Source organism: Pseudomonas sp. ANT_J28 (assembly GCF_008370005.1).
GTDB classification, from domain to species: Bacteria; Pseudomonadota; Gammaproteobacteria; order Pseudomonadales; family Pseudomonadaceae; genus Aquipseudomonas; species Aquipseudomonas frigoris.
The window spans coordinates 1-57671 of record NZ_VOBM01000029.1 but is presented as its reverse complement, the minus strand read 5'-3'; the positions used below and the strand labels follow the sequence as shown (position 1 = coordinate 57671).

At 58.5% G+C, this 57671-nt stretch carries 48 protein-coding genes, 3 tRNA genes and 1 pseudogene (1 of these 52 running past the window's edge); 11 read left to right on the top strand and 41 right to left on the bottom strand.

Features of this window, described 5'->3' with window-relative positions; all coding sequences use genetic code 11:
- On the bottom strand, nt 1-287 hold the start of the coding sequence (locus FQ187_RS20005; RefSeq protein WP_149630816.1) for a tetratricopeptide repeat protein. 445 nt of this gene lie to the left of the window's left edge; 287 of the gene's 732 nt are visible here — the first part of the coding sequence; the start codon lies at nt 285-287; its stop codon lies beyond the left edge, outside the window.
- Nucleotides 288-344: 57 nt separating this feature from the next.
- Nucleotides 345-1025, bottom strand: coding sequence for a Fe2+-dependent dioxygenase (locus FQ187_RS20000; RefSeq protein ID WP_149630800.1), 681 nt, complete (start codon nt 1023-1025; stop codon nt 345-347).
- A 206-nt stretch (nt 1026-1231) separates the two neighbouring features.
- Here FQ187_RS20000 and FQ187_RS19995 point away from each other — a divergent pair, with 206 nt between their 5' ends.
- Both FQ187_RS19995 and FQ187_RS19990 read left to right on the top strand, forming a co-directional pair.
- Complete coding sequence (locus tag FQ187_RS19995) at nt 1232-3574, top strand: TonB-dependent siderophore receptor (protein ID WP_149630799.1); 2343 nt, start codon at nt 1232-1234, stop codon at nt 3572-3574.
- 132 nt (nt 3575-3706) lie between these two features.
- Nucleotides 3707-6235, top strand: a complete 2529-nt coding sequence (locus FQ187_RS19990; RefSeq protein ID WP_149630798.1) for a sulfite reductase flavoprotein subunit alpha — start codon at nt 3707-3709, stop codon at nt 6233-6235.
- Nucleotides 6236-6273: 38 nt separating this feature from the next.
- On the opposite strand, the gene FQ187_RS19985 is transcribed toward FQ187_RS19990, so the two are convergent.
- Nucleotides 6274-7815 (bottom strand): alkaline phosphatase, encoded by a 1542-nt coding sequence (locus tag FQ187_RS19985; RefSeq protein WP_149630797.1) that lies wholly within the window; start codon nt 7813-7815, stop codon nt 6274-6276.
- Between the two features lie 166 nt (nt 7816-7981).
- Nucleotides 7982-8311: a DUF6124 family protein gene (locus FQ187_RS19980; protein ID WP_149630796.1), complete on the bottom strand. Its 330-nt coding sequence runs from the start codon at nt 8309-8311 to the stop codon at nt 7982-7984.
- A 429-nt stretch (nt 8312-8740) separates the two neighbouring features.
- On the opposite strand from FQ187_RS19980, the pseudogene FQ187_RS19975 reads away from it, so the two are divergent.
- Together FQ187_RS19975 and FQ187_RS19970 are read left to right on the top strand one after the other, a co-directional pair.
- Nucleotides 8741-8971: pseudogene (locus tag FQ187_RS19975) on the top strand (colicin E3/pyocin S6 family cytotoxin); the annotation flags it as partial.
- Nucleotides 8968-9210: a hypothetical protein gene (locus tag FQ187_RS19970; RefSeq protein ID WP_149630795.1), complete on the top strand. Its 243-nt coding sequence runs from the start codon at nt 8968-8970 to the stop codon at nt 9208-9210. The pseudogene FQ187_RS19975 and the gene FQ187_RS19970, both read left to right, overlap by 4 nt.
- 355 nt (nt 9211-9565) lie before the next feature.
- On the opposite strand, the gene FQ187_RS19960 is transcribed toward FQ187_RS19970, so the two are convergent.
- From FQ187_RS19960 to ptsP, 3 genes are read right to left on the bottom strand one after another with little or no spacing between them, the layout of a single operon-like run.
- Nucleotides 9566-11305 carry a PTS fructose-like transporter subunit IIB gene (locus FQ187_RS19960; protein WP_149630793.1) on the bottom strand — a complete coding sequence of 580 codons (1740 nt, stop codon included), beginning with the start codon at nt 11303-11305 and terminating at the stop codon, nt 9566-9568.
- Between the two features lie 11 nt (nt 11306-11316).
- Entirely contained in the window at nt 11317-12258 is a 942-nt protein-coding gene (gene pfkB / locus FQ187_RS19955) for a 1-phosphofructokinase (RefSeq protein WP_149630792.1), read from the bottom strand.
- On the bottom strand, nt 12258-15119 hold the full coding sequence (gene ptsP, locus FQ187_RS19950) for a phosphoenolpyruvate--protein phosphotransferase (protein WP_149630791.1): 2862 nt from the start codon (nt 15117-15119) through the stop codon (nt 12258-12260). Before ptsP ends, pfkB begins: the two co-directional genes overlap by 1 nt.
- 300 nt (nt 15120-15419) lie before the next feature.
- Between ptsP and cra the strand changes: the two genes are divergently transcribed.
- Both cra and FQ187_RS19940 read left to right on the top strand, forming a co-directional pair.
- On the top strand, nt 15420-16415 hold the full coding sequence (gene cra, locus FQ187_RS19945) for a catabolite repressor/activator (protein ID WP_149630790.1): 996 nt from the start codon (nt 15420-15422) through the stop codon (nt 16413-16415).
- 3 nt (nt 16416-16418) lie between these two features.
- The gene (locus FQ187_RS19940) at nt 16419-17195 is read left to right on the top strand and encodes a TatD family hydrolase (RefSeq protein WP_149630789.1); all 777 of its coding nucleotides are present in this window, start codon (nt 16419-16421) and stop codon (nt 17193-17195) included.
- Here the strand turns inward: FQ187_RS19940 and FQ187_RS19935 are convergent, their stop codons facing one another.
- From FQ187_RS19935 to FQ187_RS19915, 5 genes are all read right to left on the bottom strand, one after another.
- The gene (locus FQ187_RS19935) at nt 17196-17585 is read right to left on the bottom strand and encodes a hypothetical protein (RefSeq protein WP_149630788.1); all 390 of its coding nucleotides are present in this window, start codon (nt 17583-17585) and stop codon (nt 17196-17198) included.
- A gap of 245 nt (nt 17586-17830) precedes the next feature.
- A complete protein-coding gene (locus tag FQ187_RS19930) occupies nt 17831-19861 on the bottom strand; it encodes a methyl-accepting chemotaxis protein (RefSeq protein WP_149630787.1) in 2031 nt (676 codons plus the stop codon).
- Between the two features lie 183 nt (nt 19862-20044).
- Nucleotides 20045-20881, bottom strand: a complete 837-nt coding sequence (gene ampE, locus FQ187_RS19925) for a regulatory signaling modulator protein AmpE (RefSeq protein ID WP_149630786.1) — start codon at nt 20879-20881, stop codon at nt 20045-20047.
- On the bottom strand, nt 20878-21438 hold the full coding sequence (gene ampD, locus FQ187_RS19920) for a 1,6-anhydro-N-acetylmuramyl-L-alanine amidase AmpD (RefSeq protein WP_149630785.1): 561 nt from the start codon (nt 21436-21438) through the stop codon (nt 20878-20880). The genes ampE and ampD overlap by 4 nt, the downstream gene beginning before the upstream one ends.
- 64 nt (nt 21439-21502) lie before the next feature.
- On the bottom strand, nt 21503-23713 hold the full coding sequence (locus FQ187_RS19915) for a DUF1631 domain-containing protein (RefSeq protein ID WP_149630784.1): 2211 nt from the start codon (nt 23711-23713) through the stop codon (nt 21503-21505).
- A 283-nt stretch (nt 23714-23996) separates the two neighbouring features.
- On the opposite strand from FQ187_RS19915, the gene nadC reads away from it, so the two are divergent.
- The gene (gene nadC, locus FQ187_RS19910; RefSeq protein WP_129438593.1) at nt 23997-24845 is read left to right on the top strand and encodes a carboxylating nicotinate-nucleotide diphosphorylase; all 849 of its coding nucleotides are present in this window, start codon (nt 23997-23999) and stop codon (nt 24843-24845) included.
- 50 nt (nt 24846-24895) lie between these two features.
- Here the strand turns inward: nadC and FQ187_RS19905 are convergent, their stop codons facing one another.
- From FQ187_RS19905 to rlmE, 17 genes are all read right to left on the bottom strand, one after another.
- Complete coding sequence (locus tag FQ187_RS19905; RefSeq protein ID WP_111450461.1) at nt 24896-25201, bottom strand: DUF6388 family protein; 306 nt, start codon at nt 25199-25201, stop codon at nt 24896-24898.
- Between the two features lie 136 nt (nt 25202-25337).
- Nucleotides 25338-25410: transfer RNA gene (locus tag FQ187_RS19900), tRNA-Thr, on the bottom strand.
- Nucleotides 25411-25549: 139 nt separating this feature from the next.
- Nucleotides 25550-27655, bottom strand: a complete 2106-nt coding sequence (gene pnp, locus FQ187_RS19895) for a polyribonucleotide nucleotidyltransferase (RefSeq protein WP_149630783.1) — start codon at nt 27653-27655, stop codon at nt 25550-25552.
- Between the two features lie 197 nt (nt 27656-27852).
- Entirely contained in the window at nt 27853-28122 is a 270-nt protein-coding gene (rpsO, locus tag FQ187_RS19890) for a 30S ribosomal protein S15 (RefSeq protein WP_003176135.1), read from the bottom strand.
- 117 nt (nt 28123-28239) lie between these two features.
- Nucleotides 28240-29157, bottom strand: a complete 918-nt coding sequence (gene truB, locus FQ187_RS19885) for a tRNA pseudouridine(55) synthase TruB (protein ID WP_008149014.1) — start codon at nt 29155-29157, stop codon at nt 28240-28242.
- Nucleotides 29158-29160: 3 nt separating this feature from the next.
- Nucleotides 29161-29562, bottom strand: a complete 402-nt coding sequence (rbfA, locus tag FQ187_RS19880) for a 30S ribosome-binding factor RbfA (protein WP_008149016.1) — start codon at nt 29560-29562, stop codon at nt 29161-29163.
- Between the two features lie 159 nt (nt 29563-29721).
- Nucleotides 29722-32250: a translation initiation factor IF-2 gene (gene infB / locus FQ187_RS19875; protein WP_149630782.1), complete on the bottom strand. Its 2529-nt coding sequence runs from the start codon at nt 32248-32250 to the stop codon at nt 29722-29724.
- 27 nt (nt 32251-32277) lie between these two features.
- Entirely contained in the window at nt 32278-33759 is a 1482-nt protein-coding gene (gene nusA / locus FQ187_RS19870) for a transcription termination factor NusA (protein WP_008024459.1), read from the bottom strand.
- Between the two features lie 47 nt (nt 33760-33806).
- Entirely contained in the window at nt 33807-34265 is a 459-nt protein-coding gene (rimP, locus tag FQ187_RS19865) for a ribosome maturation factor RimP (RefSeq protein ID WP_010463487.1), read from the bottom strand.
- Between the two features lie 138 nt (nt 34266-34403).
- Nucleotides 34404-34480 (bottom strand) — tRNA-Met (locus tag FQ187_RS19860).
- Nucleotides 34481-34576: 96 nt separating this feature from the next.
- Nucleotides 34577-34662, bottom strand: a tRNA-Leu gene (locus FQ187_RS19855).
- Between the two features lie 22 nt (nt 34663-34684).
- On the bottom strand, nt 34685-35068 hold the full coding sequence (gene secG, locus FQ187_RS19850; RefSeq protein WP_149630781.1) for a preprotein translocase subunit SecG: 384 nt from the start codon (nt 35066-35068) through the stop codon (nt 34685-34687).
- Nucleotides 35069-35072: 4 nt separating this feature from the next.
- Entirely contained in the window at nt 35073-35828 is a 756-nt protein-coding gene (gene tpiA / locus FQ187_RS19845; RefSeq protein ID WP_149630780.1) for a triose-phosphate isomerase, read from the bottom strand.
- Nucleotides 35829-35894: 66 nt separating this feature from the next.
- On the bottom strand, nt 35895-37232 hold the full coding sequence (glmM, locus tag FQ187_RS19840; RefSeq protein WP_149630779.1) for a phosphoglucosamine mutase: 1338 nt from the start codon (nt 37230-37232) through the stop codon (nt 35895-35897).
- Nucleotides 37233-37248: 16 nt separating this feature from the next.
- Nucleotides 37249-38100, bottom strand: coding sequence for a dihydropteroate synthase (gene folP, locus FQ187_RS19835; protein WP_149630778.1), 852 nt, complete (start codon nt 38098-38100; stop codon nt 37249-37251).
- A gap of 8 nt (nt 38101-38108) precedes the next feature.
- Nucleotides 38109-40019 carry an ATP-dependent zinc metalloprotease FtsH gene (ftsH, locus tag FQ187_RS19830; protein WP_033053619.1) on the bottom strand — a complete coding sequence of 637 codons (1911 nt, stop codon included), beginning with the start codon at nt 40017-40019 and terminating at the stop codon, nt 38109-38111.
- 202 nt (nt 40020-40221) lie between these two features.
- Nucleotides 40222-40851 carry a 23S rRNA (uridine(2552)-2'-O)-methyltransferase RlmE gene (rlmE, locus tag FQ187_RS19825; RefSeq protein WP_149630777.1) on the bottom strand — a complete coding sequence of 210 codons (630 nt, stop codon included), beginning with the start codon at nt 40849-40851 and terminating at the stop codon, nt 40222-40224.
- 105 nt (nt 40852-40956) lie between these two features.
- Between rlmE and FQ187_RS19820 the strand changes: the two genes are divergently transcribed.
- Nucleotides 40957-41265 (top strand): YhbY family RNA-binding protein, encoded by a 309-nt coding sequence (locus FQ187_RS19820; RefSeq protein WP_008005472.1) that lies wholly within the window; start codon nt 40957-40959, stop codon nt 41263-41265.
- A gap of 9 nt (nt 41266-41274) precedes the next feature.
- Here FQ187_RS19820 and FQ187_RS19815 read toward each other — a convergent pair whose 3' ends face one another.
- The 8 genes from FQ187_RS19815 to grpE form a co-directional block, all read right to left on the bottom strand.
- A complete protein-coding gene (locus FQ187_RS19815; RefSeq protein WP_149630776.1) occupies nt 41275-41679 on the bottom strand; it encodes an MFS transporter in 405 nt (134 codons plus the stop codon).
- Nucleotides 41680-41707: 28 nt separating this feature from the next.
- Nucleotides 41708-42184, bottom strand: a complete 477-nt coding sequence (gene greA / locus FQ187_RS19810; RefSeq protein WP_046045786.1) for a transcription elongation factor GreA — start codon at nt 42182-42184, stop codon at nt 41708-41710.
- Nucleotides 42181-45402: a carbamoyl-phosphate synthase large subunit gene (carB, locus tag FQ187_RS19805; protein ID WP_149630775.1), complete on the bottom strand. Its 3222-nt coding sequence runs from the start codon at nt 45400-45402 to the stop codon at nt 42181-42183. Before carB ends, greA begins: the two co-directional genes overlap by 4 nt.
- Before the next feature lie 118 nt (nt 45403-45520).
- Nucleotides 45521-46657, bottom strand: coding sequence for a glutamine-hydrolyzing carbamoyl-phosphate synthase small subunit (carA, locus tag FQ187_RS19800; RefSeq protein WP_149630774.1), 1137 nt, complete (start codon nt 46655-46657; stop codon nt 45521-45523).
- A gap of 259 nt (nt 46658-46916) precedes the next feature.
- Entirely contained in the window at nt 46917-47723 is an 807-nt protein-coding gene (gene dapB / locus FQ187_RS19795; RefSeq protein ID WP_149630773.1) for a 4-hydroxy-tetrahydrodipicolinate reductase, read from the bottom strand.
- Between the two features lie 9 nt (nt 47724-47732).
- A complete protein-coding gene (gene dnaJ, locus FQ187_RS19790) occupies nt 47733-48857 on the bottom strand; it encodes a molecular chaperone DnaJ (protein ID WP_008149037.1) in 1125 nt (374 codons plus the stop codon).
- Nucleotides 48858-49154: 297 nt separating this feature from the next.
- Entirely contained in the window at nt 49155-51071 is a 1917-nt protein-coding gene (gene dnaK, locus FQ187_RS19785; protein ID WP_149630772.1) for a molecular chaperone DnaK, read from the bottom strand.
- A 102-nt stretch (nt 51072-51173) separates the two neighbouring features.
- Complete coding sequence (gene grpE / locus FQ187_RS19780; RefSeq protein ID WP_033058135.1) at nt 51174-51740, bottom strand: nucleotide exchange factor GrpE; 567 nt, start codon at nt 51738-51740, stop codon at nt 51174-51176.
- Nucleotides 51741-51981: 241 nt separating this feature from the next.
- Here grpE and recN point away from each other — a divergent pair, with 241 nt between their 5' ends.
- Nucleotides 51982-53655 (top strand): DNA repair protein RecN, encoded by a 1674-nt coding sequence (recN, locus tag FQ187_RS19775; RefSeq protein WP_149630771.1) that lies wholly within the window; start codon nt 51982-51984, stop codon nt 53653-53655.
- Nucleotides 53656-53730: 75 nt separating this feature from the next.
- Here the strand turns inward: recN and fur are convergent, their stop codons facing one another.
- Nucleotides 53731-54135: a ferric iron uptake transcriptional regulator gene (fur, locus tag FQ187_RS19770; protein WP_003197684.1), complete on the bottom strand. Its 405-nt coding sequence runs from the start codon at nt 54133-54135 to the stop codon at nt 53731-53733.
- Nucleotides 54136-54232: 97 nt separating this feature from the next.
- Here fur and FQ187_RS19765 point away from each other — a divergent pair, with 97 nt between their 5' ends.
- Entirely contained in the window at nt 54233-54760 is a 528-nt protein-coding gene (locus FQ187_RS19765) for an outer membrane protein assembly factor BamE (RefSeq protein ID WP_149630770.1), read from the top strand.
- 61 nt (nt 54761-54821) lie between these two features.
- Here FQ187_RS19765 and FQ187_RS19760 read toward each other — a convergent pair whose 3' ends face one another.
- Genes FQ187_RS19760 through FQ187_RS19750 form a run of 3 tightly spaced genes read right to left on the bottom strand, consistent with a single transcriptional unit; the run spans nt 54822 to nt 56974 of the window.
- Nucleotides 54822-55136, bottom strand: coding sequence for an RnfH family protein (locus tag FQ187_RS19760; RefSeq protein ID WP_149630769.1), 315 nt, complete (start codon nt 55134-55136; stop codon nt 54822-54824).
- Nucleotides 55129-55563 (bottom strand): type II toxin-antitoxin system RatA family toxin, encoded by a 435-nt coding sequence (locus FQ187_RS19755; protein ID WP_149630768.1) that lies wholly within the window; start codon nt 55561-55563, stop codon nt 55129-55131. Before FQ187_RS19755 ends, FQ187_RS19760 begins: the two co-directional genes overlap by 8 nt.
- 7 nt (nt 55564-55570) lie before the next feature.
- The gene (locus tag FQ187_RS19750) at nt 55571-56974 is read right to left on the bottom strand and encodes a sodium-dependent transporter (RefSeq protein WP_149630767.1); all 1404 of its coding nucleotides are present in this window, start codon (nt 56972-56974) and stop codon (nt 55571-55573) included.
- Nucleotides 56975-57092: 118 nt separating this feature from the next.
- Here FQ187_RS19750 and smpB point away from each other — a divergent pair, with 118 nt between their 5' ends.
- Nucleotides 57093-57575, top strand: coding sequence for an SsrA-binding protein SmpB (gene smpB, locus FQ187_RS19745; protein WP_008149046.1), 483 nt, complete (start codon nt 57093-57095; stop codon nt 57573-57575).
- The last annotated feature ends 96 nt before the right edge of the window (nt 57576-57671 follow it).

Below are 57671 nucleotides of genomic sequence, written 5' to 3'. Positions count from 1 at the left end.
GCCCAATCCAGCCCGGCTTCGGCGGCCTGGCGATAATGCCCCGCGGCGACCGAAGCATCGGCAACGCAACCCCAGCCATGTTCATGACAACGACCGAGCATATTGCGCGCCATCAAGTGCCCGCCCTGGGCAGCGATCTCGAACCAACGCACAGCCAACGGCTGATCCTGCTCGATACCTTGGCCATCCAGCAGAATTTGCCCGAGCCAAGCCTGAGCATCGAGAACGCCTTCGCGGGCAGCGATCAGAATCGCCTGGGCGGCACGTGCCGGGCTTTCGTCGAGCATCGCTTTTAGCCGATCACCGTCGAGGACTTCCTCACGGCGTAAACGATAGTCCGACACTTACACCTCAACCCAGCGACGCAACAGGTTGTGATAAGTGCCGGTGAGGCGAATCAGCGAAGGGTGGTCGGGCATGTCCTGGGTCAGTTGCTGGATCGCCCCGTCCATCTCGAACAGCAAGGCGCGCTGGCTGTCTTCGCGGACCAGGCTTTGGGTCCAGAAGAACGAGGCGTAGCGAGTGCCGCGCGTCACGGCGTTGACCTTGTGCAGGCTGGTGCCGGGGTACAGAACCATGTCGCCGGCCGGCAACTTCACCCGTTGGGTGCCGAAAGTGTCCTGGATTTCCAGTTCACCGCCGTCGTAGTCGTCCGGTTCGCTGAAGAACAGAGTGGCCGACAAATCGGTGCGCACCCGCTCGATGCTGCCCTTGGGCTGGCGCACGGCGTTGTCGATGTGAAAGTCGAAACTGCCGCCAGTCGTGTAACAGTTCAGCAATGGAGGAAAGACCTTGTGCGGCAACGCCGCTGACATGAACAGCGGATTTTTCCACAGCCGTTCCAGCATCGCCGCGCCGACTTCCTTGGCCAGCGGATGACCTTCAGGCAGTTGCAGATTGTGCTTGGCCTTTGCCGACTGGTAGCCGGCGGTGATCTTGCCGTCCGCCCAATCTGCCTGCTCCAGAGCCTCGCGGATGCGCTGCACTTCTTCTTTCGCGAATACGCCGGGAATGTGCAGCAGCATGGGATGACACCTGAAGACAAAGAGGCAGCAATGATATTGATTCTTATTGACCCTGTAAAACCCCCATGACGAACGAGACAGCAAAAACCGTAAGGGTAAATTGTAAAGAATGTAAATTCCTCGCGAATAGTAACGTTTCGCAATTGATACAAATACCTGTTTACCCTATATTCCGCGGCCTCAAATCCTTGGGGAGGGGAATACAAATGTCACGTCAACAACCACAAGTACCGGTCAGTTCACCACGTTTGCTCGCATCGGCCATTGGCATGGCGATTACTGCCGGTTCTGCGGGCCACATGGTTTTCGCGGCGGAAAAAGCTGACGAAAAAGCACCGAGTAATGTGATTTCTCTGGGCGCTACCGCCATCACTGGCGAGGCTCAGGACGAGACTTCCTACAACGTCGAAAAAGCCTCCTCGCCCAAGTACACCGCGCCGCTTGTGGACACGCCGCGTTCGATCACCGTCATCCCGCAACAAGTGCTCAAGGACACTGGCGCCCTCAACATGCAGGACGCGCTGCGCACTGTTCCAGGCATCACCTTCGGTGCCGGTGAAGGCGGCAACCCGCAAGGCGACCGCCCATTCATCCGCGGCTTCGATGCCCAGGGCGATACGTATCTGGACGGCGTGCGCGATACCGGTTCGCAGAGCCGAGAGATCTTCGCTGTTGAGTCGATCGAAGTCAGCAAAGGCCCGAACTCGGCCATGGGCGGCCGTGGCGCTGCCGGTGGCAGCATCAACCTGGTGAGCAAAAAGGCGCACCTTGGCAATTCGCTCGATGGCGGTTTCACCTGGGGTTCCGACCAGACCCAGCGTTACACCATGGATGGCAACTATCAGTTCACCGACACCGCCGCTGGCCGTCTGAACCTGATGAGCCACGAAAGCAACGTTGCTGGCCGTGACAGCGTCGACTACGACCGTTGGGGCATCGCACCGTCGCTGGCCTTCGGCCTGGGCACCGACACTCGCGTCAACCTCGACTACTACCACCTGGAAAGCAACGACACGCCAGATTCCGGCATTCCATACAGCATTCCGGTCGCGGGCTCGACGGCTCGCACCAAGTCCAACCCGGACAAGCCTGACGATGGCGGCGACAGCAGCAACTTCTACGGTCTCGACGGCCGCGACTTCCGCAAGGGCCGCACCGACACCGCAACCATCGCCATCGAGCACGACCTGAGCGACGCGCTGACAGTCAAGAACACCCTGCGCCACGGCACCAGCATGCAGGACTACATCCTGACCCAGCCGGACGACAGCAAGGGCAACGTCAACAACGGCAGCGTCTGGCGTCGGGCCAACACCCGGGGCAGCAACACCGAAACCACCACTAACCAGACCGATCTGTTTGGCGACGTCTACATCGCCGGATTCAAAAACAGCTTCTCTACCGGTATCGAGTTGAGCCGCGAGGAAAGCGAAAAGTCCTCGTATGACGTCAACACCGACACCACCCCGAGAACGACCGCGCCTGCTGCAAGCACTAACTGCACACCGGCGATGATTGGCGCACCGAGCGGTTACAACTGCACCTCGCTGTCGAACCCGAACCCGAACGACCCATGGAACGGGGCAATCTCGCGTAACTACGCTGGCACCGACACCAAAGCCAACACCTATGCGCTGTATGTGTTCGACACGCTGGAGTTGTCCAAGCAATGGCTGGTAAATATGGGTCTGCGTTATGACCATTTCGACACCCAGTACCGCACCTTTGACAGCGCAGGGGCGACTGTCGTAAACAAAGGCGTACCTGCAAAAGGCAAAGACACCAGCGAATTCGTCACCGGTCAATTCGGTGTGGTCTACAAGCCGGCCGAAAACGGCAGCATTTATGCGTCCTACGCGACTTCTGCCACTCCACCTGGCGCCACCCTCGGCGAAGGCATGGACGGCAACCCGCTGGGTGGCACGGTTGATCGCAACAAAGATGTGCTCAAAAGCGACATGGAGCCGGAAACCACCAAGAACTACGAAATCGGTACCAAGTGGGACCTGCTGAACGATCGCCTGTCGTTGACCGCCGACATCTTCCGCACCGAGAAAGAAAACGCTCGCGTTCAAGTCGACACAACCGCCTATGAAAACGCAGGCAAAAGCCGCGTTCAAGGTATCGAACTGTCGGCCAGCGGCAAGATCAACGACAAATGGCAAGTGTTCGCCGGTTACGCATACATGGACAGCGAGCAGGTCGATGCCGGCCCGCTGAACCGCGCCACTGAAGGCAACGAGCTGCCTAACACACCGAAAAACAGTGCCAGCCTGTGGACGACTTATCAGGTCACGCCGAAGCTGACCATCGGCGGCGGTGCATTTTATGTCGATGATGTGTTCGGCAGCGTGGCCAACACCACCATGGTTGATTCCTACGTTCGTTACGACGCAATGGCCGCGTACAAGCTGAGCAAAAACGTCGACCTGCAACTGAACGTGCAGAACCTGACCGACGAAACCTACTACGACAAGGCTTTCTCGACCCACTTCGCCAACCAGGCGGCGGGCCGTACGGCATTGCTGAGTACCAACTTCCACTTCTGATAGACGCGTGAAAACCAGGGCCCCGTTCATCCAGGTGAGCGGGGCTTTTGTGCGTAAAAAAGAATGTTTCTCGACAACCCACGGCATAATGCGCGCCGTGATCACTATTTTCGAACGAACAAGGCGAGCGACGTGTTGAAGAAAACCCTGTTCCAGTTGCACTGGTTTTTCGGCATCAGCGCCGGACTGGTCCTGGCCCTGATGGGCATCACCGGGGCGACGGTGTCGTTTCAGGATGAAATCCTGCGCGCGCTGAACCCTTCTGTGCTGCAGGTCGAGAAGCAGGTCGCCGGCGTCCTGCCGCCCGCCGAACTGGTGGAAAAAATCGAAGGTGCCTCGGGCAAGAAAGTCTCGATGCTCTGGGTCGAGACCGACAGCGGCAACGCGGCACGGGTAATCTTTACCCCGCCACCGGGCGAGCGCCGTGGGCAGATGCGCTACTTCAATCCGTACACCGCCGAGTTCATGGGCGACGCCACTGGCCAGGATTTCTTCGGCCTGATGCTGCAACTGCACCGCTTTCTCGCCATCGGCGATAGCGGTCGGCAAATCACCGGCGCGTGCACGCTGATTCTGCTGTTCTTCTGCCTGTCCGGTCTTTACCTGCGCTGGCCGCGCCAGTGGAAAAGCTGGCGTGCCTGGCTGACCCTCGACTGGAAGAAAAAAGGCCGCAGCTTCAACTGGGATTTGCACTCGGTGGCCGGTACCTGGTGCCTGGTGTTTTACCTCCTGGCAGCGCTCACCGGGTTGTCCTGGTCCTATGAGTGGTACAACAAGGGCCTGACCCGATTGCTTTCCGACTCACCGCAGAATGAGCGCGTTCGCGGCGGTCGCGGCCCGGCGCCAAGCGGCCCGGCGCCCACCGCCGATTACGCAGCGATGTGGAGCAGCATCTACAGCGCTGCAGGTCCCGCACTGAGTGCCTACAACATCCGCATGCCGCCCGTGGCCAGGCAGCCGGCCACCGTGTTCTATCTGTTGAACAGCTCGCCCCACGACCGGGCGCTGAACCAGATCACGCTGGACCCGGCAACCGGCATCGTCGCCCGACATGACCGCTACAGCGACAAGAGCCTCAAGGCGCAACTGCTGACCAGCATTTACGCGCTGCACGTCGGCAGCTACTTCGGCATTATCGGGCGGATTATCCTGACGATTAGTGCGCTGACGATGCCGCTGTTTTTCGTCACTGGCTGGTTGTTGTACCTCGATCGTCGACGCAAGAAAAAGCAGATCAAGGATGCCCGCAAAGGCCTCGCACAACCGGGTAGCGACACGCCTGCATGGCTGATCGGCTTCGCCAGCCAGAGCGGCTTCGCCGAGCAACTGGCGTGGCAGACCGCCGGGCAATTGCAGGCTGCGGGCCTGCCGGTGAAGGTTCAGCCGCTGGCGGACGTCAGCGAGCAAGACTTGCGTGATTCCAGCAATGCGTTGTTCGTGGTCAGCACCTTCGGCGACGGTGAAGCGCCGGACAGCGCCCGGGGGTTTGAGCGCAAAGTGCTGGGCCGGACGTTGAGCCTGGAAAGCCTGAACTACGCCGTGCTCGGCCTCGGTGATCGGCAGTATCAGCACTTCTGCGGCTTCGCTCGACGCTTGCACACGTGGCTGGGCGAGCACGGCGGCAAGACCCTGTTCGCGCCTGTGGAGGTCGACAGCGGCGACCCTTACGCCTTGCGTCACTGGCAGCAGCAACTGGGTCTGTTGACCGGACAGACGCCCGTGGACACCTGGCAAGCGCCAAGCTATGACAACTGGAACCTGACCCGCCGTGAGTTGCTCAACCCTGACAGCAGCGGTTCGGGCGTTTACTTGCTCGGCCTCACCGCCCCCACTACCAGCAGTTGGCTGGCCGGTGACTTGGTGGAAGTGTTGCCGCGCAATTGTCCCTGGGCGATCGAACATTTCCTCAATGGCCTGGGCATTGACGGTCGCGCCACGGTTGCGCTCGGTGGCCTGTCACAACCGCTGGAGCAAGCCCTCGCCAGTCGACAACTGCCAGCAAACAGAGCTCACCTGGTCGGCCTGCATGCCCAGGCGCTGGTGGATGCGCTGGTGCCCCTGGCCATGCGCGAATACTCCATCGCCTCGATCGCCGCCGATGGCGTACTCGAACTGATCGTGCGCCAGGAACTGCATCCCGACGGCAGCCTGGGCGTCGGCTCCGGCTGGCTGACCGAACACGCCCCGGTGGGCGGCACCATCAGCCTGCGCGTACGGCGCAACAGCGGTTTCCACCTGCCGGTCGAACCGGTGCCGATGATCCTCCTGGGCAATGGCACCGGCCTGGCCGGGCTGCGCAGTTTGCTCAAGGCGCGGATCGCCGATGGGCAGCAACGTCATTGGCTGTTGTTCGGCGAACGCAATCGCGAGCATGACTATCTGTGTCGCACCGAGCTTGAGGAATGGCTGATTTCCGGGGATCTGGAGCGCCTGGACCTGGCGTTCTCGCGGGATCAGGCCGAGAAGATCTACGTGCAGGATCGACTGCGCGAGTCGGCGGGCGAGTTGAAAAAATGGCTGGCCGAGGGTGCGGTCATTTACATCTGCGGCAGCTTGCAAGGGATGGCTTCAGGCGTGGATCACGTGCTCAACGAAATACTCGGAATTGCAGAGGTCGACCGCCTGATCGAGCAATGCCGCTACCGACGCGACGTCTACTGACCCCCCACAGGGGTCTGGTGCCAGCTCGCGACTTCATTTCAAACCGGCTGCAATTTCTGTTCGAAAACAGAAACCCCATCCAGATCCCGCAACACCACACTCATCTCCCCCGTCTGCCCATCAATATTCACCTCACCAAAAAACTGAAAACCGGCAAACGGTGAGGTGTTCTGTGCCGGTGGTGTTTTCTCGAACACCACCTCGGGACCAAAGGTCTTATCCAGCGATTCAGGCCCGAAACTCCCCGCATTCAAAGGCCCGGCGACAAACTCCCAGAACGGTTCGAAATCCTGAAACGCCGCACGGTCCGGGTGGTAATGGTGCGCTGCGCAGTAATGCACGTCCGCCGTCAGCCAGACAAAATTGCGCACCTGCTGCGCCCGCAGAAAACCCAACAATTCGGCGATTTCCAGTTCACGCCCCTGGGCCGGTCCCGGATCGCCATTGGCCACGGCTTCCCAGCGCGCCACACCGGGACTGACTTCACCATCCGATACGCCGAGGCCAATTGGCATATCAGCAGCGATGACTTTCCACTGGGCATTGGAGTCCTTCAACTCACGTTTGAGCCAGTCCAGCTGTTCTCGGCCAAGGAACGGTTTAGCGGTACCCAGGTTGTCGTCATTGGCCCCGCGATAGCTGCGCATGTCGAGCACGAACACATCGAGCAACGGACCGTAACCGAGCTTGCGATAAATCCGCCCGCCACCATCGGCGCTCTGCAACCGCATCGGTGCGTATTCGAGCCAGGCCTGACGCGCGCGACCGACCAGGCTGTGGATATCTTTGCTCTTGTAGCGCACATCCAACTGCTTGCCCGGCGACCAGTTGTTCACCACTTCATGATCATCCCACTGCCAGATCTGCGGGACCTCGGCGTTGAAGCGGCGGATGTTTTCGTCCATCAGGTTGTAGCGGTAATTGCCGCGATAATCGTCGAGGGTTTCGGCGACTTTGCTCTTGGCTTCAGTGGTGATGTTGCGCCACACGCGGCCGCTCTCTGTTGTGAGCTGCGCCGGTACGGGGCCATCGGCGTAGATGGTGTCGCCGCTGTGGATAAAGAAGTCTGGCAGGCGCAAACGCATGGCTTCGTAGATGCGCATACCGCCGATGTCCGGGTTGATGCCGAAGCCCTGGCCGGCAGTGTCGCCACTCCAGACGAAACGGATGTCGCGACGGGTTTGCGGCACGCTGCGCAGATGGCCGAACCAGGGTTCGCTGGCGACGCCGCTCTGGGCGTCTTCGAAGTGCACGCGGTAGAAAATTGCCTGATCGGCGGGCAGGCCAGTGAGCTCGACGCGGGCAGTGAAATCGGTACCGGAGACGGCCAATGGCGAGACAAAACGACGGGGGGTGCTGAACAGGCTGCGGGTGTCCCATTCCACCACCATCCGCGCCGGGCGATCGCAGCGGCTCCAAATCATCGCCCGGTCGCCCAGCACGTCACCAGACTGCACGCCATCGGTGAGTTGTGGCCGATCCTTGACCGAAGCAATCACCGCCGGCGCCAGGCCTGGCAACAACAGCCCGGCACCGACGGCTTGTATGACACGACGGCGGCTGACGTCGAATTCGCTCATGGTGCTCTCCCTGAAAAGGAAAACTTAAACACGCCCGCATGACGCTGATGTGAAAATGCGATCCCTGTGGGAGCGAGCTTGCTCGCGATAGCGGTTTAACAGCCAACATATTTGTTGAATGCCAATCCGTCTTCGCGAGCAAGCCCGCTCCCACAATATCCGGCGACTAGCCGGGCGGATCGAGATTATCCAGCACACGGTTCACCGCCAGTTCTCCCAGCATGATCGACTGCTGAATCCCCAACATCGTGTTGCATTGCGATCCTTGCAGATACCTCGCGAAATCACTCGCCATGACATTCGCTGATGCCAGCGATTCACAGGCGTATTCCAGCAGGGTTTGGTTATCGATATCGGGGGCGATGAGGAAGATGTTGCTGGGTTGGCGCGGGGGCTCGAGGACTCGGTCAACGGTATCGTAGAGCTTTTCAGAATCGAGGTTTTCGTTTGGGGATGCCGGTTCAGTGTCCGGCGGATTAGGCGTTACCTTGAACATAATTTGCTGCTCCAGACTGGAGCCGTTTCGCTTCTCTACTAAAAGAAGGGTGGCGGCTGTGCGCAGGTTAGTAGACCGGGGGAGTCAGCAATACCGGCGCGCCCAAAGGCGCCCTACGCACAACCACCATCAAGTGCAGGGATATGAATACCTGACTGAATGGAGCTCATGCACATTACTGACAACCACGGGCTACTAAACCCGATCACTGAGGATCAGTGACGCAAATCAAGTTACCGATGGCCGCCACGGCGCACAAGCCGGCGGATTCTGGCGCAGTTGTAGGCAACGACGCAACGTCGTGTAGCCCCAGGACGGCGGCACTTTGATGCAAAACATCGCAGCTCCCGGCCCTATCAAGGAATAGGAAATTTCAGCGCCATATTTAGGAAACGTCCTAACGCCAGCCCTGAGCAAGCCAAGTAGGTTCAAGGCTTCCCTGCGTTCCCAGGCCCCAAACGCGTAACACCTAAAACTCCAAAAAAAGGCGGTGGGTTACGCGATAGATGGAAAGATGAAGACGGTACGATCTACGAATGGGACTCTCAACATGGGGCGCTGGAAAAGTACAACAAGCGTGGCAAACACCTCGGTGAGTTCAATCCGGAGACGGGGGGCCAGACAAAGCCAGCAAATAAAACCAGAGCGGTTGAACCATGAAATACGAACTGAAGTTTCAGATTTATGGAATACCTGAAAACGGTGACTTGGCTGTATTCGAGGTGGATTTGTCCCGGTCCATTACAACGGATGCCCTGATGCCAATAATGGCTTGGCATGAAGAAGAGGATGCCATAGCAAGCCATCTACTATCCGCCGAACAGGTTAAAGCCATTGAGAATCTCGCAATGATTGAACTCCCCAAGGAGCTAATGCTGTATCTCAGCAGCTACGAGTGAGCCGTGAATGGCGCGCATCTCAGGGCCTGGATTTAAAGAAAAATGAAACATGTCATAGAGGTCTTCGACAGACACAGTGAGGAGCTTCTCCTGAGTGTGGAAATACCCAATAGCCGTCAAAAGAAACTAGCAAAACTAATGGATTGGCATACACCAGAGGATGAGTTTGACGGCTACGATCTTTCGCTAGAACAAGTGCGAACACTTGAAGACTGGACCGGCAGAACCCTGAGAGACGAGAACCACATCGTGCAGTTGGTGTGTATCGAGTAACCCACTCCAACGTCATCAGTGAATGGCCAACACAGCAGATCCCTTGTGGGAGCGGGCTTGCTCGCTCCCACAGGGTTGGGTGTCAGGCGCTGACAGGCTCTATTGCCAGCTCAACGACTTCCGGCCGCTTGAGCACCGCATACGCCACCGCCGTCAGCAGACTCCCGGCCACAATCGCCAGCAGGTACAACAGCGCATGGTTGATCGCATTCGGGATCGCCAGCACGAATAATCCGCCGTGCGGCGCCATCAGTTTGCAGCCGAAGTACATCGACAACGCACCGGCCAGCGCACCACCGGCGATGCTCGCCGGGATCACCCGCAGCGGGTCTTTCGCGGCAAACGGAATTGCGCCTTCGGAGATGAAGCACAGCCCCAACACCAACGCCGCTTTACCGGCTTCGCGTTCGGTCTGAGCAAACTTGCGCCGCGCAATAAACGTAGCGATGCCCAAGCCAATCGGCGGCACCATGCCGGCTGCCATGGTCGCGGCCATCGGTGCATAACTTTGTGACGCCAGCAGCCCCACCGAGAACGCATACGCGGCTTTGTTGATTGGCCCGCCAAGGTCGACGCACATCATTCCGCCCAGCAACACACCGAGCAGAATCGCGTTGGTGGTGCCCATGCTGTCGAGGAAGTGCGTGAGGCCTTCGAGCATCCCGGCCACCGGTTTGCCCACCACGTAGATCATCACCAGACCAGTGAACAGACTCGCCAGCAACGGGATGATCAGGATCGGCTTCAGCGCCTCAAGACTTTGTGGCAAGCGCGCATAACGGTTGATCGCCTGCGCCGCGTAACCGGCGATGAAGCCGGCAATGATCCCGCCGATAAAACCGGCACCGAGGGTGCTTGCCAGCAGGCCGCCAATCATCCCCGGCGCCAGGCCCGGACGGTCGGCGATCGAGTAGGCGATGTAACCCGCCAGCAGCGGCACCATCAGCTTGAATGCGGTCTCGCCGCCGATCTGCATCAATGCCGCCGCGAGCGTGCCCGGCTCCTTGAACGCGGTGATGCCGAACACGAACGACAAGGCGATCATCAGACCGCCCGCCACCACCATCGGCAGCATGAACGACACGCCCGTCAGCAGGTGTTTGTAGACACCGGTTTTCTCTTGCTTGGCCGGGCCTTTGGCACCGCTCGAAGCGGTTTCCTGCGTGCCTTCGGCCAACGCTTTGTTCAGCGTCGCTTCGGCTTGTTTGAGGGCGATGCCGGTGCCGCAACGGTAAATCTTCTTGCCGGCGAAACGCTCGGTGGCGACTTCGATATCGCAGGCCAGCAGCACCACGTCCGCATCGGCAATCGCCGCTGCACTCAACGGATTGCGCGCGCCGACCGAGCCCTGGGTTTCCACTTGCAGGTCGTAGCCCAAACGCTTGGCCGCTTGCTGCAAAGCCTCGGCAGCCATGAACGTGTGAGCGACGCCGGTCGGACACGCAGTAATCGCGACCAGACGCGGGGCGTTTTTTACGGGGGCGACAGGCTCGGCCACGGCGTCGGGGGCGACGTAAACCTGAGCCTCTTCAGCACCGCGACGCAGCACCGCTTCGACATCTTGCAGGGCTTGCGCCGGGGTACTCTGGAACACCCGCTTGCCGACGAATCTCGACATATCCACCGGTGCGCTGGTCACCAGCAACACCCATTCGGCCGCCTCGATCGTGGCCGCCGACAATTGGCGTTCAGGGTGCGCGGCATCGTTGACTTCGACACTGGTGCTCCAGCCCTGACGCTGGGCCGCCGCATCAAGCAAACGGGCGCACAGCACACTGGTGACCATGCCGTTCGGGCAGGCCGTAACAATGGCTAACTTCATGACAAACCCTCTTATTGTTCTGTCAGGGTGCGCATGCGCACGCCCTGTTCGAGCCGCGCCAACTGCGTGGCGTCGCCAATACCAAAACCGATCTGGGTGACCGCCATCGCGGCAATCGCCGTGGCGGTGCGCAAGGTCTGTTCAGGCGTGTCGGCACTGAGCAAACCGTGGAGCATGCCGGCCAGTAACGAATCGCCTGCGCCCACGGTGCTGACAACACTGACCTTGGGCGGCGTGGCATGCATCGCCGAGCCGACACTGAACCAGTTCACGCCATCGGCGCCGTCGGAGATCACCACGTGCTCGATGCCTTGAGCGTGCAAGCGGCTCGCGGCGTGCGCTTGCGCAGCCACCGAAACCACTTCGCAGCCGAGCGCGTCGGCCAGCTCTTCGGTATTGGGTTTGATCAGCCACGGACCAGCCTTGAGCGCCGCCCGCAAGGCTTCACCGCTGGTGTCCAGCGCCACGTTCAAACCGAGATTTTTCAAACGCACAATCAACGCCTGCAACCACTGCGCACTGATGCCTTGAGGCAGGCTGCCGGCAACGACGACCGCGTCATGATCGGGTGCAATCTGATCAAGTCGATCAAGCAACGCCTGTTGCGCGGCTTCACTCACCAAAGGACCGGGACCGTTGATGTCGGTGATGCGCCCATCGCTTTCCGCCAGTTTGATGTTGCTGCGAGTCTCACCCGGAACACGGATGAACGCGTCGACAAACCCGCGTTTGGCGAACAGGGTTTCGAACGCCTGGAGGTTGTCCTCCCCGAGGAAACCGCTGACCGTGAGCTGATGCCCAAGGTCCGCCAGCACTTGTGCCACGTTCACGCCTTTACCGGCGGCATGCGTGTGCATCTCGTCGCTTCGGTTGACTTGGCCGGGGGCAAGTAGCGGCAACTGGACCGTGAGGTCCAGCGCCGGGTTGAGGGTCAGGGTCAGGATCTTGGCCATTACAGGGCCTCCACTAATGCGCGCACTTCATTGGCGCTGCCCACGGCCAGGGCCTGTTGGGCAAGGATTTGGGTCTGGGCCAGGCTGAGTTCGCGAACCCGCGCCTTGACCTCGGCAATGCTGCGACCCGACACACTGAGCTCGTCCACACCCAGTCCGACCAGCACCGGCACCGCCAGCGGATCGGCCGCCAACTCGCCGCACACGCCGACCCACTTGCCGTTGACATGCGCCGCACGCACGGTGATGTCGATCAGTTGCAGCACCGCCGGGTGCAAGCCGTCAGCCTGGGCCGACAAGGTCGGATGACCACGGTCGATGGCCAGGGTGTATTGGGTCAGGTCATTGGTGCCGACGCTGAAGAAGTCGACCTCTTTGGCCAGCACCGGCGCCAGCAATGCAGCTGACGGCACTTCAATCATGATCCCCAATTGCAGGTCTGCAACCGGAATTTCCAGACGCAGGCGTTCGGTCATGTCCCGCGCCTGGCGCCACTCTTCGACACTGCCGACCATCGGGAACATGATCCGCAATGGACGGTTGTCCGCAGCACGGAGCAAGGCGCGCAATTGCGCTTCCATGATGTGCGGACGTTGCAGGGTCAGGCGAATACCGCGTACGCCGAGGAACGGGTTTTCTTCTTTGGCGATCGGCCAATACGGCAGCGGTTTGTCGCCGCCAACATCGAGAGTACGCACCACCAGCGGCCGACCGGCCAGACCATCGAGTACACGTCGGTATTCAACCTCTTGGGTCGCTTCGTCCGGCGCTTGCGAGTGGGCCATGAAAATCAGTTCGGTGCGCAGCAGGCCAATGCCTTCGGCGCCCTGCTCCACCGCGCTGGTCACGCCGGCGCTTTCGCCGATGTTGGCGAACACTTCGACTGCGTGACCGTCGGTGGTCAGTGCTGGTTGATGACGTTGTTCGGCGGCTGCTTTCAGACGCAGCTCGCGGGTGTCGCGCTCTTCGGTGGCGCGCTGCAAGGTCGCCGCGTCGGCGTCCACGTGCAGGCGACCGCGTTGGCCATCAATCAGCAGTGGCGTGCCCGGCGCCAACAGCAACACGGCCGGGCCGGCGCCGACCAGCGCTGGAATACCAAGCGCTCGAGCGACAATCGCACTGTGCGCGGTAGCACCGCCACGGGCGGTAAGGATGCCGGCAACGCGGGCGGGATCAAGGCGGGCGACATCGGACGGACCGACTTCATCCATCACCAGAATGTACGGTTGCTCAGGCTCGCTCGGGGTTTCGACGCCACTCAGTTGCGCCAGCACTCGACGGCCGATATCACGCAAGTCGGCGGCACGTTCGGCGAGCAAGGCGTCCTGCAGCGATTCCTGTTGTTTGGCCGCCGCTTCAATCACCGCCATCCACGCCGCTTCGGCGCTTTCGCCCTGCTTGAGACGGGTATCGACTTCATCGGTCAATTCCGGGTCGTCGAGCATTTCCTGGTGGGTGATGAAAATCTCTCGAATAGCCTTGGACTTGCTGCGTTCAATCAGGCCTTCGATGTCGCGCCGCACATCCGCCAACGCCTGTTGGAGACGCTCGCGCTCGATGGCGGCAGACTCACCGCGCAGCGGGTAATCAATGGTTTGCAGCACTTGAATGTGCGCCGGGCCGATGGCGATGCCCGGTGCGGCGGCGATGGCCTGAACCAGGCTGCCGGAGGCTGGCGCGAGGACCACTTCGGCCACATCGGCAAACACTTCGCGCTGTTGGCTCACGGCTGGCAGCGGTTCGACTTCTTCACCGAGGCCTTCTTCGATGGCGGCCAGCAAGGCTGGCAAGGCATCGGCGGCGATGCTCGGTTCGGCGATGAATTCCAGCACCTGACCGCGACGGGCGCCGAGGCTGAGCAGTTTGCTCAAGCTCTTCACTGACACGGCGCTGTCCTGGCCATCGACAATACGTACGCGGATTTCGCCTTCAAAACTTTTCGCCAGTTGCGCGAGGATCTTCGCCGGACGCGCGTGCAAGCCGTGGGCGTTGGCCAGCGCGATGCGAGCGCTGGGCCAATCGGCCGGCAGTTCCCCGCCAAGGACTTCGAGGACTTTGCGGCTGCTGGTGGCGCGGCCCAATTCGTGGCCGCGACCTTCGATCAGCAACGCACAAAGGCGTTCGAGCAAGGCCTGATGGGCTTCACCGAGGCTGGCCAGGCAGAACAGGCCGCTGAGCGGCTGGCCGAGGTAACGCATTGGCTTGTCCGGCGTAACGAAGGCCAGGCCCGGACGCTTGACCGTTTGCTCGCTGTGCAGCCACCACAGGCCATCGCCCAGTGGCAACGCATCGACCTGCTGCAACACGGCGGAGAAACCGTTGCTCACGCAGTCGGCCTGACGCAGCAAACGTGCACCGCGCCAGACCAGCTCTTCGAAGTCATCGGCGGACACACCGAGGCCGATCATCTGTGCATCCAGCGCCAGTTCCTGCGGCGCGCCTTGCAACAGCTTCAACAAGGCTTCGGCGGAACTGGCGCGGCGCAGCGCCTGGCCCAGGTCGGTTTCGCCGAGGGCGCGGGTCAGCAGTTGCAATAGACGCAGGTGTTCGTCGGATTTGGCTGCAATACCAATCGCCAGGTAGACGATCTGACCGTCGCCCCAGTCCACGCCTTCAGGGAATTGCATCAGCCGCACGCCGGTGGAAAACACCTGATCGCGGGTTTCCGGCGTACCGTGGGGGATGGCAATACCTTGACCGAGAAAGGTCGAGCCCTGGGCTTCGCGCGCCTGCAACCCGGCGAGATAACCCTCGGCCACCAGGCCATCGGTGACCAGATGCTGCGCCAGCAGCTGCAACGCTGCGGACTTATCCACAGCCGACTGGCTCATGGATATCTGCTCTATGGTGAGCTCGAGCATGCTTTCTCCTTTTTGGCGCCTTGTGACGCCAGGTATTGTTTTGAGTGATTCAGCTTAGACGCTTAGGCACGCCTTTTCAGGGGCAGTTTTGGCGGTTTCGCGGCAGAACCGGCAAAGGAGCCTACAACGTAGAAAATACGCTTGCTGAAACGTTTAATCTAGAATGATTGGCACGTTACTCGATAATGTCTCATCCTTGAAGTCCAATTGTCGGATGTGCTGCGACAATGGTCGTCTGCCTGAATCGGGTAGGATTGGCGAAAATATCGGGCAAGCTCGAAAAAACAAGGAAAACCCGGGTTGAAACTCAGTGATATCGCCCAGTTGGCCGGTGTGTCCGTTACCACCGCCAGCTATGTCATCAATGGCAAGGCAGAACAACAACGTATCAGCAGTGCCACCGTCGAGCGCGTGCGCGCGGTCGTCGAACAACATGGCTTTACGCCCAATCCCCAGGCTGCCGGGCTGCGCAGTCGGCATACCCGCACCTTGGGTTTCATTCTGCCGGACCTGGAAAACCCCAGTTACGCACGAATCGCCAAACTGCTGGAACAAGGCGCCCGGGCTCGCGGCTATCAGCTGCTGATCGCCAGTTCCGACGATGCGCCGGACAGCGAACGGCAATTGCTGAAACTGTTCCGGGCCCGGCGCTGCGATGCATTGATCGTTGCCAGTTGCCTGCCGGCCGGCGATGACAGCTATCGCCAATTGCAGGCCAAGGGCATTCCGATCATCGCGATCGACCGGGTCATGGAGCCTGAGCACTTCTGCTCGGTTATCAGTGATGACCGCGAGGCCAGCCTGCAACTGACCCGCAGTCTACTGGACCCGCTGCCCAAGCAGATCGCACTGATCGGCGCACGCCCCGAATTGAGCATCAGCCAGGAGCGGGCGGGCGGTTTCAAAGAAGCGTTGGACGGGTTCAAAGGCGAGGTGCTGATCGAGCACGGCGAGTCGTTCAGCCGTGAGTGCGGCAAACAGTTGATGGAAGAACTGCTACAGCGTCTGGGTCATTTGCCGGATGCGCTGGTGACCACGTCCTACGTGCTGCTTCAGGGCGTATTCGATGCCTTGCACGACTTCCCGCTCAAAACCCGCCCGCTGCACCTCGGCACCTTCGGCGACACGCAGTTGCTGGATTTCCTGCCGCTGCCGGTCAACGCCATGGCCCAGCAGCATCAGCTTATCGCCGACAAGGCCCTGGCCCTGGCCCTGGCCGCCATCGAGCAATCGGATTACCGACCCGGCGTGCAGGCCATCGCACGGACTTTCAAGCAGCGTATTCGCCAGGACTGAACCGTGGAGCTGATCGACAGCCACACTCATCTGGATTTTCCGGACTTCGACGAGGATCGTCAGGCGCTGCTGGCCGAGAGCCGCGCCCTCTACGTGCGGCGGATGGTGGTGCTGGGGGTTTATCAGGGCAATTGGCAGCGGGTCTGGGATCTGGTGCAAAGCGACCCCGATCTGTATGCGGCGTTCGGTTTGCATCCGGTGTATCTGGATGATCATCGCCCTGAAGATTTACACGAACTGGGTGATTGGCTGACCCGGTTGGCGGGTCATCGGCAGTTGTGCGCGGTGGGCGAGATCGGTCTGGATTACTTTATCGAAACCCTGGACCGTGAACGCCAACAGGCACTGTTCGATGCGCAACTGCAACTGGCGGCGGACTTCAATCTTCCTGCGCTGATTCATGTGCGACGCAGCCATGCGGCGGTGATTGCCACGCTTAAACGGTTTCGCTTGAAACGTGCGGGGATCATTCACGCCTTCGCCGGCAGCAAAGAAGAAGCCCGCGAATACATCAAGCTCGGTTTCAAACTGGGCCTGGGCGGTGCAGCGACCTGGCCTCAAGCCCTGCGCATGCATCGTGTACTGGCCGATTTGCCGCTTGAATCGGTGGTACTGGAAACCGATTCTCCGGACATGGCGCCCGCCATGTTCCCCGGCCAACGCAACAGCCCGACGCACCTGCCGGCAATCTGCTCGGCACTGGCCGGGATCATGGCGATCAGCCCTGAGCGATTGGCCACCGCCAGCACGGCCAATGCCTGTGAGCTGTTCAACTGGTAATCAGTCGGCGTGGGCCTTGGCGGCTTCCAGCGTCAGCGTCATGTGTTGCCGGTGCCGGGCAAACCGCATGACGGCGAAATAGACGAAAATCGCCAGCAGCGAAAAATTCAGCTGCTCCACGACGCTGAACATCCCGATCCACTCCAACACCAACGCCACCAGCAACGCGGTGCAAACCATGACCAACGTGCTCGCCCGCAGCAATGCCAGGGAGTCGAGGGACTTGAAGCGCTTGATCTGTTTCGGATCGTTCAGTTGCAAGGCTTTCTGGCAGTGGGAACACGCGAACGCTTCGTTGATTGCAATGGCGTTGAGTTGCCAGGGTTTGAGCAGAAGTGTGCTCGCGCAATGAGCGCAATGCCCCTGGATTCCAATCGTTGCAGCAGACATAACCAAGCCTCCTCAGGGCAGATCCAAGTGATTGATCTTCCTTCATTAAAGACGAAAAGCCAGACGCCGGAGGTAAATCGGACATTGCCGACCTGAGGAGGGAACAAATACTACAGACAGAGCACACATACCTGTGGGAGCGGGCTTGCTCGCGAAGGCTGATCAACATTCAACATAGATGTCGCCTGTCAGGCCGCTTTCGCGAGCAAGCCCGCTCCCACATTTTTTTTGCGCCGCAGAGTTCTTTAAACCCGGAACGCGCTGATCAGCTGCTTCAACTCCACCACCTGGGCCGACAACGCACGACTGGCGTCTTCGGTCTGGTGTGCACCTTCGGCGGTACGCTCACCGGCGCGGTTGATCTCGACAATATTCTGGTCGATGTCATGGGCCACGGCGGTCTGCTGCTCTACCGCTGCGGCAATTTGCTGATTCTGATCGACGATCATGCCGACGGCACCGAGGATGTTTTCCAGCGCTTGCTGAACCTTTTCCGACTGCCCTACCGTGCCGTTGGCCATCTGATGACTGGTACCCATCGCCTTCACCGCAGCGCCGACACCGCTATGCAGCTTGGCGATCATCTGCTCGATTTCCTCGGTCGATTGCTGAGTGCGCTTGGCCAGGGTTCTGACCTCATCGGCCACCACCGCAAAACCACGCCCCTGTTCACCGGCCCGAGCGGCTTCGATGGCGGCGTTGAGGGCCAGAAGGTTGGTCTGTTCGGCGATGCTCTTGATCACCTCCAGCACACGGCTGATGGACTGGCTGTCGCTGGCCAGCTGATTGATCACCAGCACCGACTGATCGATCTCACTGGCCAGTGCAGCGATGCTGCCCTGCTGGGACTCCACCAGCCCACGACCGCTGATGGTCTCGTCGTTGACGCTATGGGCGCTGCTGACCGCGGCTGCGGCACTGCGTGCAACCTCAAGGGACGTGGCCGACATCTGGTTCATGGCCGTGGCAACCTGCTCGATCTGCGTGCGCTGCCCCGCCACCGCCTGGTTGCTCTGGGCGGAAACGTTCTCCACCTGCCCGGCCTGGCGCTCGACTTCACTGACGGTCTGGCCGACCCGCTCGATCAGGTCATGGATTTTCTTCACGGTGCCATTGAACACTTCGCCCAACTCACCCAGTTCATCGCGGCTGTTGGCGCTGAAGGTCACCGTCATGTCGCCGGCCGCGACCTTGTCCATCACCGCCCCAAGACGCTTGAGGGTGGTGCGGGTCGAGGCGTAGAAGCCGCCATAGAGGTAAAAAATCAACACAAACACCACCGACAGCGCCACGGCCTGCAAGACCATGTGGGTGCGGTTCTGCTCCAGTCGCTGTTGTAACTGGGAGCCGAGAAACTTCAGGGTGGCTTCATTGAGTTGGTAGGTCTGGTCCATCAGGCCCGTGACCTGATCGTAAAAGCCCTGCCACGGCGCATCCAGCGTGTCGGCCATCACTACCTGCTCTTCGAACAGTTCACTGGCCTTTTTCAACGATGCCTTGCTGCTATCAGCCTGAACCGCCAGGGTTTCCCGTGCCGCTTTGCTGGAACCCAGCGCGTCCTGCAACTTCAGGGCATATTCGGCGTGCAGTTTTTCGATCTGCGCCAGCAACTCATCAAAACGGGTACTCGATGCTGAGTTGAGAAAGCCCTGCCCCAGCGAAAAAGAGCCCATCGCCCGGCCTTCGCCCAGAAGCTGGGTCACGGGCGGGGTGACATTGGTAATGAGTTCGCTCAGCTGGCGCATGTCGCTCTGGGTGTCGCGGCTGAGGCCGGCCTGACTGGCGATGATCTGGCTGAAAATTTGCGCGTTGCCGAGCAACTTGCCGATCATCGCGCTTTTGCTTTGCAGGGAGTTTTCCGTTTGCTGGGCCTTGAACGCGGCGATCATTTCATCGCGTTTGCCATCGAAAACCATGATTTGCTCGGGGTCCGCGGTCATCGCCGTCAGCCCTTGCAAACGGGTCAGCACACTTTGCCCCAGGGTACTGATCTGCGATTCGACATTGCCGGCCTTGCCGGACTGACCAAGGGTGACGTTGATCTGCACCAGGTTGTTCAGGGTTTCCAGATCACGCCGTAACGTCAGGCTGTTGCCCAGCAGGTCAAGGCTCTGCAGCTCGACCCGGGTGCCCTGGAATTCTCGATAAGAATCGCGCACCAGATAGAAGTTGGTCACCAGCATCGGCACAAGGAACAGCACGCTGATCAGGCTGAACTTCATGCCAAAGCTCAGGCGGTTCATCAGCGCGACGGCGGGATAGAGCAAGCTCTTCACTGGAAGTCTCCCTTTGATTTCTTATTTTTATTGGCAGGCGCGGGCCGAGAGCAGATAGCCACTATTCGGCGCTGTCTCTGTATAGCTCAAATCGGAGGGAGGTTTTGTAACTTAAGGTTAACGGCGGGATGCACGCGGTCTTGTAGCAGCTGACGCAGCCCGCTGCTACAGGGGTCAGTGTGCTTACGGAAAGACGGTCCACAACGCAAAACCGGCGTACCAGAGCACCGCCGCGCGCAGCAGCAGTTCCCAGATCCGGTCCAGACTGTTGATGCCGTCAGGCCCGACCACTGGTGCCGGGATTTCACCCGCCACCAGCCCGACCTTCTCGATCAATTGGGCGGCGCTGATGTTCCAGTTCAGCAACTCGTGCAGCATCACCCGGCTGACCGCGACAAAGTTGCCGACCAACGCAAAACTCGCCGCCAACAAACGCACCGGCACCCAGTCGAACGCATGACGCAGTTGTGAGGCGCGTTCGACCACGGCCGGGTTCTGCCCGTGTTCTTCGGCCAGGGCCAGCAGTCGATAGCTCAGGGCCGCGACCGGCCCCAGCAGGAAGTACCAGAAAATCACCGCGAAAAAGCTCTGATAAGCCTCCCACAGCAAATGTCCTTCGACTCGTTCCAGCAGTTGTTCGCCGCTATCGGCGCAGATACCCACATCGCGGTCCGCTACATGAGCGGCAGCTTGCAGGTCTTCCCGGCGCCAGGCATCGCGAAACGGCCCGAGACCGGCCAGCAGATCACCGCGGCCGAGACTGTAAATCACCACCAGCAGATGCACCGGCAACGCCAGCAGACCGTAAGCCACTGGGTCCAATACCAGTAGCAGCAAACCCAGCAGTGCCGCTGGCAACAACACCAGTATCAGCAAAATCAACCACGGACTTTTCGCCAGACGCGGACTGACCTCAAGCTTGTTCAGCTCGCGAACCCATCCACCATCACGCTGAACCCGATGGCGCAGGGCCGAGAACTTCTCGATCCAGACCGCCAACAGCAACACCAGAAAACTCATTGTTGTTCCTCTTTTGCCAGGGCCGCCCGATAGCGTGCCCAGTCGAACGCAGCCCCCGGATCGGTTTTACGCCCGGGTGCGATGTCGCTATGCCCGCAAATGCGCTGTGCGGTGATGGCCGTGAACGCGCTTTGCAGCTGCCGGGTCAGGGTCGTCAACGCTTGATACTGAGCGTCGGTGAACGGCAGATCATCCGTGCCTTCAAGTTCGATGCCCACGGAAAAATCGTTACAGGTTTCCCGTCCTTCGAAACTCGAGATGCCGGCATGCCAGGCACGCTCAAGACAAGAGACAAACTGAGTGACGGTGCCGTCACGTTCGATCAGAAAGTGCGCAGACACACGCAGGTCGGCGATCCCTTCAAAGTAGGGGTGCTCCGTGACATCCAGACGATTCTGGAAAAACTCCTGCACCTTGCCGGTGGCGAATTGCGCTGGCGGCAAACTGATGTTGTGGATCACCAGCAGGGAAATTTCGCCCGAGGGGCGCGCATTGAAGTTGGGCGAGGGGCAAATATCTACGCCCTGACACCAACCGCTCGCGGGGTCCAACTGCATACAGGTTCCTTCAACGACGACTGTGTTGGCGCCCAGTATGCCGCGATAGACCCTCGGGGCGCGATCACTTGCCGCGATTGAGGCGACGCAGATTGCCGATCACCGACTCCAGCGCCCGATCGAACAGCAAGGTGTCGTCCAGCGCGCGCACCGCGCCACGACGGAATTCCAGCGCCAGACCGGTGCGGCTGCGCTCCAGCACTTTCATCCCGGTGCGGTTGACGAAAATGTACTTGCCGGTGGCCTCAATGATCGCCGCCAGCTTGCAGCGAAGGGTGTTTTCCTCATCTTCCTGAAACTCGACCCAGCACCCCAACCGCAGTTGATCGACCTGAAGCAGACCGGCATCGTCCTCCGGTAAACGCACTGACGCCGTTTCGGCCGGACCTTCGTCCGCGGTTCGCAGGACGATTTCCTGCAGCACTTGGACCATCTCCGGAGTATCGACGGGCCGCTCAAGCATTGTCCCAGCACGTTCGAACAGCTGAACGTGCAAGGCTTCCAGCTCACTGAAAAACTCGCTGGTAGCGAACGGATCGAATGCCGAACTGCTCAGCCCGTCGCGCAACGACTTGAGTAACCCAGGCACCAGTGCCAACAAGCGCAGGCTCGCATCGGGTTCATCATGACGCTGCACGCTCCAGATCAATTGTTCCATGGCCTGCACATTGGCGTGCCACTCGGCCGACTGATCGCCGTGCTTGAGACAGGTCAGCAGCAGCACCTGGCTCCACGCTTCCTGGACAAACACCACCACCCGTTGCGGCAATACTTTGCCCAACAAGGCCTGATTCAGCACCTGTTCGACGCGCTGCCGGGACAGTTCAGTCCTGGCACGGCCTTCTTCGGCGTCACGGGTACGTTGCTCCAGCAGCTCACTGCGACGGCGCTCATCGCTGGTGAAGGCGAGAAAATCCGCGAGCAATTCGGAAAACACCGCCGGATCATCGACAAAATCGTTCAGCAACCGTTGCACCACTTGCTCGATGCGCAGATACAGGCTGTCGCGCTCATGGTCATCGCACTCGCCCCAGCCCATGGCTGCGGTGGCGATTTCATTGAGCAGGCGCCGGGCCGGGTGACTGCTGCGGCTGAAGAAGCTCTTGTCGAGCACCGCCACTTTCAGCATCGGGATCTGCAAACGGCCGATCAACGCCTTGAGCGAGTCCGGCAGGTTGCGGTCATCGAGGATGCATTCGAAGAGCATGGCGATCAGGTTGATCACGTCTTCGTCAGCCACCCCGACCACGCGTGACTTGCCACTTTTGACGCTGACCCGGGTCAGCAGTTGTTCGAGCTGGTTTCGCAGATCGAAGTCGTCCTGGGGTGCCGGCGCCGGCACGTATTGCTGCAAGTGCGAGAGCAGCCGCATTAGGTCACGGGTGGAAATCGGCTGTGTCTGGGCGCTGGCTTCCAGGGTTGGCGCGACACTGCCACGCACGTGAAACAGCAACTCCTGCAACGCCGCGAAGACTTCCTGCACGCTGTCGTCGATCGGCGGGCCACCGACGCGAGTGTTGGCCTGTGCGGGTTCAGTGCCAACGCCGGCAGGCGCACGATCCGTGACCCGACGCGCTGGGGCGGGCTTAAGGTCAGGCAGCACACCGGTGGCGATCAGCAACTGATTGGCTTCGGCGTAGAGCTGATTGGCATCCCTGAGCACATAGCGTTCGAACAGTTTGAGGATGATCAGCTTGACCTTGATCTCCACCCCCAGGTTGCGCCCGGCCTGCAAAAAGTACTCGCAGAGCATCGCCGGCCCCATGGGATTGTGCTGATCGAGCAGTTCCTTGCCCAACAGTGCGCGGAGCCGGGCAGTCAGTTGGTCCAGGGCGAAGCCGTCGCGGTTCAGCACTTTGCTGACCATCGCCTCCACCGCCACGCTACGTTCCATGTCGTCATCGGGCAGCGCCACCGAATCGTCGAAGACCAACGCCATGGGCAAGGCAGACTGAGTGATGTCGTACTGGGTTAGGCTGACAAAAGCCGCGAAGAATTGTTCGAGAAAGCCGCGTTCGATGTTTTTGCGCTTGAGGCGCAAGTCGCGCATGGCTTCGAAGAAGAGGTTCTGTTCGCCGTCATTGCGGGCCCGGTCGGCCATTTCGAACAGCGTGTCGTCGGCGTTATCGAACAGCTCCTGCAAACCATGCCTGAGCTGTTGGGCGGCCTTGTCGCGAACCTGAAGCAGAATCACAGGCAGGCGGGCGAGCGGCGAGTGAGTCGCCTGGTCGGTAGCAACCCTGTGCAAAGGCACTACATTCCCGTCGTTGTGCATTCAGGCCTCCTGAAACGGTGAGTCTTCGAAGTCGTCAATCCAAATCTACGTCAAAGCCATGACGTCAAAAGCAAGGCGGATTATCTTGCAAAAGATGTCCCCTCTACCAGCAGACTCTGCGTTTCCCATTGAAATAGACGCTTATGGCAGACGCTGACTTAGTGCCGATTGCTCAGGAGAATCGACCAAATGCAGGTTTCAGAGTGATCGGAACGCCTCTGATGCCTTGGGTTGCCCAGCGCCATGGCCCTATAATCGGGCCACTTTGTTTGTGGAGTCCGTTATGCCGAATCTACGTCTCGCCGATTTGACCGCCGAAATCGAAGCCAACGTGCGCCGTGCGTTGCTCGAAGACATCGGCAGCGGCGACATCACCGCACAGTTGATCCCCGCCGAACGCCTGGCCAAAGCCACCATCATTACCCGCGACGCTGCCGTCATCTGCGGCACAGCCTGGGTTGATGCAGTGTTTCGGCAGCTGGACCCACGTGTTGCGGTGCACTGGCAGGTGCGCGATGGCGAGCGTGTGAAACCCAATCAGGTGCTGTTCCACCTCGAAGGCCCGGCGCGCTCACTACTGACGGGCGAACGCAGTGCACTGAACTTCCTGCAGTTGCTTTCTGGCGTGGCCACGCGCGCGCAGTACCTGGCGGATTACGTTGCCGAGACTCAGGTGAAGTTGCTCGACACCCGTAAAACCTTGCCGGGGCTGCGTCTGGCGCAGAAGTACGCCGTGACCTGCGGCGGGTGCCATAACCACCGCATCGGCCTGTACGACGCCTTCCTGATCAAGGAAAACCATATTGCCGCCTGCGGTGGCATCCCGGAGGCCATCAAAGCCGCGCACAAGATTGCCCCGGGCAAACCGGTGGAGATCGAAGTGGAAAGCCTGGAGGAGCTGAAGGAAGCCCTGGCGGCCGGTGCCGACATCATCATGCTCGATGAGTTGAGTCTGGATGACATGCGCGAAGCCGTGCGCCTGAACGGCGGCAAGGCGAAACTGGAGGCCAGCGGCGGTATCAACGAAAGCACGCTGCTACCGATCGCCGAAACCGGGGTGGATTACATCTCGATTGGTGCAATGACCAAGGATGTGAAGGCTGTCGATCTGTCGATGCGTCTGAGCCTTTGATAACGTCTGCGTGAATGAAAAACGCCAGCCTCGTGAGGCTGGCGTTTTTATCAGACCACCAGATTATTCATCTCGCAGTACTCTTCCCACTCGACGCCCAACACCTCGGCAGCCTCCTTGTGCAGAACAAGGCGCGCAGCCTCGAACTCTTCAGGGGTTGAGGTGTACTTGAGCGTCAGTTCCCACGGCTGCAAGCCTTGAGACTCTGCCTCATCCTCGAATGCCCACTGGATCTGGTCTTTCTGATCGTCGGCGGGCAAGTCCTTGATCTCTTCGGCTAGCTGGGGCGAATCCAGCAAGTACTTCTTCAGCGCTTCTGCGTGTCTGGCTTCTTGGGTCAATTCTTTAACGGTCATGGCGTTCTCTTTGATCTGGGGAATGGAAGATGGATCTGGATCATCAAGGATCTCTCTGACGCAAAAAACCGTTTGACGCCCGGTTTATCTGGCCTTCAGAACCATTCGGGATCATCTGAAAACAACGTGTCGCTCGTGCCCGAGACAGGAATCGAACCTGCGACCTTCGCGTTACGAGTGCGCTGCTCTACCAACTGAGCTACACGGGCAGTGGGCTAAACCTAGCACTGACTTTGGGGTCAGGCAACTTCATGGCTCGTCTCTTTTTTTTGCAGGCAAAAAAATGCCCCGCAGCTTTCACTGCGGGGCATTTTTTATAACGTTGAAGCGGTCAGGCGTGGGGAGTGATTAAACGCCCGAAGCCTTGGCTGCTGCTACGTCTTTGATGGACAGCTTGATACGGCCGCGGTTGTCCACGTCCAGTACCAGTACTTCCACTTCCTGGCCTTCTTTCAGGATGTCGGTCACTTTTTCAACGCGAGCGTCGCTCAGCATCGAGATGTGAACCAGACCGTCCTTGCCAGGCAGGATATTGACGAATGCGCCGAAGTCGACGATGCGCTCAACCTTACCGACGTAGATCTTGCCGATTTCAGCTTCTGCGGTGATGCCCAGAACGCGCTGACGGGCAGCTTCAGCCGCTTCCTTGGTTTCGCCGAAGATCTTGATCGAGCCGTCGTCTTCGATGTCGATCGAAGCCTTGGTCTCTTCACAGATCGCACGAATGGTCGCGCCGCCTTTACCGATGACATCACGGATTTTGTCGGTGTCGATTTTCATCGCGATCATGGTCGGAGCATTTTCCGACAGTTCGGTACGCGACTGGCCAATGATCTGGTTCATCTGACCGAGGATGTTCAGGCGCGCTTCCAGGGCTTGGCCCAGAGCGATTTCCATGATTTCTTCGGTGATACCTTTGATCTTGATGTCCATCTGCAGCGCGGTCACACCTTTGGCGGTACCGGCTACTTTGAAGTCCATGTCGCCCAGGTGGTCTTCGTCACCCAGGATGTCGGTCAGGATCGCGAACTTCTCGCCTTCTTTAACCAGACCCATGGCGATACCGGCAACCGGTGCCTTCATCGGAACGCCGGCATCCATCAGCGCCAGGGAAGCGCCGCAAACGGAAGCCATCGAGCTCGAACCGTTGGACTCGGTGATTTCCGACACAACACGGATGGTGTACGGGAACACGTCAGCAGCAGGCAGCATGGCTGCAATCGAACGACGGGCCAGACGGCCGTGACCGATTTCGCGACGACCAGCGCCACCCATGCGACCACACTCACCTACCGAGAACGGAGGGAAGTTGTAGTGCAGCATGAACGGGTCTTTTTTCTCGCCTTCCAGGGTGTCCAGCAGTTGTGCGTCACGGGCGGTGCCCAGTGTTGCAACAACCAGAGCCTGGGTTTCGCCACGGGTGAACAGAGCCGAACCGTGGGTCTTGGGCAGAACACCGACTTCGATGTTCAAAGGACGTACGGTCTTGGTGTCGCGACCGTCGATACGTGGCTTGCCGTTTACGATGTTTTCGCGAACGGTGCGGTATTCGATTTCGCCGAAAGCCGCTTTGACTTCGCTGGAGGAAGGCTGACCTTCTTCACCGGACAGCTTGGCAACCACCTGGTCTTTCAGTTCGCCCAGACGAGCGTAACGGTCGGCCTTGATGGTGATGGTGTAGGCGTCGGAGATCGCAGCGCCGAACTCGGAGCGGATAGCGCCCAGCAGAGCGGTAGCTTCTGGCTGAGGAGCCCAGGCCCAGGTTGGCTTGGCAGCTTCGGCAGCCAGTTCTTTGACAGCGTTGATCACCACCTGGAACTCGTCGTGAGCAAACAGTACCGCGCCCAGCATCTGGTCTTCGGTCAGCTCTTTGGCTTCCGATTCAACCATCAACACGGCTTCCGAAGTACCGGCAACGACCATGTCCAGGCTCGAAGCTTTCTGTTGTTCGTAAGTCGGGTTCAACAGGTAGCCGGTGCTTTCGTGGAATGCAACGCGTGCACAGCCGATCGGGCCATCGAAAGGAATACCGGAGATGGCCAGGGCAGCCGAGGTACCGATCATCGCAGCGATGTCCGGATCGGTCTTCTTGCTGGTGGAAACGACGGTGCAGACAACCTGCACTTCGTTCATGAAGCCTTCTGGGAACAGCGGACGGATCGGACGGTCGATCAGTCGGGAAGTCAGGGTTTCTTTCTCGGAAGGACGGCCTTCGCGCTTGAAGAAACCGCCAGGGATCTTACCGGCAGCGTAAGTCTTTTCCTGGTAGTGAACGGACAGAGGGAAGAAGCCCTTGCCTGGATCGGCTTGTTTGGCACCGACTACGGTCACCAATACGCTGACGTCGTCGTCAACGGTGACCAATACTGCGCCGGAGGCCTGACGGGCGATACGGCCAGTCTCGAGGGTAACGGTCGACTGACCGAACTGGAATTTTTTGATTACCGGGTTCACGGTGTCCTACCTTCTTTTGTGGCTCTTGGGGAACTTGTCTTCTTGCGAAATTCTTGGGCAACGCCGGGAATCGGCCCGACTGTCATTGTCCAGGTAAAGCAGGTATCCAGATAAAACTTGAGGCTGGGAGCCTGCCATGCGCCAGCGGGAAACCCACTGACGTACGACAGACAACCAACCTCTAGCGCAATCGCTTATTAGCGACGCAGACCCAGGCGACCGATCAGAGCCTGGTAACGACCCAGATCCTTGCCTTTCAGGTAGTCCAGCAGCTTACGACGCTGGTTTACCATGCGGATCAGACCACGACGGGAGTGGTGATCTTTACCGTTGGCCTTGAAGTGACCTTGCAGCTTGTTGATGTTGTGGGTCAGCAGTGCAACTTGCACTTCTGGCGAACCAGTGTCACCAACAGCTTGCTGGTAGTCAGCTACGATTTGAGCTTTTTCTTGAACGTCGAGAGCCATGAGGCAATCCTTTTATCAGGAAACTGTTTCAAAGAAACAGCTTCAACAGGCCAGGGACAAATCCCTGTATCTAAAAATGAGTAGTGACCGTGCCTGTTAACAGCCACCCTCGTTCGGTCATTCTGACCGAATCAGTCGACGTGGCGCGATGCGCCCGTCTTCGCTCACTTCACCGATACCGATGAAGCGACCATTGTGATCCTGTACCCGTACCATGCCGAACTTCGGTGCATCCGGGGCTCGTACCGGTTGGCCGTTAAGCCAGTAGAACGAGCTGTGCTCCGAGAACTGCAACAGTGGCCAATCCAGCAGGCCGCTGTCCGATGGCATCAGGAAGCGGTCGACCGCTTCGTTGCCGCCTTCGGCATGTACCGCTTCCAACTCTTCAAGCGTGACCGTCTGGGCCAGCGTGAAAGGCCCGGCCTGGGTACGTCGCAGTTCAGCAACGTAAGCGCCACAACCGAGTTGCTCACCGATATCCTCCACCAGGGTGCGGATATAGGTACCTTTGGTGCAATCCACTGCAAGCCGCGCAGTATCACCTTCAAAGGCCAGTAATTCCAAGCGCGTAATAGTAACAGAACGCGGTTCGCGCTCCACTACTTCACCTGCCCGGGCCAGCTTGTACAACGGCTGGCCATCACGTTTGAGCGCCGAGTACATGGGCGGTATCTGACTGATTTGCCCACGAAATTTCGGCAGTACTGCTTCGACATCGGCGCGACCAACGGTCACCGGGCGCTCCAGCAACACATCACCCTCGGCATCGGCCGTGGTGGTGGTCTTGCCCAGTTGCGCCAGGGTTTCGTAACCCTTGTCGGAATCGAGCAGGTATTGCGAAAACTTGGTGGCCTCACCGAAGCACAACGGCAACACGCCGGTGGCCAGCGGATCGAGACTGCCGGTGTGCCCGGCCTTCTCGGCGTTCAGCAACCAGCGAACCTTCTGCAACGCCGCATTGGAGGTGAACCCCAGTGGTTTGTCGAGCAGGATGATGCCGCTGACGTTACGACGGATACGTTTGACCTGAGCCACCGATTACTCCTTGGTGTCTTCGGCTTCTGCCGCAACCGGATGCTGATTGTCTTCAGCTACTGCACGTTCGATCAATGCCGACAGATGAGCACCACGCACGACGCTTTCGTCGTAGTGGAAGTGCAACTGTGGAACGCTGCGCAACTTCATTTCGCGAGCCAACTGCATGCGCAGGAAACCGGCGGCGGAGTTGAGCACCTTGATGCTTTGCGCGATGTCTTCGGCGTTGTCCTGACCCATCACGGTGATGAAGATCTTGGCGTGACCGACGTCACGGCTGACTTCAACAGCGGTAATCGTGACCAGGCCGACACGCGGGTCTTTGACTTCACGACGGATCAGCTGTGCCAGCTCACGCTGCATCTGATCGCCGATACGTTGGGTACGGCTGTATTCTTTTGCCATGTCTTGTTACCTGTTACTGCCCCACGGTGAAACCCGAAGGGTCTGAAAGCGGCAAACGCCCGGCCTGACAAAAGCCAGACCGGGCGTTGCGTTTAGAGTCCTGACGCCGTGCCGCGCACTTGCATGCGACGGCTCGCCGTGGCCCTTGAAGTGCGCGAGTTAGAGGCTGCGAGCAACCTGAACCTTCTCGTAGACTTCGATCTTGTCGCCAGCTTTGACGTCGTTGTAGCTCTTCACGCCGATACCGCATTCCATGCCGGCACGTACTTCGGAAGCGTCATCCTTGAAGCGGCGCAGGGATTCCAGCTCGCCTTCGAAGATAACGATGTCTTCACGCAGTACACGGATTGGACGGTTACGGTGAACAACACCTTCGATAACCATGCAACCGGCGATCGCGCCAAACTTCGGCGAACGGAACACGTCACGCACTTCAGCGGTACCCAGGATGTTCTCGCGAACATCGCTGCCCAGCATACCGGTGAGGGCTTTCTTGACGTCTTCGATGATGTCGTAGATCACGTTGTAGTAACGCATATCCAGGCCTTCCTGCTCGACGATCTTCCGTGCGCCAGCATCGGCACGCACGTTGAAGCCGAACAGTACAGCGTTGGAGGCCAGTGCCAGGTTAGCGTCGGACTCGGTGATACCACCTACGCCGCCACCGACAACACGCACTTGCACTTCGTCGTTACCCAGGCCGTTCAAGGCACCGTTCAACGCTTCCAGCGAACCACGGACGTCGGATTTGAGGACGATGTTGAGCGTCTTCTTCTCTGCCTGACCCATGTTTTCGAAGATGTTTTCCAGCTTGCCGGCGTGAGCGCGAGCCAGTTTGACTTCGCGGAACTTGCCTTGACGGAACAGAGCCACTTCACGGGCTTTCTTCTCGTCCGACAGCACGCTCATCTCGTCGCCAGCGTCCGGGGTACCGTCCAGGCCGAGGATCTCGACAGGGATGGAAGGACCGGCTTCCTTGATTGGCTTGCCGTTCTCGTCGAGCATGGCACGTACACGGCCATAGTTCGAACCGACCAGCACCATGTCGCCTTGGCGCAGGGTACCGTCTTGAACCAGAACGGTTGCAACCGGGCCACGACCTTTGTCGAGACGCGATTCAACCACAACGCCACGGCCAGGAGCCGAAGGAGTCGCTTTCAGTTCCAGAACTTCAGCTTGCAGCAGAACAGCTTCGAGCAACTCGTCCACGCCAGTACCGACTTTCGCCGAAACCGATACGAACGGGGTGTCACCGCCCCACTCTTCAGAAGTCACGCCGTGAACCGACAGTTCGCTACGGATGCGATCGAGATCAGCGCCCGGCTTGTCGATTTTGTTCACTGCAACAACCAGTGGAACACCTGCAGCCTTGGCGTGCTGGACCGCTTCAATGGTCTGCGGCATTACGCCGTCGTCCGCTGCAACGACCAGGATCACGATGTCAGTCGCCTTGGCACCACGGGCACGCATTGCGGTAAACGCGGCGTGACCCGGGGTATCGAGGAAAGTGACCATGCCGCGATCAGTTTCAACGTGGTACGCACCGATGTGCTGGGTGATACCGCCGGCTTCGCCAGCAGCTACCTTGGCACGACGGATATAGTCGAGCAGCGACGTCTTACCGTGGTCGACGTGGCCCATTACGGTCACGACTGGCGCACGGGAGAACGTCTCACCTTCAAACTTCAGGGACTCGGCCAGGGAATCTTCCAGGGCGGTGTCGCTGACCAGGGTCACTTTGTGGCCCAGCTCTTCGGCTACCAGTTGAGCAGTTTCCTGATCAAGCACCTGGTTGATGGTCGCTGGAGTACCCAGTTTGAACATGAACTTGATGATTTCAGCAGCCTTGACCGACATCTGATTGGCGAGATCGCCAACAGTGATGGTCTCGCCGATCTGCACATCACGCACGACAGGACCGGTTGGGCTCTGGAAACCGTGCGCGTTGCGTTTCTTCAGCTTGGCCTTGCCGCGACCACCACGACGGAAGCCATCGCTTTCTTCGTCGGTAGTACGTGGGGCAACGCGTGGAGCAGGCGCTTTCTCTTTGACCGAAGCACGATGCGGAGCGTTTTTGCGCTCACCATCGCCACTGCCACGACGACTGTTATCGTCGGCACGTGGTTTGTCCGGACGACGCTGTTCGTTCTGCTTGTTACGAACGTCGGCAGACGGCGCTGGTGCAGCAGCCACAACCGGCGCGCTTTCACGTACTGGCTCGGCAACTGCAGCAGGTGCTGCAACGGCGTCGTTAGTAGCGGATTGCGCAGCAGCAGGCTGGCGACGCGCTTCTTCTTCGGCGCGACGCTTGGCTTCTTCTTCAGCCTTCTGACGCGCAGCATTTTCTACTGCGCGACGTTCTTCCAATTCGCGTTTGCGCTCGGCTTCGATTTCTTCCGGGCTGCGCTGTACGAAAACTTTCTTTTTACGTACTTCAACACTGATGCTTTTGCTGCCAGCAACACGCAGGGTGCTGGTGGTTTTACGCTGCAGTGTGATCTTGCGTGGTTCTTCCACTTTCGCCTTGTGGCTGCTTTTCAAGTGAGTCAGCAAAGATTGCTTCTCACTGTCAGTCACATGTTCTTCGGCGGCGGTGTGCGGCAGACCTGCCTCACGCATCTGCTGCAACAGGCGCTCTACCGGTGTTTTGACCTCATCGGCCAGTTGTTTCACCGTGACTTGCGTCATGCACTTCTCTCCTCAGGCCGCGCCTAATTACTCGAACCAGTGGGCTCGGGCGGCCATGATCAACTTGCCGGCACGATCATCGTCAATGCCGTCGATGTCGAGCAGGTCGTCAATAGACTGCTCGGCCAGGTCTTCGCGGGTAATTACGCCGCGCACCGCCAGTTCCATCGCCAAATCCTTGTCCATACCCTCAAGCGAGAGCAGGTCTTCGGCCGGATGGGCGTCTGCCAGCTTTTCCTCAGTAGCGATGGCTTTGGTCAACAAACGATCCTTGGCGCGAGCGCGAAGCTCGTTGACGGTTTCTTCGTCAAAGCCGTCGATGTTGAGCATTTCTTCCAACGGTACGTAGGCAATCTCTTCCAGGCTGGTAAAGCCTTCATCTACCAGCACCTGTGCCAGGTCTTCGTCGACTTCCAGCTCGTCGATGAAGTTGCGCAGGATGTCGCCGGTTTCTGCTTGCTGCTTAGCCTGGATGTCCGATTCGGTCATCACGTTCAGGGTCCAGCCAGTCAACTGGCTAGCCAGACGCACGTTCTGACCACCCCGACCAATGGCCTGAGCCAGATTGTCTGCGCCAACGGCGATGTCCATTGCATGGGCATCTTCGTCAACGATAATTGCCGCCACTTCAGCCGGCGACATTGCATTGATCACGAACTGAGCCGGGTTGTCGTCCCACAGGACGATGTCCACACGCTCACCGCCCAACTCACCCGACACTGCCTGGACGCGCGAACCGCGCATACCGATGCAAGCGCCTTGCGGGTCGATGCGTTTGTCCTTGGAGCGGACCGCGATCTTGGCGCGCGAACCCGGGTCACGGGATGCTGCCATTACTTCGATCAGGCCTTCAGCGATTTCCGGCACTTCGATGCGGAACAACTCGATCAGCATTTCCGGCGCGGTACGCGACAGGATCAGCTGCGGGCCGCGGTTCTCGGTGCGGATTTCCTTGAGCAGCGCACGCAGACGCACGCCAACCCGGAAGGTTTCGCGAGAAATGATGTCTTCGCGAGCCAGCAACGCTTCAGCGTTGTTGCCCAGGTCGACGATCACGTTGTCGCGGGTCACTTTCTTCACGGTGCCGGAGATGATTTCCCCCAGGCGCTCGCGATAGGCATCAACGACTTGAGCACGCTCGGCTTCGCGAACTTTCTGCACGATGACTTGCTTGGCAGTCTGTGCAGCGATGCGGCCGAACTCAATGGATTCGATCTTTTCTTCGACTACATCACCAACCTGAGCACCAGGATGCGTTTCTGCAACCTTGCTCGGCCAGGTTTCGATGGCCGGATCGTCCAGGTCTGCTTCTTCGACGACCGTCCAGCGACGGAATGTCTCGTAAGCACCGGTGTGGCGATTGATTTCCACACGCAGATCGACTTCGTCCTCGAAACGTTTTTTGGTAGCAGTGGCCAGAGCCAGCTCCAGCGCTTCAAAAATTACGTTTGCCGGTACGCCCTTTTCATTGGATACCGACTCAACAACCAGCAGTACTTCTTTGCTCATCGTACGCCTCGCCTTTCGCAAGCCATTGGATCCGCGGGATCCGCGTCTCAGTCAAAACTGGGAATAATGTTGGCCTTGTCGATCATATCGATCGGCAACAGGAACTCATGGTCTTCTACCTGCACCACGACGTCCTGCTCTTCTACACCGCGCAGAAGGCCCTGAAAGTTGCGTCGGCCTTCAAAAGGCGAGCGCAGCTTGATCTTCACTTGTTCACCGGCAAATTTTGCAAACTGCTCAATAGTGAACAGCGGGCGTTCCATGCCAGGCGAGGAAACTTCAAGGGTGTATTCAACGGCGATTGGATCTTCAACATCCAGAACACCGCTGATCTGACGGCTGACAATGGCACAATCGTCCACCAGCACGCCGCCCTCTTTATCGATATAAACGCGCAACATTGAGTGGCGACCTTGAGCCGAAAACTCAATACCCCAGCATTCATAGCCTAGGGCCACGACCACCGGGGCCAGCAAGGCCTGCAACTCTTCTAGCTTGCTCGACACCTGAACCCCCTCGTGCATGTATGTGCATGCTGTGCAAAATAAAAAAATGGGCGAAACGCCCATCCTTGAAACGCCGTCGAACAGCGGCGTTGAAAGTGTCCAGCTAACAAAAAGCCCCTTAAAAGGGGCTCCTTAAACTGGTTGCGGGGGCCGGATTTGAACCGACGACCTTCGGGTTATGAGCCCGACGAGCTACCAGACTGCTCCACCCCGCGACAAAGCTGGGGCGGAAGTATACGACCGATCCCTGACAGGGTCAATGTAACCTTCCACCTACAAGAAAGCCCGCAACAGCGGGCTCTCCTGATAATTGGTACCGAGAAGGGGACTCGAACCCCTACACCCTATGGGCACAACCACCTCAAGGTTGCGTGTCTACCAATTCCACCACCTCGGCAATACTACGTTTGAAACCCTTCTTACTTTTGCTCTTGAGCTGGAGGCACGTCAGTCGCTGGAGTAGCCGACTTTTGCTCTTGAAGCACCGGTACATCATCAGAAGCCGGTTGTTGCTTTGGAACTTCCAACACTGCCGGGTTTGGCAAACCTACTTGAGTCAGCTGGTGAGCTTTCTCTTTAGCAAAGTAACCTAACCCTAAGCTGGTTATGAAGAAACCGGCGGCAAGTATAGCAGTAAACTTACTAAGAAAGGTAGAGGAACCTTGGCTTCCGAACACAGTATTTGAAGCACCTGCTCCGAAAGACGCGCCAGCATCCGCACCTTTACCCCGCTGCAGCAATACCAGAGCAACTACGCCCAATGCACCCAGCAGATGAAAAACGACTACGACTGTTTCCAGCATTTTTTCAGTTTCCCGCGGCGCGACAAATCGCACCGAACTCATCTGCATTCAGGGAAGCCCCACCAATGAGCCCCCCATCGATATCCGGCATGCCGAACAGTTCGACCGCATTGGCCGCCTTCACGCTGCCGCCGTATAGAAGCCGCACACCTTGTGCAACCTCAGAATTCTCTGCCGCCAACTGAGCGCGAATGGCTGCATGCACATCCTGCGCCTGTTGCGGCGAAGCAGTCAGTCCGGTACCAATGGCCCAGACCGGCTCGTAAGCGATTACTGCCTTTGCAAAAGCACCAACACCGAGCTCCTCTATGATACTGCCTAGCTGACGCCCGACAACCTCAAGAGTTTTTCCAGCTTCGCGCTCTTCAAGGGTTTCCCCTACGCACAACACCGGAATCAAGCCACATGCCTGTGCCGCTGCGAACTTGCGAATCAGCATACCGTCCTGCTCGCCCATTATCTGGCGGCGCTCGGAGTGCCCGATAAGCACCAGGGAACAGCCCGCATCCACCAACTGACTCGGCGCAACTTCACCGGTCAACGCACCTTGCATGGATTCCACCGCAGAGTTCTGCGCGCCGACCGAAATCGACTTTTCCTTCAAGCCATCAATCACTTGATTGATATGCAAGCAAGACGGGAATACCGCTACATCAACATCGCTCGGCAACGCCAGATGACGAAGGCCATTGATCAGCTCAGCGACGCTGGCGCGGGTACCGTGCATCTTCCAGTTACCAGCTACCATAGGGCGACGCATGCTGTACCTCGTCGGTCAAAGTGGGCGCAGATGTTACCCAACACAATCATGGCTGGCAAGCCGAAATCAGGCAGAAACTTCAGTAACCAGTTTTGCCAGCTCTTCGGCGCAACCGCGAACCTGAGTTTCGTCCTCGCCTTCGACCATGACCCGCACCAGCGGCTCCGTCCCGGACTTACGCAACAGCACGCGTCCACGACCAGCCATAGCCTTGGTAACGCGCTCGCTAGCCTCCTTGACGGATGGATGATCAAGAGGACTCGCACCACCGCCGAATCGTACATTGATCAACACCTGAGGGCACTTGCGCAGCGCCTGACGCGATTGCGCCAGCCCCTCGGAGCGGGTCTTCAGCGCCATCAATACCTGCAATGCGGCAATGATCGCGTCACCGGTGGTGGTGTGGTTGAAGCAGACAATGTGCCCCGAATTTTCACCACCCACCAGCCAATCACGCTCCAGCAACTCGGAGATTACGTAACGGTCGCCAACATTGGCCCGCACAAAAGGAATTGCCAGATCCGCCAGGGCCAACTCCAACCCCAGGTTACTCATCAACGTACCGACCACACCACCCTGCAACTTGCCCTGCTCATGCAGGTCACGAGCAATGATGAACAGCAACTCATCACCGTCGACGACAGCACCGGTATGATCAACCATCTGAACCCGATCACCATCACCGTCAAAGGCGATACCCAAATCAGCATGCTCGGCCAACACAGCAGCTTGCAGTGGCTCCATATGGGTCGAACCGCAATTTTCATTGATGTTCAGGCCGTTAGGATGAGCAGAAAGCACAACGACATCGGCCCCCAGCTCACGGAATACACTAGGCGCCACCTTGTAGGTCGCGCCGTGGGCGCAGTCGATCACGATTTTCAGGCCCGCGAAGCTGGTGCCAGTCGGGACGCTGCTTTTGCAGAATTCGATATAGCGGCCTGAAGCATCGTTGATGCGCGATACCTTGCCGATCTTGCTCGACTCAACCACGGTCATCGGGGTATCGAGCAATTCTTCGATCATATGCTCGACTTCATCCGGAAGCTTGGTGCCCTTCCCGGAGAAAAACTTGATGCCATTGTCATCGTGAGGGTTGTGCGAGGCACTGATCACGATGCCCGCTTCGGCTTGAAAGGTACGCGTCAGGTAGGCGATGGCTGGTGTCGGCATCGGGCCCAGGAGCATGACATCGGCACCTGCCGACGTAAGTCCGGCCTCGAGCGCCGATTCGAACATATAGCCGGAGATCCTAGTGTCCTTGCCCACCAATACCTTGCAGGTGCCCATTTTGCGGAACGCCATACCAGCAGCCCAGCCAAGCTTGAGCATGAAGTCAGGAGTAATCGGATATTCGCCAACCCGACCACGAATGCCGTCGGTGCCAAAGTATTTCTTAGTCATAAGTGCTCCATCATTCTTATTCGGCTGATTCCACTGCAGCGATCATCCGCACCACATCGACGGTTTCAGCCACATCATGGACGCGCAATATACGCGCACCCTTGATCGAAGCCAGCGCTGCGAGCGCCAGACCACCATGCAGACGCTCTCCAACCGGCCGATTCAAGGCCTGACCTATCATGCTCTTTCGCGAAACCCCGACCAACAGGGGCCGCCCCAAGGCATGCAGTGCCTGCATATGTTTGAACAAGCTTAGATTGTGCTGCAAGGTTTTTGCGAATCCAAAGCCCGGATCAAGGATGATCCGGTCCGCCGTAATTCCTACCGACGCACACTGAGCCATGCGCTCGGCGAGAAACTCGCCCACCTCTTTCGTGACGTCCTGATACTGCGGATTGTCCTGCATGTCGCCTGGCTCACCGAGCATATGCATCAGACAGACTGGCAGGCCAGTGGCCGCGGCCGCATCCAGAGCGCCATCGCGCCGCAGAGAGCGCACGTCATTGATCAACCCCGCACCAAGTCGCGCGGCTTCGCGCATCACAGCTGGCGTGGAAGTGTCGACCGAAATAATTACATCCAGCTCGCGGTGTATTCGCTCGACGACCGGAGCTACGCGCTCAAGCTCTTCCAGCGGTGAAACCACCCTGGCACCCGGCCGGGTCGATTCGCCACCGACATCGATCAACGTCGCGCCGGCCGCCACCATAGCCTCAGCGTGGCGCAAGGCCGCATCGAGCTGGCTATATTGGCCGCCATCAGAGAAGGAATCGGGAGTGACGTTGAGAATACCCATGACGTGCGTCAGGGCTAAATCAAGAACCCGATTGCCGCAAGGCAATCGGGTCGAGGACTGAACAGAAGTCATTTCAAACCTTAAACGTCAGCAGCCGGACCGCCGATCGGCGTTTCCGGACGCGGATCCTGTGCCACTGGAGGAGTTCCGGAGGTACCGGTGCCGCCTGACCAGTCGCGAGGTTCACGAGGCGTACGACCCGCCATGATGTCGTCGATCTGATCAGCGTCGATCGTTTCGTACTTCATCAAGGCATCAGCCATGGCGTCGAGCTTGTCACGGTTATCGGTGAGGATCTGCTTGGCCGTGCCGTAACACTGATCAATGATGCTGCGGACTTCGGAGTCGATCAACTTGGCCGTCTCACCGGAGAAGCTTGCACCCTGACCGCCACCGCCGCGACCGAGGAACACTTCGCCCTCTTCTTCTGCGTACATCAACGGGCCGAGTTTTTCCGACAAACCCCACTTGGTCACCATGTTCCGTGCAATCTGGCTGGCACGCATGATGTCGTTTGATGCACCGGTGGTGACGCCATCGAAGCCCAAGGTCATTTCTTCAGCAATACGGCCGCCGTACAACGAGCAGATCTGACTGATTAATGCACGCTTGGACAGGCTGTAGCGATCTTCTTCCGGCAGAAACATGGTCACACCCAGCGCACGACCGCGCGGGATGATCGACACCTTGTAGACCGGGTCATGCTCAGGCACGACGCGCCCGACAATAGCGTGACCCGCCTCATGATAAGCGGTGTTCTGCTTCTCTTTTTCGGACATGACCATGGATTTGCGCTCGGCGCCCATCATGATCTTGTCTTTGGCCAGTTCGAACTCTTTCATTTCGACGATGCGCTTGCCGGCACGGGCTGCGAACAACGACGCTTCGTTCACCAGGTTAGCCAGGTCAGCACCGGAGAAACCAGGGGTACCACGAGCAATCACGGCCGGAGCGACGTCGTCACCCATTGGCACTTTGCGCATGTGAACCTTGAGAATCTGCTCGCGACCACGGATATCCGGCAGACCGACGACTACCTGACGGTCGAAACGGCCCGGACGCAGCAACGCAGGGTCCAGTACGTCCGGACGGTTGGTTGCAGCGATGACGATAATGCCGTCATTCATTTCGAAGCCATCCATCTCCACCAGCAACTGGTTGAGAGTTTGCTCGCGTTCGTCGTGACCGCCACCCATGCCGGCGCCACGATGGCGACCGACGGCGTCGATTTCATCGATGAAGATGATGCATGGAGCGTGTTTCTTGGCCTGTTCAAACATGTCGCGAACCCGGCTGGCACCGACACCGACGAACATTTCGACGAAATCGGAACCGGAAATGGTGAAGAACGGCACTTTGGCTTCGCCGGCAATCGCCTTGGCCAGCAAGGTTTTGCCGGTACCAGGAGGCCCCACCATCAGCACGCCGCGAGGAATGCGACCGCCCAGACGCTGGAATTTGCCCGGATCACGCAGGAACTCGACCAGCTCACCAACCTCTTCCTTGGCTTCGTCACAACCGGCAACGTCACCCAAGGTGGTTTTCACCTGATCTTCGGAGAGCAGGCGCGCCTTGCTCTTGCCGAAGCTCATTGGCCCGCCCTTGCCACCGGCACCGCCCTGCATCTGCCGCATGAAGAACATGAATACGGCGATGATCACCAGGATCGGGAAGCTTGCGACCAGGAGCTGAGTCCAGATGCTTTGCTGTTCAGGCTGCTTGCCTTCGACTACGACATGATTGTCCACGAGGTCGCCGATCAGACCGTTGTCCTGGATTGCCGGACGAATGGTCTTGAAGCTGTCACCATCGTTGCGTTTGCCGGTAATCACGTAGCCGTCAACCGCTACGCGTTCGACCTTGCCATCCTTGACCTGCTGGATGAAGTCGGAATAGTTGAGGGTCTGCGGCTCGTTAGGGCTGGAGAAGTTGTTCATCACTGTCACCAGGACAGCCGCGATGATCAACCACAGGATCAGATTCTTTGCCATATCGTTCAATTAACTACCCTCTGAAGCAAGCTCCGCTAATGGCGCGCGCTTCGCATGATATTCACCGGCCTAACTTACTACATTACCTACGACTCTGGCAGGCGCCGTCTGTAACCCTTTGTGAAACACTTTCTACACAATATTCGCTAATGCTCACGGGGCGAAATACGAAAATCCTATCGACCCGCTAAAAAACCTCGATTTACTCACTACGGCCGCGATAGCCCCAAGCCAGCATGTATTGCTCGCGGGAACTACCACGGGAAGAGTCCGGCTTGATCATCTGGACCTTGTCGAATTTCTGACGAGTGTCCTTAACGTAAGCATCAAACCCTTCGCCCTGAAACACCTTGATCACGAAATTACCACCCGGCTTGAGTATCCGAGCCGCCAGATCAAGAGCCAACTCACATAGAAACATGGCTTTTGGCATGTCCACCTCAGGCGTACCACTCATATTGGGGGCCATATCGGAAATCACAAGGTCCACCTGCGAATTACCCACGGCTTCAAGGATCTGAGCGAGCACTTCGTCCTGGGTGAAGTCACCCTGGATGAAAGTCACATCCGGAATGCTATCCATTTCCAGGATGTCCGAGGCGATCAGACGTCCCTGACCACCGATCAGCCGACTAGTGACCTGCGACCAGCCGCCGGGCGCCGCTCCAAGGTCGACAACACTCATACCTGGACGGATCAGTTTGTATTTCTCCTGGACCTCCAGAAGCTTGTAACTCGCACGCGAGCGGTACCCATCCTTCTGCGCCTGCTTCACATAGGGATCATTGACATGTCTTTGCAGCCACTTAAGGCTTGTCTTGGAACGGGCCACGGGCCACCTCGAAAATAAAACGGGTCGTGATTAACTGGGCGGTCCCGGACTCGCTCGGGTAAACTGGCCGCCGCTTTTTACAAGATCAGACGCAGGGGTCAGATTATGCCGCTCACTCAAGAGCAGAAGAAACAGTACAAATCCATTGGCCACCATCTGAAACCAGTTTTGACTGTGGCTGACAACGGTTTGACTGAAGGTGTGTTAGCCGAACTTGAACGCGCTTTGGCGGATCACGAGCTGATTAAAATCAAGCTCAACATCCTCGATCGCGAGTCGCGCCTGGCGAACATTGCAGAACTGTGCAAGGTCGGCAAAGCAGACCTGGTTCAGGTCATCGGCAAGATGGCACTGATTTACCGCAAGAACTTCAGCGTCAACAAGCAACTGTCGAACGTCCATCGCTTCAAGTGATGACAAGGGTCAAGGGTGTGCTTCGCGCACCCTGCCACTCCATCCAGGCACTGGCTGCAACACCAGCACCAGCCCGGAAAAGCCCAGAACAAGATAGCTGAACACCTGCCAACGCACTGCATCCGGCCAACCGATACGCACCGCGGCATACATCACACACGCATACAGCGCCATCAGCAGCAGTTGCCCGCGAATATCGCGCCATAGACTGGCAAGGCCCTCGGCCTGAACCAGCACCAAAGCCTGAAAAATCACACACGCTGCGGCGAACCCCACCATCAGCGCATCGAGCATGCCTGCGATTTCGTCGATCAGCAGCGGTGCCAGGCCAATTTTGCCCAGCACCGGCAGCAGACCGATGTGCAACAGCCACAGACCACCAACCCACAACATCTGAGTCAGCTGCCAAAGCATGGCGCCCGCACGTAGCGGGTGCCTGCGCTTAGATATGGCGAACTTCGACAATCTCGTACTCGATAACGCCGCCAGGCGTTTTCACGGCAACCACATCACCCTCTTCCTTGGCAATCAAGGCGCGAGCCAATGGCGAGCCGACCGAAATTTTGCCGAGTTTGAAGTCAGCTTCATCCTCACCAACGATGTGGTAGGTGACGCTTTCATCCGTCTCGACGTTGGCGATTTCAACGGTGGTGCCGAAGATCACCTTGCCGGTGTGAGGAATGGTCGTGACATCGATGATCACCGCGTTTTGCATGCGGCCTTCGATGTCGCGGATCCGCGCCTCGACCATACCTTGCTGCTCCCGAGCAGCGTGGTATTCGGCGTTTTCTTTCAAGTCACCCAACTCGCGGGCCGTACCGATGTCCTGGCTGAGCTTCGGACGGACGACCTTGGTCAGATGAGCGTGTTCTTCTTCAAGGGCTTTTGCGCCCTTGACGGTCATTGGGTATTTGATCATGCCTTCAATCCTGCGTGTAGATCCTGCAAGCGGCGCACGGTCTTCTCGGGACCGAACTTCAGCGCTTCGCAGATAGCTTCGCCAGCAGCAATGGTAGTGGTGCAGTAGATCTTGTGCTGCAAGGCATTACGACGAATGGAGTACGAATCAGCGATCGACTGACGACCTTCGGTGGTGTTGATGATCAGGGTGACTTCGTCATTCTTGATCATGTCGACCACGTGCGGACGACCCTCGGTCACCTTGTTCACACGACGCACTTTCAGGCCTGCGGCTTCGATCAGCTTGGCAGTACCGGCAGTGGCGACCACTTCGAAGCCCAAGTTGATCAGATCACGGGCCACGCCTGCAACCAGTGGTTTGTCGTCATCACGCACACTGATGAACGCGGTACCTCCGGTTGGCAGCACTTCGCTGGCGCCCATTTGGGCTTTGGCAAACGCCTCACCGAAGGTGTCGCCCACGCCCATCACTTCACCAGTGGACTTCATCTCTGGGCCCAGGATCGGGTCCACACCAGGGAATTTGGCGAATGGGAACACCGCCTCTTTCACACTGTAGAAGTTCGGAATGATTTCTTTGGTGAAACCGATTTCCTTCAGGGTTTTACCGGCCATCACGCGAGCCGCGATCATTGCCAGGGAAACACCGATGCACTTCGATACGAACGGTACGGTACGGGAAGCGCGCGGGTTGACTTCGATGACGTAGATGTCTTCGCCTTGCAGCGCCAGCTGAACGTTCATCAGGCCGACAACGCCCAGCTCCAGGGCCATTTTCTTGACCTGTTCGCGCATCTCGTCCTGGATGTGTGCAGGCAGCGAGTACGGCGGCAGGGAGCACGCGGAGTCACCAGAGTGAACGCCGGCCTGCTCGATGTGCTGCATGATCGCGCCGATCACCACGTCGGTGCCGTCGCAGACCGCATCCACGTCCATTTCGATAGCGCAGTTGAGGAAGTGGTCGAGCAGCACCGGGCTGTCGTTGGACACTTTCACCGCATCGCGCAGGTAGCGCTTGAGCTCTTCTTCTTCGTAAACGATTTCCATCGCACGGCCGCCCAGCACGTAGGACGGGCGAACCACCAGCGGGTAACCGATCTTGGCAGCAGCGCGAATCGCTTCGTCTTCGCTGCGCACGGTGGCGTTTGGCGGCTGACGCAGGTTCAGGCGCTCAACCATTTGCTGGAAGCGCTCACGGTCTTCGGCACGGTCAATAGCGTCAGGGCTGGTGCCGATGATCGGCACGCCGGCTTCTTCCAGGGCACGCGCCAGTTTCAGCGGGGTTTGGCCGCCGTACTGGACGATCACGCCTTTCGGCTTCTCGACGCGGACGATTTCCAGCACGTCTTCCAGGGTCACTGGTTCGAAATACAGGCGATCAGAGGTGTCGTAGTCGGTAGATACAGTTTCCGGGTTGCAGTTGACCATGATGGTCTCGTAACCGTCGGCGCGCAGGGCCAGTGCCGCGTGTACGCAGCAGTAGTCGAACTCGATGCCTTGGCCGATACGGTTAGGACCGCCGCCCAGGATCATGATCTTGTCGCGGCCCGACGGCGCAGCTTCACACTCTTCCTCATACGTCGAGTAGAGGTAAGCGGTGTCGGTGGCAAACTCGGCCGCGCAAGTGTCAACGCGCTTGTAGACCGGGAAGATTTCCAGCTTGTGACGGTGACGACGCAAGGCCTTCTCGGTCACGCCCAGCAGCTTGGCCAGACGCATGTCGGAGAAGCCTTTGCGCTTGAGGCGGAACATGACGTCGCGGTCGATGCTGGCCAGACCCAGGGTCTTGACCTTCTCTTCTTCCTTGATCAGATCTTCGATCTGCACCAGGAACCACGGGTCGATCATGTTCATGCCGAAGATGTCTTCGACCGACAGGCCGGCGCGGAAGGCGTCAGCCACATACCAGATACGCTCGGCACCCGGCACGGTCAGTTCGCGCTTGAGCACGCTCATGCTTTCCGGGTTGCTCAGGTCGAGCTTCTCGTCCAGTCCGCAAACGCCCACTTCCAGACCGCGCAGAGCTTTCTGCAGGGATTCCTGGAAGGTCCGGCCGATGGCCATGACTTCACCGACCGACTTCATTTGAGTGGTCAGGCGTGCGTCGGCTTTCGGGAACTTCTCGAAAGCGAAACGTGGCAGCTTGGTGACGACGTAGTCGATGGACGGCTCGAAGGATGCAGGAGTAGCGCCGCCGGTGATTTCGTTCTGCAGCTCATCCAGGGTGTAGCCGATCGCCAGCTTGGCAGCGATACGCGCAATCGGGAAACCAGTGGCTTTCGAGGCCAGTGCCGAAGAGCGGGATACACGCGGGTTCATCTCGATCACGACCATACGACCAGTGTCCGGGCAGATGCCAAACTGAACGTTGGAGCCGCCGGTTTCCACGCCGATCTCACGCAGTACCGCCAACGAGGCGTTACGCATGATCTGGTATTCCTTGTCCGTCAGGGTTTGTGCCGGAGCAACGGTGATCGAGTCACCGGTGTGCACGCCCATCGGGTCAAAGTTTTCGATCGAGCAAACGATGATGCAGTTATCCTTCTTATCGCGGACAACCTCCATCTCGTATTCTTTCCAGCCGATCAGCGATTCGTCGATCAGCAGCTCTTTGGTCGGCGACAAATCCAGACCGCGAGCGCAGATTTCTTCGAACTCTTCACGGTTGTAAGCGATACCGCCACCCGTTCCGCCCATGGTGAAGGACGGACGGATGATGCACGGGAAACCGAGCTTTTCGAGGACCGCGTTGGCCTCTTCCATGCTGTGGGCGATACCCGAACGCGGGCAGTCCAGACCGATGGATTTCATCGCCTTGTCAAAGCGCGAACGGTCTTCAGCCTTGTCGATGGTGTCAGCGTTGGCACCGATCATCTCTACGCCGAACTTCTCCAGAACGCCTTCGCGCTCCAGGTCCAGTGCGCAGTTCAGAGCGGTCTGGCCGCCCATGGTTGGCAGCAGCGCGTCTGGACGCTCTTTCTCGATGATTTTGGCAACGGTCTGCCACTTGATCGGCTCGATGTACGTGGCGTCGGCCATGTCCGGGTCGGTCATGATGGTCGCTGGGTTGGAGTTCACCAGGATGACGCGGTAACCCTCCTCGCGCAGGGCTTTGCAAGCCTGGGCGCCGGAGTAGTCGAATTCACAAGCCTGGCCGATAACGATCGGGCCAGCGCCGAGAATCAGGATGCTTTTAATGTCTGTACGTTTTGGCATGGGTTTGTCACTCAAATCCGCAGGTCAGTCGGCAAGCCGTCTTGTTCAATCTTTGAAGTCTTGAGGGGGCCACCGGGGTCGGGACCGCCCTCAAGCTTTGCTACATCACGGCGAGCGATTAGCGTCGCTTGGCCATCTCATTGATGAAGCGATCAAACAGTGGTGCTACGTCGTTCGGGCCAGGGCTGGCTTCCGGGTGACCCTGGAAGCTGAAAGCGCTCTTGTCGGTAAGCTCGATGCCTTGCAGGGTGCCGTCGAACAGCGATTTGTGGATCGCGCGGACGTTGGCTGGCAGGGTCGCTTCGTCTACCGCAAAACCGTGGTTCTGGCTGGTGATCATCACAACACCGGTATCCAGATCCTGGACCGGGTGGTTGGCACCGTGGTGGCCGTGACCCATTTTCAGGGTCTTGGCGCCGGAGGCCAGGGCCAGCAGTTGGTGACCGAGGCAGATGCCGAATACCGGAATCTCGGTTTCGAGCACGTCCTTGATCGCCTGGATCGCGTAATCGCAAGGCTCAGGGTCGCCCGGGCCGTTGGACAGGAACACGCCGTCCGGCTTCAGCGCCAGAACATCGGCGGCTGGGGTTTGGGCTGGCACCACGGTCACGCGGCAACCGCGCTCGACCAGCATGCGCAATATGTTCAGCTTGACGCCGTAGTCGTAGGCAACCACGTGATACGGCAGCTCGGAGGCATCGATGGTCGCGTGGCTGTCGGTTTTCAAATCCCAGACAGTCGAGCGCCACTCGTATTTCTCTTTGGTGCTGACGACTTTCGCCAGGTCCATGCCTTTGAGGCCAGGGAAACCCTGAGCTGCGGCGATGGCGGCCTCTTCGGAAATATTGTCACCGGCCATGATGCAGCCGTTCTGCGCGCCCTTTTCACGCAGGATGCGTGTCAGGCGGCGAGTGTCGATACCGGCGATTGCCACAACGTTGTTGGCTTTCAGGTAGTCGGACAGGGACATCGTGTTACGCCAGTTGCTTGCAACCAGTGGCAGGTCACGGATGACAAGGCCAGCGGACCAGACGCGGTCGGACTCGGCATCTTCCGGCGTGGTACCGGTGTTGCCGATGTGCGGGTAAGTCAGGGTAACGATCTGTTGGGCGTAGGAAGGATCGGTAAGGATTTCCTGATAGCCGGTCATGGCGGTGTTGAACACCACCTCACCAACGGTTTGACCGTCGGCTCCAATGGCTTCGCCGCGAAAAATGCTGCCATCAGCAAGGGCGAGTATGGCTGGCTTAGTCAAGAAGACCTCCCGTAAATAAAGCCTGAAAGGGCGATCGCAGGTTGTAAAAAAGCGGAGTGACGTATGGACACGTCACCCCGCTTCTTCACCGAATAATTCTGCGCGCTTTTAGTGGACACACTAAAGCTGTAGCTTACAGAAAAAGGCATTTTTGGTCTACCGCCAATGAGCCTTAAAGGCCGGAGAATGCGACAGGACGTCGCTTGGCGGAGTAAAACCGGGCTCAAACACACTATTTGAACCCGATTTCGGGCGCATCTTAACGCAGATCGAGTACGTCTTGCATGTCGTAAAGACCCGGTTCACGACCGTCCAGCCACAACGCAGCACGTACCGCGCCCTTGGCGAAGGTCATGCGACTGGAAGCTTTATGCGTGATCTCCAGTCGCTCACCCTCACAGGCGAACAGCACCGTATGATCGCCGACCACATCACCGCCGCGAACAGTGGCAAAACCGATCGTTTCGCGCTCGCGAGCACCGGTATGGCCTTCACGGCCATACACCGCAACTTTCTGCAGATCACGATCCAGGGCGCTTGCGATGACTTCACCCATGCGCAAAGCCGTACCTGAAGGCGCATCGATCTTGTGCCGATGATGAGCCTCGATGATCTCGATATCCGCGTCATCGCCCAGCACACGAGCGGCCATGTCGAGCAGCTTCAACGACAGGTTTACACCGACACTGAAATTGGCTGCGAACACGATAGGAATATCCTTGCCGGCCTCGACCAGCAGCTGCTTCTGCGCGACGTCCAGCCCTGTCGTGCCGACCACCATGGCCTTGCCCGCCTTACAGCAGAACGCCAGGTTTTTCAGCATGACTTCCGGGAGCGTGAAGTCGATCAGCACATCGAACTCATCAGCCACCGCGTCCAGATTGCCGGACAGCGGAACGCCGATACGCCCCAGCGAGGCCAGTTCACCAGCATCCACGCCCATCAGCGTGCTGCCGGGGCGTACGATGGCTGCCGTCAGCCCGGTCAGCGGCGCGCGTTGCTGCACCGCCTCGACCAGAATCTTGCCCATGCGCCCGGCAGCGCCCATCACAGCTATACGTCGCATGCCGACTCCTTACAAATCGCCGAAGAAGCGCTTCACGCCTTCGAACCAACCAGTGGTTTTAGGCGAATGGCTGTTGTCATCTGCCAGCGAGCTACGGAACTCTTCCAGCAGTTCGCGCTGACGACGTCCCAGATTGACAGGGGTTTCGACCGCCACTCGGCACATCAAGTCACCAGCACCGCCGCCGCGTACTGGCGCAACGCCCTTGCCGCGAACACGGAACTGCTTGCCGGTCTGAGTCCCTTCAGGGATTTTCAGTTTGACTCGACCATCAAGGGTCGGAATCTCCAGCTCGCCACCCAGCGCAGCATCAACAAAACTGATTGGCACTTCGCAGAACAGGTGCTTGCCGTCGCGCTGGAAGATCGCGTGCTCACGCACGTTGATCACCACGTACAGGTCGCCAGTCGGACCACCCTGAGCCCCCGCCTCGCCTTCGCCGGACAGACGAATGCGGTCACCGGTATCAACACCGGCCGGCACTTTCACCGAGAGGGTTTTGTACTCTTCGACACGACCTTGACCGTCGCACGAGTCGCACGGATCGGAAATGATCTTGCCCTGGCCATGGCAGCGCGGGCACGTCTGCTGCACCGAGAAAAAGCCCTGCTGCATACGGACTTGACCGATACCGCCACACGTCGGGCATGTGATCGGCGAGGAGCCTTTCTTGGCACCCGAACCGTCGCACGGCTTGCAGTTGACCAGCGTCGGGACGCGGATATTCACAGTCGTACCGCGAACCGCCTCTTCCAGATTCAGTTCCAGGGTGTAACGCAGGTCGCTGCCGCGCTGAGCGCCGCCACGAGAACCGCCGCGACCGCCGCCGAAGAAGTCACTGAAGACATCACCAAAGATATCGGAGAAGTTCTGACCGCCAAACCCGGCACCGCCGCCGCCCATGCTCGGGTCGACACCGGCATGACCGTACTGGTCGTAGGCCGCGCGCTTGCTGGAATCGGACAGTACTTCGTAGGCCTCGTTGGCCTCCTTGAACATATCTTCCGACGCTTTGTCATCAGGATTACGGTCCGGGTGGTGCTTCATCGCCAGGCGACGGTAGGCCTTTTTCAGGTCTGCTTCGCTTGAGCCGCGCTCAACACCTAATACTTCGTAATAGTCACGCTTTGCCATAAGTCTTTGCACTCTTAAGGACGTTCGGCAAACCTCTCCTGAGCCTTGCCAAACTCGTTGAGCCCCAATACAGGCCCGGACCCAACTCACGTCAATTCAACGATCCTGGTCTTTGATTCGATGCGGTACTTTCGGCTCGAAAAGCAGGAGCATTCCCGGCCATACCGCCAACACACGAGCCTTGTCGCATGCTGTAAAAATTCGCTAACTCCAGACACGCCAACGCGGGAGCAAGCCCCCGCGCGGCGACATCCTACCAGTCACCGCCTGAAGGCAGTCAACCGGGCGACCAACAACTTACTTGTGGTCTTTGACTTCTTCGAACTCGGCATCGACAACGTCGTCAGCCTTCTCAGCCTTTTCGTCGTGCGGTGCAGCACCTTCAGCAGGTTGAGCCTGCTCGGCGTACATCTTCTGCGCTACTGGAGCGGAGACTTTCGACAGCTCTTCAACCTTGGCTTCGATCGCAGCCTTGTCGTCGCCTTTGACAGCGGCTTCCAGCGCAACAACAGCAGCTTCGATTGCAGTCTTCTCTTCAGCAGTCACTTTATCGCCAGCGTCTGCGACCATTTTGCGAGTCGAGTGAACCAGCGCATCGCCCTGGTTGCGAGCGGTTGCCAGCTCTTCGAACTGGCGATCTGCGTCGACGTTGGCTTCAGCATCGCGAATCATCTGCTGAATCTCTTCCTCGGACAGACCGGAGTTGGCCTTGATCACGATCGACTGAGTCTTGCCGGTAGCCTTGTCTTTGGCGCCTACGTGCAGAATGCCGTTGGCGTCGATGTCGAAGGTCACTTCAATTTGTGGCACGCCACGTGGTGCTGGTGGAATCTCGGCCAGGTCGAACTTGCCCAAAGACTTGTTCTGAGCGGCTTGCTTACGCTCACCTTGCAGCACGTGAATGGTCACAGCGCCCTGGTTGTCGTCGGCAGTCGAGAACACTTGCGATTTCTTGGTAGGAATCGTGGTGTTTTTCTCGATCAGCGCGGTCATCACGCCACCCATGGTTTCGATACCCAGGGTCAGCGGGCTAACGTCCAGCAGCAGAACGTCTTTCACGTCACCGGCCAATACTGCGCCCTGGATAGCAGCACCCATGGCAACCGCTTCGTCCGGGTTCACATCTTTACGCGCTTCTTTACCGAAGAACTCGGTCACCAGCTTCTGAACCAATGGCATACGGGTCTGACCGCCGACCAGGATCACGTCGTTGATAGCGCCAATGTCGATGCCAGAGTCTTTCAGAGCGATGCGGCAAGGTTCGATGGTGCGTTGAACCAGGTCTTCTACCAGCGCTTCGAGCTTGGCGCGGGAGATTTTCACGTTCAAGTGCTTAGGACCGGTGGCGTCTGCAGTGATGTACGGCAGGTTCACGTCGGTCGAATTGCTCGAAGACAGTTCAATCTTAGCTTTTTCAGCGGCTTCTTTCAGGCGCTGCATGGCCAGCGGATCACCTTTAAGGTTCATGCCGCTTTCTTTCTTGAATTCGTCGACGAGGTAGTCGATCAGACGAATGTCAAAGTCTTCACCGCCCAGGAACGTGTCACCGTTGGTGGCCAATACTTCGAACTGGTGCTCGCCATCGACTTCAGCGATTTCGATCACGGAAACGTCGAAAGTACCGCCGCCCAAGTCGTAAACGATCACGGTGTGATCGCCCTTCGCCTTGTCCATACCGTAAGCCAGAGCGGCTGCGGTTGGTTCGTTGATGATACGTTTTACGTCCAGGCCCGCGATGCGGCCGGCGTCTTTGGTGGCTTGACGCTGGCTGTCGTTGAAGTAGGCCGGAACGGTGATCACCGCTTCGGTCACTGGCTCGCCGAGGTAGTCTTCGGCGGTCTTCTTCATTTTCTTCAGAATTTCAGCCGAGATTTGTGGCGGCGACATTTTCTGGCCGTTCACTTCAACCCAGGCATCGCCGTTGTCAGCCTTGGCGATTTTGTAAGGGACCATTTTGATGTCTTTCTGCACGACTTCTTCGTCGAACTTACGACCGATCAGACGCTTCACCGCATACAGGGTGTTGTGCGGATTGGTCACAGCCTGACGCTTGGCCGATTGACCAACGAGGATTTCACCATCGTTGGCGTAAGCGATGATCGACGGCGTAGTACGCGTGCCTTCAGCGTTTTCAATGACTTTGGCTACGCCGTTTTCAAGCACGGAGACGCAGGAGTTGGTAGTCCCCAGGTCGATACCGATAATTTTGCCCATGTTCACTCTCCCGAAACTTTGGATTTGGTTGCCGCAGCAGTGGTGGCTAACTGCGGTAGCACTTAAACGCTTGACTTCTAAATGGGGGTCTTGCGGCTAATTTCAAGCCTGCTCGTCAATCGAAGGCGAAACCGGTGCCGGAGCCTTGCTGACCACGACCATGGCCGGGCGCAGCAGGCGACCGTTGAGCTGATAGCCCTTCTGGAACACCTTGAGCACGCTGTTCGGCTCGACGTCGGCGCTTTCCTGCATGGCCATTGCCTGATGCTGAACGGCGTTGAACGGTTCGCCATGCGGATCGATCGCTTCCAGCTGATAACGCTTCAGGGTGTCCTGGAACATTTTCAGGGTCAGCTCGATGCCTTCGCGCATTGGACGAATGCTTTCGTCGTCCGGGCTGGACAACTCCAGACCACGCTCCAGGCTGTCGATGATCGGCAACAAGTCACCGGCGAATTTCTCCAGTGCGAATTTGTGAGCCTTTTCTACATCCTGCTCGGCGCGACGGCGGACGTTCTGCAGATCAGCCGCTACACGCAAAGCCTGATCATGAGCGCCCGCCAATTGCTCTTCGAGCACTTGAACACGAGCCGCCAGTTCATCACCCGAGTCCTGGGCAGCCTGATCGGCGTCTAGATTTTGCGTATCCACTGTCTGTTCGTCAGCCATAGATTTCTCCTTTCAATATCGTCCGCGAGCTCAACTCGCGCTTCTGCCCAGCTATATGGGGCCGCAAAATCCAGCTTCAAGGGGTGCTTATTTATTAACCCTACAAAAAACAGCTGCATTGTCATTCCCGGGCGCACTAAGGATTTCGTCGGATCAAGCAAATCGAGCTAAGGGAGGGCATTGTCAGCCAGAAACAAAACACTGTATAAATAACCAGACCTAAAGCCTGGGAGCGGCCTTTATGCTGGTGCACCTGTCCGTACATAACTACGCCATCGTTGAACATCTCGATCTCGAACTCGATCGCGGGATGAGCGTGATAACCGGGGAAACCGGCGCCGGCAAGTCGATCATGCTCGACGCCCTCGGCCTGACCCTGGGCGATCGCGCCGACAGCGGCGTGGTCCGCCCCGGCGCCGACAAGGCCGATATCCTGGCAACCTTCGATCTGGTCGATATTCCAGAAGCCAGCGCCTGGCTGGCCGAGCGCGACCTGGAGAGTGATGGCCCTTGCATCCTGCGCCGGGTGATCACCGCCGAAGGGCGCTCGCGTGGCTACATCAACGGCACGCCCTGCCCCCTCGGCGACCTCAAAGCCCTGGGTGAACTGCTGATCGATATCCACAGCCAGCATGAACATCAATCCCTGCTCAAGACCGACACGCACCGCCGTCTGCTCGACGAGTACGCTGGCGCAACGGACCTTGCCCGTCAGGTACACCTGGCCGCCCAACGCTGGCGCCAGACCCGCCAGGAGCTGGAACGCCTTTCCAATTCCGGCGATGAGCAGCGCGCTCGTCATCAATTGCTCAGTTATCAACTCGAAGAGCTGGAAAACCTCGGCCTCGGCGAAAACGAGCTGGAGCAGCTGGAACAGGAACACAAGAACCTGACCAACGCCGAAACCCTGTTGGGCATTTGCCGGCAAGTGGTCGAACAATGCAGCGAAAGTGATTCCGGGAATGTGCTGAACGCCCTCACCGCCAGCCTCAATCGCCTTTCGAGCGTCAACAATTCGATTGGGGCCCTGGGCGAAGCCAGCAGCCTGCTGACCAGCGCACAGATACAGGTCGAAGAAGCCGTGGGAGAACTAAACCGCTTCCTTGATAACTTCGATGCCGATCCAGCGCGTCTTCAGTACCTGGAGGAACGCCTTGATGCGATCTATACCATGGCGCGCAAACACCGCATCCAGCCGACCGAAGTGGCCGAAATGCAGCAGCGCTTGCTGGATGAAATCGAAACCCTGAATGCCAACGACGAATCCATCGAGCGACTGAGCGATGAACTGGCCTCCTATGCCCGTCATTATCAGGAGAAGGCTCGTGAGCTGAGCGATTTGCGCCATCAGGCGTCGAACAGCCTGGCCAACGCCGTGGAGCAGGAAATCCAGCGACTGGGCATGCCCGGCGGTCGTTTCACCATCGAGCTGCGCCCCAACAGTAGCGATGAACTGCTACCCAATGGCCTTGAGCAGGTAGAGCTGCTGGTGAGCGCCAACCCCGGCCAGCCATTAAAAGCCCTGGCCAAAGTAGCCTCGGGCGGTGAGCTGTCGCGGATCAGCCTCGCAATTCAGGTGATCACCGCGCAGACCTCCCGCGTACCGACTCTGGTGTTCGACGAAGTGGACGTGGGCATCGGTGGTCCGACCGCCGAAATCGTGGGCCAATTGCTGCGTCGACTTGGGGAGCGCGGGCAAGTATTGACGGTAACTCACTTGCCGCAAGTAGCAGCGCAGGGACATCAACATCTATTCGTACACAAAGTGCGCGGCGAAGATGCCACTCACACAGCCGTCTCCAAGCTGAGCAAGAACGATCGTGTCGAAGAAGTGGCGCGGATGCTGGGAGGCATCGACCTTACAAAGGAATCTCTGGCTCATGCAAGGAAAATGGTCGTCACCGCGAAAATTTAAGACCGACAGAAAGCACGAAGGCGACCCTGGGGTCGCCTTCGCTCGTTTCGCGAACCTTAAGTTCGCGCGACATGCTTACTTTTTCTTGCGCACGTACAGCACAAGATTGTGATCAACCATCTCGAAGCCATACTTGTCGACGATTGCCTTCTGCAGTCGCTCGATTTCTTCGTCGAAGAATTCGATCACTTCACTGGTCTCGACGTTGACCATATGGTCGTGATGCTTGCCGTCGTCCAGCTCGAAGACCGCATGGCCTCCGTCGAAGTTGTGCCGCACCACAAGGCCAGCTGCCTCGAACTGGGTCAGGACACGGTAAACCGTGGCCAGACCGACGTCCTCACCAGCCTCCATCAGCGCCTTGTAGACGTCCTCGGCACTCATGTGGCGTTGCTCGGCGGAATCGAGCATTTGCAGAATTTTGACCCGTGGAAGGGTCACTTTGAGGCCGGCTTTGCGTAGTTCGCTATTTTCAACCATGGTCAGCTTTCTCGCGATGCTGCTTCGCAGCTTCTCTTAATGCGGGTATGATCGGCGTTTACGTTGTCCCAGCCAAGATAGTGGAAGTCGCCCACCGATGCAAAACACCAAGCTCTTGCTAACCAGTTTCACCTTTGTGGGACTGCTCGCACTCGCCGGTTGTTCATTCCCCGGGGTTTACAAAATCGACATCCAGCAGGGCAATGTCGTCACGCAGGACATGATAGACCAGTTACGCCCGGGAATGACCCGCAAGCAAGTACGGTTTATCATGGGCAACCCTCTGTTGACCGACACGTTCCATGCCGATCGCTGGGATTATCTGTACAGCCTGCAACCGGGTGGCGGTGAACGCCAACAGGAACGCATTGGCGTTATCTTCAACCCAAATGACCAGCTTGTCAGCCTCTCTGGTGATTTCATGCCAGGCGTGAGCCGCGACGAAGCCATTCTCGGCAAGGACAGCGGCACGACAGTTGCTGCGCCAGCAGAAAACGCCGAGAAGCCGAAACCAGAAAAACCGGTCAAGCCAGGTTCGTTGCTGGACCAGATCCAGAAGGACGTCGACGGTGTAGAAACCGTTCCAGTCCCGACTCCAGAACCTCTGGAAACCTCGCCGCAATAATTTGCGACGCAATAAAAAACCCGGCATGTCCGGGTTTTTTATTGTCCAGCGTTTGAGCGAATCACTGATTCCGGTTTTTGGCCTCAGCAGCCTTGGCTGCGCGCAACCGACGAACTTCTTTCGGATCAGCCAGTAATGGCCGGTATATCTCGATGCGATCTCCAGCCTGGACAGGATGCTTGTCCGGATCCGCGATTACTTTACCGAAGATCCCCACCGGACAACTGGCCAGATCCAGCTCGGAAAACGCCTCGCCGATGCCTGACTCCAGCAAAGCCGCTCGCACTGTAGCTCCTGCTGGAACCGTCACCGAGAAAAGCACCTGCCGATCAATGGCGGCATACACCACCTCAACGTCGATCACGGCCTCAACCATGAATCTGCTTGGCGCGCTGGCAGAAGGCATCCACCAGCGTATTGGCCGCCTGATTGAACAACGGCCCCAGGGTCGCGCGGACAATCGGCCCGGCGTAATCGAACGACAGATCCAGACTGATCTTGCAGGCTTTTTCGCCCAACGGCTTGAACACCCAGACGCCATGCAATTGATTGAACGGGCCTTCCTCGAGGTTCATCTCGATCGAATGCCCAGGCACCAGCGTGTTGCGCGTTACGAAATGCTGGCTGAGACCGCCCTTGGCCACGCCGACGCTAGCGCGCATATGCTCAGGAGAACTCTCCAGGACTTCGGCCGATGAGCACCACGGCAGGAATTCCGGATAACGGGCCACGTCGTTGACCAGGTCATACAGCGCTTGTGCCGGGTACGGCAGCAGGGCCGAACGTTGAATGTGTGTCGTCATGTCAGCGTCACTTCCACAGCTGGGCGGCAAACACTACGAGAATGCCGATGGGCGCCACATAGCGCATCAAGAACAGGGACAGGGCGAACAATACGGGGCTGCGGATCGACAACTCGTCGCGTACCGCTTCACGCCCCATCACCCAGCCTGCAAACACCACGAAACACAAACCACCGAGTGGCAACATGATCCGCGAGGTGAAGAAATCGATCACACCAAAGAAGTCCAGGCCACCGGCCGCACCCCATTGATAGAGGTGGAACATCCCGCCTTCGTTCACGAAAAATTTGGCTTCCTTCCAGATATTGAAGGAAAACACCGTGCCCAGACCGACAAACCAGCAGATAAATGCCAGCCAAAAGGTCACCCAGGCGCGGCTGACTTTTGTGCGTTCAACCAGGTAAGCCACCATCGGCTCAAGCAGGGAAATCGCCGAGCTCCAGGCAGCCACCGCGACCAGTACGAAGAACACTACGCCCATCAACTGGCCGAACGCTACGTTACCAAAGGCAAATGGCAGGCTGACAAACATCAGGCCCGGGCCTTCGCTCGGGTTCAGGCCCGCAGCGAACACAATAGGAAACAATGCCAGACCGGCCACCAGCGAAACGAAGGTGTCGAGCAGCGCCACGCCGACCACCGTGCCGGAGATCGACGAATGCTTCGGCATATAGGCGCCGTAGATCATGATCGAACCGACGCCCACGCTCAGGGAGAAAAACGCATGCCCCATGGCGGGCAGTAAGCCGTCGAGTACTTTTTCCGGGTGGAAGTCGAACATGAAATGCACGCCTTCCATGAAATGCCCGGTGGTCATGCTGTAACCCAGCAGCACCAGAATCATCACAAAGAGAAGGGGCATCATGATTCGCAGGCTGCGTTCAAGCCCAGCGACCACGCCTTTGGCGATCACGACGGCAGACAGCAGCATGAAAATCGTGTGCCAAAGTGTCAGGCGCCACGGATCGGCGATCACATTGCCAAAGTACGCGCCGACCTGATCAGCCGTCACCCCCTGGAAGTCGCCACGGCCCATATCGATGATGTAATCCAGCGACCAGCCGCCGACCACACTATAGAAAGACAAGATCAGCAACGCCGTGATCATCCCGGCGAATGCGCCCCAGGACCACTTACCCGAATGCCCGGCTTCCAGCGCCAATACCTTCAGGGCGTTGGCCGGGCTCTGCCGTGCACGGCGGCCGATCAGGGTTTCGGCCAGCATGACCGGCACACCGATCAGCGCGATACAGGCCAGGAACATCAGCACGAAGGCGCCGCCGCCGTAGACGCCGACCATGTACGGGAATTTCCAGATACTACCCAGGCCCACGGCCGAACCGGTCGCGGCGAGTATGAAGACCCAGCGGCTAGCCCAACTGCCGTGGACAGAAACCTTGTCTGTCGACATCGTTATCACGCCCAAGCGTTCAAAAAAGAGGCCGCATTGTCCGGGATTCAATCAACCTGCTCAAGCACGTAGCGATACCGTAGCCGACTCGCGTGCAACTCCCTATAATGCCGCCCCTATGGCTAAACAGAAGAAACACCCAACAGGGACCATCGCGCAAAACAAAAAGGCGCGACACGATTACTTCATCGAGCACAAGTTCGAGGCTGGTCTGGTCCTGGCCGGCTGGGAAGTAAAAAGTCTGCGGGCAAGCAAGCTGCAACTGGTTGACAGTTACGTGCTGCTCAAGGATGGCGAAGCCTGGTTGCTCGGCAGCCACATTACGCCGCTGATGACCGCCAGCACTCACGTCATCGCTGATCCGACCCGCACCCGAAAACTGCTGCTCAACCGGCGCGAACTGGAAAAGCTGGCCACGGCCGTGCAGCAAAAAGGTTACGCCTGCGTGTGCCTGTCCTGGTACTGGAGCAAGCACATGGTCAAGTGCGAGATCGCTCTGGGCAAGGGCAAGAAAGAATACGACAAGCGTGATACCGAACGCGAACGCGACGCCGGTCGCGAGTTGCAGCGTGCGGTGCGCAACAAGGGCAAGGAAGATTAATCTTTCGACCTGAGTGTTTTGGCGCTAGCAAAAAGATCGCAGCCTGCGGCAGCTCCTACATGGATCGCGTATCCATGTAGGAGCTGCCGCAGGCTG

Excerpts from the sequence above, each read along its gene's own strand:
- FQ187_RS19960 (WP_149630793.1), bottom strand. The coding sequence starts at position 11,305 with ATGAAGTTAGCCATTGTTACGGCCTGCCCGAACGGCATGGTCACCAGT.
- FQ187_RS19915 (WP_149630784.1), bottom strand. The coding sequence starts at position 23,713 with ATGCACAACGACGGGAATGTAGTGCCTTTGCACAGGGTTGCTACCGAC.
- FQ187_RS19995 (WP_149630799.1), top strand. The coding sequence starts at position 1,232 with ATGTCACGTCAACAACCACAAGTACCGGTCAGTTCACCACGTTTGCTC.
- FQ187_RS19820 (WP_008005472.1), top strand. The coding sequence starts at position 40,957 with ATGCCGCTCACTCAAGAGCAGAAGAAACAGTACAAATCCATTGGCCAC.
- dnaJ (WP_008149037.1), bottom strand. The coding sequence starts at position 48,857 with ATGGCAAAGCGTGACTATTACGAAGTATTAGGTGTTGAGCGCGGCTCA.
- FQ187_RS20000 (WP_149630800.1), bottom strand. The coding sequence starts at position 1,025 with ATGCTGCTGCACATTCCCGGCGTATTCGCGAAAGAAGAAGTGCAGCGC.
- greA (WP_046045786.1), bottom strand. The coding sequence starts at position 42,184 with ATGATCAAATACCCAATGACCGTCAAGGGCGCAAAAGCCCTTGAAGAA.
- glmM (WP_149630779.1), bottom strand. The coding sequence starts at position 37,232 with ATGACTAAGAAATACTTTGGCACCGACGGCATTCGTGGTCGGGTTGGC.
- grpE (WP_033058135.1), bottom strand. The coding sequence starts at position 51,740 with ATGGCTGACGAACAGACAGTGGATACGCAAAATCTAGACGCCGATCAG.
- ptsP (WP_149630791.1), bottom strand. The coding sequence starts at position 15,119 with ATGCTCGAGCTCACCATAGAGCAGATATCCATGAGCCAGTCGGCTGTG.
- pfkB (WP_149630792.1), bottom strand. The coding sequence starts at position 12,258 with ATGGCCAAGATCCTGACCCTGACCCTCAACCCGGCGCTGGACCTCACG.
- recN (WP_149630771.1), top strand. The coding sequence starts at position 51,982 with ATGCTGGTGCACCTGTCCGTACATAACTACGCCATCGTTGAACATCTC.
- carB (WP_149630775.1), bottom strand. The coding sequence starts at position 45,402 with ATGCCAAAACGTACAGACATTAAAAGCATCCTGATTCTCGGCGCTGGC.
- rbfA (WP_008149016.1), bottom strand. The coding sequence starts at position 29,562 with ATGGCAAAAGAATACAGCCGTACCCAACGTATCGGCGATCAGATGCAG.
- FQ187_RS19750 (WP_149630767.1), bottom strand. The coding sequence starts at position 56,974 with ATGTCGACAGACAAGGTTTCTGTCCACGGCAGTTGGGCTAGCCGCTGG.
- smpB (WP_008149046.1), top strand. The coding sequence starts at position 57,093 with ATGGCTAAACAGAAGAAACACCCAACAGGGACCATCGCGCAAAACAAA.
- FQ187_RS19905 (WP_111450461.1), bottom strand. The coding sequence starts at position 25,201 with ATGACCGTTAAAGAATTGACCCAAGAAGCCAGACACGCAGAAGCGCTG.
- folP (WP_149630778.1), bottom strand. The coding sequence starts at position 38,100 with ATGACTTCTGTTCAGTCCTCGACCCGATTGCCTTGCGGCAATCGGGTT.
- FQ187_RS19980 (WP_149630796.1), bottom strand. The coding sequence starts at position 8,311 with ATGTTCAAGGTAACGCCTAATCCGCCGGACACTGAACCGGCATCCCCA.
- nusA (WP_008024459.1), bottom strand. The coding sequence starts at position 33,759 with ATGAGCAAAGAAGTACTGCTGGTTGTTGAGTCGGTATCCAATGAAAAG.
- FQ187_RS19935 (WP_149630788.1), bottom strand. The coding sequence starts at position 17,585 with ATGTCTGCTGCAACGATTGGAATCCAGGGGCATTGCGCTCATTGCGCG.
- nadC (WP_129438593.1), top strand. The coding sequence starts at position 23,997 with ATGCCGAATCTACGTCTCGCCGATTTGACCGCCGAAATCGAAGCCAAC.
- ftsH (WP_033053619.1), bottom strand. The coding sequence starts at position 40,019 with ATGGCAAAGAATCTGATCCTGTGGTTGATCATCGCGGCTGTCCTGGTG.
- FQ187_RS19985 (WP_149630797.1), bottom strand. The coding sequence starts at position 7,815 with ATGAGCGAATTCGACGTCAGCCGCCGTCGTGTCATACAAGCCGTCGGT.
- FQ187_RS19970 (WP_149630795.1), top strand. The coding sequence starts at position 8,968 with ATGAAATACGAACTGAAGTTTCAGATTTATGGAATACCTGAAAACGGT.
- FQ187_RS19755 (WP_149630768.1), bottom strand. The coding sequence starts at position 55,563 with ATGACGACACACATTCAACGTTCGGCCCTGCTGCCGTACCCGGCACAA.
- secG (WP_149630781.1), bottom strand. The coding sequence starts at position 35,068 with ATGCTGGAAACAGTCGTAGTCGTTTTTCATCTGCTGGGTGCATTGGGC.
- tpiA (WP_149630780.1), bottom strand. The coding sequence starts at position 35,828 with ATGCGTCGCCCTATGGTAGCTGGTAACTGGAAGATGCACGGTACCCGC.
- ampE (WP_149630786.1), bottom strand. The coding sequence starts at position 20,881 with ATGAGTTTTCTGGTGTTGCTGTTGGCGGTCTGGATCGAGAAGTTCTCG.
- infB (WP_149630782.1), bottom strand. The coding sequence starts at position 32,250 with ATGACGCAAGTCACGGTGAAACAACTGGCCGATGAGGTCAAAACACCG.
- ampD (WP_149630785.1), bottom strand. The coding sequence starts at position 21,438 with ATGCAGTTGGACCCCGCGAGCGGTTGGTGTCAGGGCGTAGATATTTGC.
- fur (WP_003197684.1), bottom strand. The coding sequence starts at position 54,135 with ATGGTTGAAAATAGCGAACTACGCAAAGCCGGCCTCAAAGTGACCCTT.
- FQ187_RS19760 (WP_149630769.1), bottom strand. The coding sequence starts at position 55,136 with ATGGTTGAGGCCGTGATCGACGTTGAGGTGGTGTATGCCGCCATTGAT.
- dapB (WP_149630773.1), bottom strand. The coding sequence starts at position 47,723 with ATGCGACGTATAGCTGTGATGGGCGCTGCCGGGCGCATGGGCAAGATT.
- FQ187_RS19765 (WP_149630770.1), top strand. The coding sequence starts at position 54,233 with ATGCAAAACACCAAGCTCTTGCTAACCAGTTTCACCTTTGTGGGACTG.
- dnaK (WP_149630772.1), bottom strand. The coding sequence starts at position 51,071 with ATGGGCAAAATTATCGGTATCGACCTGGGGACTACCAACTCCTGCGTC.
- FQ187_RS19815 (WP_149630776.1), bottom strand. The coding sequence starts at position 41,679 with ATGCTTTGGCAGCTGACTCAGATGTTGTGGGTTGGTGGTCTGTGGCTG.
- rpsO (WP_003176135.1), bottom strand. The coding sequence starts at position 28,122 with ATGGCTCTCGACGTTCAAGAAAAAGCTCAAATCGTAGCTGACTACCAG.